Annotated in this window: 55 protein-coding genes, 1 tRNA gene and 1 pseudogene (1 of these 57 running past the window's edge); 25 read left to right on the top strand and 32 right to left on the bottom strand. The window is 61.7% G+C overall.

Annotated elements, in window-relative coordinates:
- Nucleotides 1–1,162, bottom strand: the 5' portion of a protein-coding gene (locus V2I30_RS06590) for an AbgT family transporter (RefSeq protein ID WP_330661295.1). It extends 482 nt beyond the left edge of the window; the window shows 1,162 of its 1,644 coding nt (coding positions 1–1,162); it begins with the start codon at nt 1,160–1,162; its stop codon lies beyond the left edge, outside the window.
- Nucleotides 1,163–1,304: 142 nt separating this feature from the next.
- Here V2I30_RS06590 and V2I30_RS06585 point away from each other — a divergent pair, with 142 nt between their 5' ends.
- Both V2I30_RS06585 and V2I30_RS06580 read left to right on the top strand, forming a co-directional pair.
- A complete protein-coding gene (locus V2I30_RS06585; protein WP_330661294.1) occupies nt 1,305–1,877 on the top strand; it encodes a thymidine kinase in 573 nt (190 codons plus the stop codon).
- Between the two features lie 33 nt (nt 1,878–1,910).
- On the top strand, nt 1,911–2,636 hold the full coding sequence (locus V2I30_RS06580; protein ID WP_330661293.1) for a site-2 protease family protein: 726 nt from the start codon (nt 1,911–1,913) through the stop codon (nt 2,634–2,636).
- Here V2I30_RS06580 and glpD read toward each other — a convergent pair.
- Nucleotides 2,590–4,152, bottom strand: coding sequence for a glycerol-3-phosphate dehydrogenase (gene glpD / locus V2I30_RS06575; RefSeq protein WP_330661292.1), 1,563 nt, complete (start codon nt 4,150–4,152; stop codon nt 2,590–2,592). The two genes, V2I30_RS06580 and glpD, sit on opposite strands and share 47 nt — an antisense overlap.
- Before the next feature lie 92 nt (nt 4,153–4,244).
- Nucleotides 4,245–5,153 (bottom strand): hypothetical protein, encoded by a 909-nt coding sequence (locus V2I30_RS06570; protein WP_330661291.1) that lies wholly within the window; start codon nt 5,151–5,153, stop codon nt 4,245–4,247.
- Between the two features lie 100 nt (nt 5,154–5,253).
- Here V2I30_RS06570 and truB point away from each other — a divergent pair, with 100 nt between their 5' ends.
- From truB to V2I30_RS06540, 6 genes are all read left to right on the top strand, one after another.
- A complete protein-coding gene (gene truB, locus V2I30_RS06565; protein WP_330661290.1) occupies nt 5,254–6,228 on the top strand; it encodes a tRNA pseudouridine(55) synthase TruB in 975 nt (324 codons plus the stop codon).
- A 12-nt stretch (nt 6,229–6,240) separates the two neighbouring features.
- Nucleotides 6,241–6,510, top strand: coding sequence for a 30S ribosomal protein S15 (gene rpsO / locus V2I30_RS06560; RefSeq protein WP_330661289.1), 270 nt, complete (start codon nt 6,241–6,243; stop codon nt 6,508–6,510).
- Between the two features lie 177 nt (nt 6,511–6,687).
- The gene (pnp, locus tag V2I30_RS06555) at nt 6,688–8,991 is read left to right on the top strand and encodes a polyribonucleotide nucleotidyltransferase (protein WP_330661288.1); all 2,304 of its coding nucleotides are present in this window, start codon (nt 6,688–6,690) and stop codon (nt 8,989–8,991) included.
- Between the two features lie 75 nt (nt 8,992–9,066).
- A complete protein-coding gene (locus V2I30_RS06550; RefSeq protein ID WP_330661287.1) occupies nt 9,067–9,750 on the top strand; it encodes an MnmC family methyltransferase in 684 nt (227 codons plus the stop codon).
- A 375-nt stretch (nt 9,751–10,125) separates the two neighbouring features.
- Nucleotides 10,126–10,824 carry a Crp/Fnr family transcriptional regulator gene (locus V2I30_RS06545; protein WP_330661286.1) on the top strand — a complete coding sequence of 233 codons (699 nt, stop codon included), beginning with the start codon at nt 10,126–10,128 and terminating at the stop codon, nt 10,822–10,824.
- An 83-nt stretch (nt 10,825–10,907) separates the two neighbouring features.
- Nucleotides 10,908–11,900: a phosphatase PAP2 family protein gene (locus V2I30_RS06540; protein ID WP_330661285.1), complete on the top strand. Its 993-nt coding sequence runs from the start codon at nt 10,908–10,910 to the stop codon at nt 11,898–11,900.
- A gap of 35 nt (nt 11,901–11,935) precedes the next feature.
- On the opposite strand, the gene V2I30_RS06535 is transcribed toward V2I30_RS06540, so the two are convergent.
- From V2I30_RS06535 to V2I30_RS06525, 3 genes are all read right to left on the bottom strand, one after another.
- Nucleotides 11,936–12,901 carry a DUF481 domain-containing protein gene (locus tag V2I30_RS06535; protein WP_330661284.1) on the bottom strand — a complete coding sequence of 322 codons (966 nt, stop codon included), beginning with the start codon at nt 12,899–12,901 and terminating at the stop codon, nt 11,936–11,938.
- A complete protein-coding gene (locus V2I30_RS06530) occupies nt 12,898–13,422 on the bottom strand; it encodes a DUF1993 domain-containing protein (protein WP_330661283.1) in 525 nt (174 codons plus the stop codon). The genes V2I30_RS06535 and V2I30_RS06530 overlap by 4 nt, the downstream gene beginning before the upstream one ends.
- Before the next feature lie 72 nt (nt 13,423–13,494).
- Nucleotides 13,495–14,214, bottom strand: coding sequence for a GcrA family cell cycle regulator (locus V2I30_RS06525; RefSeq protein WP_330661282.1), 720 nt, complete (start codon nt 14,212–14,214; stop codon nt 13,495–13,497).
- Between the two features lie 92 nt (nt 14,215–14,306).
- Here V2I30_RS06525 and V2I30_RS06520 point away from each other — a divergent pair, with 92 nt between their 5' ends.
- Nucleotides 14,307–15,206 carry an ABC transporter permease gene (locus V2I30_RS06520; protein WP_330661281.1) on the top strand — a complete coding sequence of 300 codons (900 nt, stop codon included), beginning with the start codon at nt 14,307–14,309 and terminating at the stop codon, nt 15,204–15,206.
- A gap of 141 nt (nt 15,207–15,347) precedes the next feature.
- Here V2I30_RS06520 and hspQ read toward each other — a convergent pair whose 3' ends face one another.
- Nucleotides 15,348–15,728 carry a heat shock protein HspQ gene (gene hspQ / locus V2I30_RS06515; RefSeq protein WP_330661280.1) on the bottom strand — a complete coding sequence of 127 codons (381 nt, stop codon included), beginning with the start codon at nt 15,726–15,728 and terminating at the stop codon, nt 15,348–15,350.
- 237 nt (nt 15,729–15,965) lie between these two features.
- Here hspQ and V2I30_RS06510 point away from each other — a divergent pair.
- Nucleotides 15,966–16,055 (top strand) — tRNA-Ser (locus V2I30_RS06510).
- 5 nt (nt 16,056–16,060) lie between these two features.
- Here V2I30_RS06510 and V2I30_RS06505 read toward each other — a convergent pair.
- From V2I30_RS06505 to V2I30_RS06485, 5 genes are all read right to left on the bottom strand, one after another.
- Entirely contained in the window at nt 16,061–16,393 is a 333-nt protein-coding gene (locus tag V2I30_RS06505) for a PRC-barrel domain-containing protein (protein ID WP_330661279.1), read from the bottom strand.
- Between the two features lie 259 nt (nt 16,394–16,652).
- On the bottom strand, nt 16,653–17,024 hold the full coding sequence (locus tag V2I30_RS06500) for a response regulator (RefSeq protein ID WP_330661278.1): 372 nt from the start codon (nt 17,022–17,024) through the stop codon (nt 16,653–16,655).
- 12 nt (nt 17,025–17,036) lie between these two features.
- Nucleotides 17,037–20,963, bottom strand: coding sequence for a CheR family methyltransferase (locus tag V2I30_RS06495; RefSeq protein WP_442896907.1), 3,927 nt, complete (start codon nt 20,961–20,963; stop codon nt 17,037–17,039).
- Nucleotides 20,964–21,486: 523 nt separating this feature from the next.
- Nucleotides 21,487–22,911 carry an HWE histidine kinase domain-containing protein gene (locus tag V2I30_RS06490; protein WP_330661277.1) on the bottom strand — a complete coding sequence of 475 codons (1,425 nt, stop codon included), beginning with the start codon at nt 22,909–22,911 and terminating at the stop codon, nt 21,487–21,489.
- 10 nt (nt 22,912–22,921) lie between these two features.
- Nucleotides 22,922–23,674 (bottom strand): Crp/Fnr family transcriptional regulator, encoded by a 753-nt coding sequence (locus V2I30_RS06485; protein ID WP_330661276.1) that lies wholly within the window; start codon nt 23,672–23,674, stop codon nt 22,922–22,924.
- 483 nt (nt 23,675–24,157) lie between these two features.
- Between V2I30_RS06485 and V2I30_RS06480 the strand changes: the two genes are divergently transcribed.
- A complete protein-coding gene (locus tag V2I30_RS06480; RefSeq protein WP_330661275.1) occupies nt 24,158–24,637 on the top strand; it encodes a CBS domain-containing protein in 480 nt (159 codons plus the stop codon).
- A 49-nt stretch (nt 24,638–24,686) separates the two neighbouring features.
- On the opposite strand, the gene V2I30_RS06475 is transcribed toward V2I30_RS06480, so the two are convergent.
- From V2I30_RS06475 to V2I30_RS06425, 11 genes are read right to left on the bottom strand one after another with little or no spacing between them, the layout of a single operon-like run.
- The gene (locus V2I30_RS06475) at nt 24,687–25,583 is read right to left on the bottom strand and encodes a glycosyltransferase (RefSeq protein WP_330661273.1); all 897 of its coding nucleotides are present in this window, start codon (nt 25,581–25,583) and stop codon (nt 24,687–24,689) included.
- Nucleotides 25,580–26,227 carry a hypothetical protein gene (locus tag V2I30_RS06470; RefSeq protein ID WP_330661272.1) on the bottom strand — a complete coding sequence of 216 codons (648 nt, stop codon included), beginning with the start codon at nt 26,225–26,227 and terminating at the stop codon, nt 25,580–25,582. The genes V2I30_RS06475 and V2I30_RS06470 overlap by 4 nt, the downstream gene beginning before the upstream one ends.
- Nucleotides 26,224–27,150: a hypothetical protein gene (locus V2I30_RS06465; protein ID WP_330661271.1), complete on the bottom strand. Its 927-nt coding sequence runs from the start codon at nt 27,148–27,150 to the stop codon at nt 26,224–26,226. The genes V2I30_RS06470 and V2I30_RS06465 overlap by 4 nt, the downstream gene beginning before the upstream one ends.
- 10 nt (nt 27,151–27,160) lie before the next feature.
- Nucleotides 27,161–27,850: an acetyltransferase gene (locus tag V2I30_RS06460; RefSeq protein ID WP_330661270.1), complete on the bottom strand. Its 690-nt coding sequence runs from the start codon at nt 27,848–27,850 to the stop codon at nt 27,161–27,163.
- Nucleotides 27,843–28,595 (bottom strand): WbqC family protein, encoded by a 753-nt coding sequence (locus V2I30_RS06455; protein ID WP_330661269.1) that lies wholly within the window; start codon nt 28,593–28,595, stop codon nt 27,843–27,845. Before V2I30_RS06455 ends, V2I30_RS06460 begins: the two co-directional genes overlap by 8 nt.
- Nucleotides 28,592–29,683, bottom strand: coding sequence for a DegT/DnrJ/EryC1/StrS family aminotransferase (locus V2I30_RS06450; RefSeq protein WP_330661268.1), 1,092 nt, complete (start codon nt 29,681–29,683; stop codon nt 28,592–28,594). Before V2I30_RS06450 ends, V2I30_RS06455 begins: the two co-directional genes overlap by 4 nt.
- Entirely contained in the window at nt 29,680–30,840 is a 1,161-nt protein-coding gene (locus tag V2I30_RS06445) for a glycosyltransferase family protein (RefSeq protein ID WP_330661267.1), read from the bottom strand. Before V2I30_RS06445 ends, V2I30_RS06450 begins: the two co-directional genes overlap by 4 nt.
- Nucleotides 30,837–31,937 (bottom strand): DegT/DnrJ/EryC1/StrS family aminotransferase, encoded by a 1,101-nt coding sequence (locus tag V2I30_RS06440; protein WP_330661266.1) that lies wholly within the window; start codon nt 31,935–31,937, stop codon nt 30,837–30,839. The genes V2I30_RS06445 and V2I30_RS06440 overlap by 4 nt, the downstream gene beginning before the upstream one ends.
- The gene (locus V2I30_RS06435; RefSeq protein WP_330661265.1) at nt 31,934–32,935 is read right to left on the bottom strand and encodes a GNAT family N-acetyltransferase; all 1,002 of its coding nucleotides are present in this window, start codon (nt 32,933–32,935) and stop codon (nt 31,934–31,936) included. The genes V2I30_RS06440 and V2I30_RS06435 overlap by 4 nt, the downstream gene beginning before the upstream one ends.
- Nucleotides 32,935–33,993, bottom strand: coding sequence for a Gfo/Idh/MocA family protein (locus tag V2I30_RS06430; RefSeq protein WP_330661263.1), 1,059 nt, complete (start codon nt 33,991–33,993; stop codon nt 32,935–32,937). The genes V2I30_RS06435 and V2I30_RS06430 overlap by 1 nt, the downstream gene beginning before the upstream one ends.
- Before the next feature lie 14 nt (nt 33,994–34,007).
- On the bottom strand, nt 34,008–34,745 hold the full coding sequence (locus V2I30_RS06425; RefSeq protein ID WP_330661261.1) for a formyltransferase family protein: 738 nt from the start codon (nt 34,743–34,745) through the stop codon (nt 34,008–34,010).
- 87 nt (nt 34,746–34,832) lie between these two features.
- Between V2I30_RS06425 and V2I30_RS06420 the strand changes: the two genes are divergently transcribed.
- Complete coding sequence (locus V2I30_RS06420; protein WP_330661260.1) at nt 34,833–36,638, top strand: ABC transporter ATP-binding protein; 1,806 nt, start codon at nt 34,833–34,835, stop codon at nt 36,636–36,638.
- Nucleotides 36,639–36,701: 63 nt separating this feature from the next.
- Complete coding sequence (locus V2I30_RS06415; RefSeq protein ID WP_330661259.1) at nt 36,702–37,769, top strand: glycosyltransferase family 2 protein; 1,068 nt, start codon at nt 36,702–36,704, stop codon at nt 37,767–37,769.
- Nucleotides 37,770–37,773: 4 nt separating this feature from the next.
- On the opposite strand, the gene V2I30_RS06410 is transcribed toward V2I30_RS06415, so the two are convergent.
- Nucleotides 37,774–39,240 (bottom strand): NAD(P)/FAD-dependent oxidoreductase, encoded by a 1,467-nt coding sequence (locus tag V2I30_RS06410; RefSeq protein WP_330661258.1) that lies wholly within the window; start codon nt 39,238–39,240, stop codon nt 37,774–37,776.
- Nucleotides 39,241–39,438: 198 nt separating this feature from the next.
- Between V2I30_RS06410 and V2I30_RS06405 the strand changes: the two genes are divergently transcribed.
- The 5 genes from V2I30_RS06405 (at nt 39,439) to V2I30_RS06385 (ending at nt 43,797) form a co-directional block, all read left to right on the top strand.
- The gene (locus V2I30_RS06405; RefSeq protein WP_330661257.1) at nt 39,439–40,308 is read left to right on the top strand and encodes a glycosyltransferase family 2 protein; all 870 of its coding nucleotides are present in this window, start codon (nt 39,439–39,441) and stop codon (nt 40,306–40,308) included.
- The gene (locus V2I30_RS06400) at nt 40,305–41,756 is read left to right on the top strand and encodes a hypothetical protein (RefSeq protein ID WP_330661256.1); all 1,452 of its coding nucleotides are present in this window, start codon (nt 40,305–40,307) and stop codon (nt 41,754–41,756) included. The genes V2I30_RS06405 and V2I30_RS06400 overlap by 4 nt, the downstream gene beginning before the upstream one ends.
- A gap of 142 nt (nt 41,757–41,898) precedes the next feature.
- Nucleotides 41,899–43,113: a class I SAM-dependent methyltransferase gene (locus V2I30_RS06395; RefSeq protein WP_330661255.1), complete on the top strand. Its 1,215-nt coding sequence runs from the start codon at nt 41,899–41,901 to the stop codon at nt 43,111–43,113.
- Nucleotides 43,110–43,469, top strand: coding sequence for a hypothetical protein (locus tag V2I30_RS06390; RefSeq protein WP_330661254.1), 360 nt, complete (start codon nt 43,110–43,112; stop codon nt 43,467–43,469). Before V2I30_RS06395 ends, V2I30_RS06390 begins: the two co-directional genes overlap by 4 nt.
- A gap of 13 nt (nt 43,470–43,482) precedes the next feature.
- Entirely contained in the window at nt 43,483–43,797 is a 315-nt protein-coding gene (locus V2I30_RS06385) for a DUF1330 domain-containing protein (protein ID WP_330661253.1), read from the top strand.
- Here the strand turns inward: V2I30_RS06385 and V2I30_RS06380 are convergent.
- Genes V2I30_RS06380 through V2I30_RS06350 form a run of 7 tightly spaced genes read right to left on the bottom strand, consistent with a single transcriptional unit; the run spans nt 43,778 to nt 50,341 of the window.
- The gene (locus V2I30_RS06380) at nt 43,778–44,383 is read right to left on the bottom strand and encodes a VOC family protein (RefSeq protein WP_330661252.1); all 606 of its coding nucleotides are present in this window, start codon (nt 44,381–44,383) and stop codon (nt 43,778–43,780) included. The genes V2I30_RS06385 and V2I30_RS06380 overlap by 20 nt on opposite strands.
- A complete protein-coding gene (locus V2I30_RS06375; RefSeq protein WP_330661251.1) occupies nt 44,380–45,561 on the bottom strand; it encodes a CaiB/BaiF CoA transferase family protein in 1,182 nt (393 codons plus the stop codon). The genes V2I30_RS06380 and V2I30_RS06375 overlap by 4 nt, the downstream gene beginning before the upstream one ends.
- Nucleotides 45,558–46,478, bottom strand: coding sequence for a hydroxymethylglutaryl-CoA lyase (locus V2I30_RS06370; RefSeq protein WP_330661250.1), 921 nt, complete (start codon nt 46,476–46,478; stop codon nt 45,558–45,560). The genes V2I30_RS06375 and V2I30_RS06370 overlap by 4 nt, the downstream gene beginning before the upstream one ends.
- Nucleotides 46,475–47,083, bottom strand: a complete 609-nt coding sequence (gene leuD / locus V2I30_RS06365) for a 3-isopropylmalate dehydratase small subunit (RefSeq protein ID WP_330661249.1) — start codon at nt 47,081–47,083, stop codon at nt 46,475–46,477. The genes V2I30_RS06370 and leuD overlap by 4 nt, the downstream gene beginning before the upstream one ends.
- Nucleotides 47,080–48,459, bottom strand: coding sequence for a 3-isopropylmalate dehydratase large subunit (locus V2I30_RS06360; RefSeq protein WP_330661248.1), 1,380 nt, complete (start codon nt 48,457–48,459; stop codon nt 47,080–47,082). The genes leuD and V2I30_RS06360 overlap by 4 nt, the downstream gene beginning before the upstream one ends.
- Nucleotides 48,460–48,471: 12 nt before the next feature.
- Complete coding sequence (locus V2I30_RS06355; protein ID WP_330661247.1) at nt 48,472–48,981, bottom strand: DUF3598 domain-containing protein; 510 nt, start codon at nt 48,979–48,981, stop codon at nt 48,472–48,474.
- A gap of 4 nt (nt 48,982–48,985) precedes the next feature.
- On the bottom strand, nt 48,986–50,341 hold the full coding sequence (locus V2I30_RS06350) for an alpha/beta fold hydrolase (protein ID WP_330661246.1): 1,356 nt from the start codon (nt 50,339–50,341) through the stop codon (nt 48,986–48,988).
- Nucleotides 50,342–50,427: 86 nt separating this feature from the next.
- Between V2I30_RS06350 and V2I30_RS06345 the strand changes: the two genes are divergently transcribed.
- Genes V2I30_RS06345 through V2I30_RS06315 form a run of 7 tightly spaced genes read left to right on the top strand, consistent with a single transcriptional unit; the run spans nt 50,428 to nt 56,329 of the window.
- Nucleotides 50,428–51,111 (top strand): isochorismatase family protein, encoded by a 684-nt coding sequence (locus tag V2I30_RS06345; RefSeq protein WP_330661245.1) that lies wholly within the window; start codon nt 50,428–50,430, stop codon nt 51,109–51,111.
- A 3-nt stretch (nt 51,112–51,114) separates the two neighbouring features.
- The gene (locus V2I30_RS06340; RefSeq protein ID WP_330661244.1) at nt 51,115–51,996 is read left to right on the top strand and encodes a polysaccharide deacetylase family protein; all 882 of its coding nucleotides are present in this window, start codon (nt 51,115–51,117) and stop codon (nt 51,994–51,996) included.
- Nucleotides 51,993–52,907, top strand: a complete 915-nt coding sequence (locus V2I30_RS06335; RefSeq protein ID WP_330661243.1) for a polysaccharide deacetylase family protein — start codon at nt 51,993–51,995, stop codon at nt 52,905–52,907. Before V2I30_RS06340 ends, V2I30_RS06335 begins: the two co-directional genes overlap by 4 nt.
- The gene (locus V2I30_RS06330) at nt 52,904–54,325 is read left to right on the top strand and encodes an aldehyde dehydrogenase family protein (RefSeq protein ID WP_330661242.1); all 1,422 of its coding nucleotides are present in this window, start codon (nt 52,904–52,906) and stop codon (nt 54,323–54,325) included. Before V2I30_RS06335 ends, V2I30_RS06330 begins: the two co-directional genes overlap by 4 nt.
- Nucleotides 54,322–54,783, top strand: coding sequence for a hypothetical protein (locus tag V2I30_RS06325; RefSeq protein WP_330661241.1), 462 nt, complete (start codon nt 54,322–54,324; stop codon nt 54,781–54,783). The genes V2I30_RS06330 and V2I30_RS06325 overlap by 4 nt, the downstream gene beginning before the upstream one ends.
- Nucleotides 54,780–55,295: a DUF1330 domain-containing protein gene (locus V2I30_RS06320; RefSeq protein ID WP_330661240.1), complete on the top strand. Its 516-nt coding sequence runs from the start codon at nt 54,780–54,782 to the stop codon at nt 55,293–55,295. The genes V2I30_RS06325 and V2I30_RS06320 overlap by 4 nt, the downstream gene beginning before the upstream one ends.
- Nucleotides 55,292–56,329: a zinc-dependent alcohol dehydrogenase family protein gene (locus tag V2I30_RS06315; protein WP_330661239.1), complete on the top strand. Its 1,038-nt coding sequence runs from the start codon at nt 55,292–55,294 to the stop codon at nt 56,327–56,329. The genes V2I30_RS06320 and V2I30_RS06315 overlap by 4 nt, the downstream gene beginning before the upstream one ends.
- On the opposite strand, the pseudogene V2I30_RS06310 reads toward V2I30_RS06315, so the two are convergent.
- A pseudogene (locus V2I30_RS06310) lies at nt 56,330–56,615 on the bottom strand (hypothetical protein); the annotation flags it as partial. It abuts the gene before it with no gap.

The following is a 56,615-nucleotide window of genomic DNA, read 5'->3' as shown; positions in this document are numbered from 1 at the left end:
CCGCGGCGAAGGCGAGGACCAGGTAGTAGCCCATATCCTTCATGCTCTCGGACATCATGGCGACGAGGTCGCGGTGGTCCTCGATGGTGCCGACCGCGCGGCCATAAGCCCAGCCGCAGGCGAGGAAGAGGATGAAGAAGGCGGCGACCAACGACTGATAGAAGGGGCGCAGCTGGCTGTGGATCGAGCAATCGGCGGCGGCGAGCCCGTCGCAGGCGGACTCGTCGATGAGCGGGGTGCCGGGAGCGAAAACCATGAGTACCCAGAGGCCGACAATGCCCAGCGCGGCCAGGCCGGCGGCTTTCAAACCCTTCTTGGCGAGCGCGGGATCCCCTTTGGTCGGATCGGGGTCTTCCTCGCCATCGGGAGATGGTGCCATAGCGCCGCCCTTCCACGCGCCGAGGCGGGGCTCAATGACCTTGTCGGTCACATACCAGATGATGGGAAGGTAGATCAGCGTCATCGCGCTGATGAAATACCAGTTGCCGGCAAGGTTTGCGGTCCAGGCGGGGTCGAGCGCGCTCGCGCCGACGGCTTCTTCGGTGATGCCGAACAGCAGCGCGTCGAGCTGTCCGGGCGAAACATTCGCCGAAAAGCCCCCTGAAACGCCGGCAAAGGCGGCGGCAATCCCGGCCATCGGATGACGCCCGGCAGCGGCGAAAAGGATGCCGGCCAATGGGATCAGCACGACATAGCCTGCATCGGCAGCATGATTGCCGATCATCGCAACCAGCGCGACGACAGGGGTCAGCAACTTCTTGGGCGCGCTCTTCACCGCGCTTGCCATACCCGCGGCGAAGAAACCGGACCGTTCGGCAACGCCGGCGCCCAGCATCACGACGAGGACATAGCCCAGCGGGTGGAAGTGAGTGAAGGTCTTGGGCATCTCCACCCACAAACGCTGGATATTCTCCGCCGAAAGCAGGCTTACCGCCTCGATGCGCAGCGCCTGGCCGGTCTCCTCATCAAGGCTCGTCGGGTGGAGCGCGGACACGCCCAGCAATGCGCACAGGACCGAGATCGCGACCAGTGCGACGATCAGATAGAAAAACAGGAAAACGGGGTCGGGCAGCTTGTTGCCGCTCTTTTCGATCCAGCCGAGAAAGCCTGTCATCCGCTCAGTGGATTGTTCCGTGCTGGTCGCGCCTGCGGCCGTTGCCATGCTTCTTGTCCCTGTCGTCCGCTGATCCGAATGCGTGCGGGGTTAGCATCGCGCAACCGCCCTGTCACAGGCATTAACCGCCCGTTTTCTCAACAGGCAAGACGTGGCGAAAGCGCGCACAGGGCGATACGAAGCGCACGATATGGCCAAGCTCTATTTCTACTATGCCAGCATGAATGCCGGAAAGAGCGCCTCGCTGCTTCAGGCCGATTTCAACTATCGCGAGCGCGGCATGCGCACGATGATCTGGACCGCGGCGCTCGATACGCGCTCGGCCGGCATGGTGCGCAGCCGCATCGGGCTCGAGGCGAGCGCGCATCTTTATGACGGCGACACCGATTTGCGCGCGCGAGTAATTGCAGTCCACGAAGACGCACTGCTTGATTGCGTCCTGCTAGACGAGGCGCAATTTCTGACGTCGGCGCAGGTCTGGCAGCTGGCGGCGCTGGCGGACGAAGAGGGTATACCGGTGCTGTGCTACGGTCTTCGCACCGATTTTCGCGGGGAGCTCTTCCCAGGATCGGCCGTACTGCTCGGGATCGCCGATGCGCTCGTCGAACTGAAGGCGGTGTGCCACTGCGGGCGCAAGGCGACGATGAACCTGCGGGTCGATGCGGCAGGACAGGCGATCGCCGAAGGCGCGCAAACCGAGATCGGCGGCAACGATCGCTACGTCGCCCTGTGCCGCAAGCATTTTCGCGAAGCGCTCATGTAGCCGACACTGGTTTAGCTGCGGAGCGCCACCCATATGAGCGCCATGCCCGATTCGCTCGCCTTTGCGCTCATGGTCATCCCCTGCATCGTCGTTGCCATCGTCTTTCATGAGGTCGCGCATGGCTACATGGCGAAGGCGCTGGGCGATCCGACCGCGAGCGAGCGGGGGCGCCTGACGCTCAATCCCATCCGCCATGTCTCGCCGGTGGGCACGCTGTTGGTGCCGGGCGCGCTGATCGCGCTGGGCGGACCGCCTTTCGGCTGGGCGAAGCCGGTTCCCGTAAATCAATGGCGGCTGTCGAACCCGCGCTATGGGATGATGGCGGTCGCGGCAGCAGGTCCGGGGATCAATTTCGTGCTCGGGACGATCGGCGCGGCGCTGCTGGGCCTGTTCGGAGAGGCGGTGGGCCTCGTGCCGGGGCCGGGCGGCCTGGTCTTCATGGCCGATGCGGATGGCGCCTCGCTCCCGATCGAGACCGCGCTCGTCTATTTCGTTCTCATCAACCTGTTTCTCGGCTTGTTCAACCTTCTGCCGATCCCGCCTTTCGACGGTTCGCATATCATCGGCGGATTATTGCCTGGCCGGCTGCGACATTATTGGACGCGGTTGCAAGGGGTGGGGATGGTGCTGATCCTGGGCGTCATCGCCTATAGCTGGATTTTCGGCACCGGCTGGCTCGAAGCCACCGTGCTGCCGGTGCTCGACTTCGTCCTCACGGGGCTGTTCGGCCTGTTCGGCTACAATCCGCAACTGTTCTAGAGCCGATATAGGGCGCAGGCACGTTCGCCTCGAACCAACGTGCGACCTGGGCCTGCGCTTCGTCCGACAGATGGAGATACAGCTTGCTGCGCCGGCGAAGCACATCCTCGCTGGTTTGCGCGAATTCCTCGCGCACGAGATATTCGAGTTCGCGCGCCGTGAGACCAGATCCGAAATGCTCGCCGAGATCGCCGGGTCCACTCGCATCCCCCAGCATATCCCCCATTCGCGTGCCATAGGCGCGGGCGAAACGCAGCACGGTTGTCGCCTCGAGCCAGGGAAAGCGCCGCGCCTGTTCGGCAACGAACCGGTCGAAGCGCAGCGGATCGATCGCGCCGCCGGGCAGGGGCTGCTTTGCCGTCCATGACGGCCCGGAAACGCCCAGTTTTCTAAGCGCATGTTCGGCGAGTTTGCGATAGGTCGTGAGCTTGCCGCCAAAGATCGAGAGTATGCGCGGCGCGCCTGCGCCCGGGCCCTCGTCGAGTTCGAATTGGTAGTCGCGCGTTACCGTTGCGTTGGAGGAGGCCTTGTCCTCGTAGAGCGGACGCACTCCGGCATAGCTCGCCACTGCCTGCCCGGGCGAAAGCGGCGCGCCGAAATATTCGCTTGCCGCGTCGCAGATATAGGCCGCTTCCTCCGCGCTGATGTCGATACCCGCCGGATCGCCGGTGAATAGCACATCGGTGGTCCCGACGAGCGTGAAGGCGCCTTCATAGGGGATCGCGAAGAGAATGCGGCCATCGCGGTTCTGGAAGATGTAGCAATGCTCGCCCTCGTAAAGGCGCGGGAAGATCAGATGGCTTCCCTTGACGAGGCGCAGATTCGCATGACGCTGGTCCGGCAAAGCTTGTTCGAGCACGGTGTCGACCCAAGGCCCGGCGGCGTTTATCACGTCGCGGGCGGTAATCGTCTCCTCCCCGCGCGAGGTGCGCACGGTCGCCGTCCAGACGCTTTCGCCGCGATCCAAGGCCACGCAGCGGGTGCGCGTGCGGATGTGGGCTCCGCGCGCCCGTGCATCCATGCAATTCAGCACCACGAGGCGTGCATCCTCGACCCAGCAATCGGAATATTCGAAGCCCTTGCTGAGCCGCTCCTGCAGAACCCCCACATGAGACGGGACGGTGAGATCGACCCCCGACGTAGCGGGCAGCAGGCGGCGTCCGCCGATATGGTCGTAAAGGAACAGGCCGAGCCGCAGCATCCATCGGGGCCGCAATCCGGCATCGTGCGGCAACACGAAACGCAGCGGCCATATGATGTGCGGAGCGATGGCGAGCAGCCGCTCGCGCTCGATCAGGCTTTCGCGCACCAGCCGCAGCTCGCCATGCTCGAGATAGCGCAGGCCGCCATGGACCAGCTTGGTCGAGGCGCTGGATGTGGCCGCGGCGAGATCGTCCTTCTCGACGAGGCAGACCGACAGCCCGCGCATCGCCGCATCGCGCGCGATACCGGCGCCATTGATGCCGCCGCCGATAACGAGCAGGTCGTATGGGGGAGGGACGGAAGGGAGGGACACGCGGCGGGGAGACCTTGGGGAGGGCGGAAAGAAGACCCGCCTGCTGCACCTTCGCCGCGCGCCTATCAAGCCCCGGTGCCGATCTCTGCCGTCTAACCGGGGCGGGCCGAACAAGATGGCTCGCGGCTTCCTTCGTCCTTTTCCTTCCCGAACAGCATCAGCGCGGTCTCGTGCGAGGTACGGTATTTCTCACCGATCAACTCGGCATAGGTGCTCACATTGTCGAGCGCGCTTTCCAGGCAGGTAAGGAACCCATCGACAATCCTTTGCTGGTCTTCGCCTGATGGTACCGTTTCGCTCACCCGCGCGACATAGCCGCGAATGATGTCGTCGCGCTTCGGGCGGGCATTTCGCGCATCGTCGCCCGGCAGTTTGTCGATCACATCGAGCACGCCGAGATGTTCGAGCAGGGAAGCGCCGGGGAAGGGGTCCTGTGCTGCGAAATCGTGCGCGATGACGGGGTCACAGTTCCAGTCGTGCAGGCGGGCGAGGTCGCAGGCGGGATCGAACGTATAATACCAATAGGGCGTGCCGCTCTCCGGCACCGGTGCTGCGAAATGGACGAAGCCGCGGCGCATCGTATCGTAGAACAGCTGGAAGCCATCGTAATAGATGTGGTGCTGGAGTTGGGCGAAGAGGCTTTGAAAGACCTTTGCCGGGTCGCGCAGCACGACATGCCATTCGACCGCGTCGATCCCCGCAATATCGCGCGCCTTATCGACGGCGCGCAAAGGCCGCTCGTCGTAAAGTGCGCCTTCGAGGTCTTCGGACGAGAAGATGATCGTGTCGCATCCCTTCTCCGCAGCGCGCTGCGCCATGGCGCGGATGGGCTCCGCATCACCTTGAAGCACGCGCCAGGCGGCATGGTGATGCGCCGGATAACCTTCTTGCCATTCGTAATAGATCCCGCGTTTCGCCAGCGCTGCGTGATGGTCGTTCAAGACGTGCTGGAGATAGGTCGAGCCCGTCTTGTGGAGGCCGGGATGGATGATAAGCCGCATAATAGCGCGGCCTTGACATCACCGCGCCTAACGCCTGCATCACATGCATATCAGAACCATTGCGTAGCCGGTCGCACGCGCGCTAGGCGCCGGGGCACAGATGACGCATGGATGGATCATCCTCGACAAGCCGCGCGGGCTCGGTTCGACGCAAGGTGTCGCCGCGGTAAAGCGCAATCTGCGCGAGGGCGGCTATCCGAAGGTGAAGGTCGGCCATGGCGGCACGCTCGATCCGCTGGCCGAAGGGGTGCTGCCGATCGCGCTTGGCGAAGCGACCAAGCTGGCCGGGCGCATGCTCGATTCCGACAAGGTCTACGATTTCACGATCCGGTTCGGCGAAGAGACTGACACGCTCGATACCGAAGGCGAGGTGACGGCGCGCAGCGAAGTGCGCCCAATGCGTGCCGCGATCGAGGCGGTTTTGCCGCAATATACCGGGCCGATCGAGCAGGTGCCGCCGGCCTTTTCGGCACTCAAGGTCGATGGTAGGCGCGCCTACGATCTGGCTCGGGCAGGCGAGAAGGTGGCATTGACGACGAGAGCGGTGACCATTCACTCGCTATATATCTGTCATTTCCGCGAAGGCGGGGACCTGGGGTCGCACAGCTCCGACCAGGCCGCCCTGGGTTCCCGCGTTCGCGGGAATGACAGTGAATTGGAAGAGATCACCCTTACTGCGCACGTTTCCAAAGGCACCTATATCCGCTCCCTTGCACGGGATATCGCGCTTGCTCTTGGAACCGTCGGTTACGTTACCTATTTGCGTCGCACGAAGGCTGGCCCGTTCCATGCGCAGCAGGCGATTTCGCTGGACAAACTCAACGAAATCGGCAAGGGCGCGCCTCTATCCGACCTCCTCCTGCCGCTAGAGGCGGGGCTGGACGACATCCCGGCCCTCCACCTCGATCAGACAGACGCGCAGGCGGTCCGCCAGGGCCGGGTCCTGTCTGAACTGCCCCAACCATCCGGGCTCTATTGTGCGATGCTGGACAGCGTTCCGGTGGCGCTGGTGGAAGTCGAGGACGGGACCGCGCGCGTGGTCAGGGGCTTCAACCTACCCGATGTCGCTGAGTAGAAAGAGAAAGTTATGTCGGTTACAGCCGAGAAGAAACAGGAAATTATTCAGGACAATGCCCAGGCCAAAGGCGATACGGGCAGTCCGGAAGTGCAGGTCGCGATCCTTACCGAGCGTATTCGGAACCTGACCGAGCACTTCAAGTCCAACCACAAGGACAATCATTCGCGTCGCGGCCTCCTAATGATGGTCAACAAGCGTCGCAATCTGCTCGCCTATCTCAAGAAGAAAGACGTCGAGCGCTACAACGCCCTGATCCAGAAGCTGGGTCTCAGAAAATAAGAGTTTTGCGAAGGGCGGTTCCAACGGGCCGCCCTTTGTCTATCCGGCTCCCAAGCAATTCGGCTGGGATCGGACAATGGGGGCGCGAATAGCCCCGCACCGGACCGGGCCGGTCTAACCCGGAAACTGTAGGCCCCGTGCGCGCAATAAGGCCGCGCGGGTCATAAAGGAAAATTCATGTTCGACACGAAAACCGTATCGCTGGAGTGGGGCGGAAAAACCCTCACTCTGGAAACCGGCCGTATTGCCCGTCAGGCAGACGGCGCGGTCCTCGCCACCTATGGCGAAACCGTCGTTCTGTGCGCGGTCACCGCAGCACGCAGCGTCAAGGAAGGGCAGGACTTCTTCCCGCTCACCGTCCACTATCAGGAAAAGTTTTCCGCAGCCGGCCGTATCCCCGGCGGCTTCTTCAAGCGCGAAGGCCGCGCGACCGAGAAGGAAACGCTCACCAGCCGTCTGATCGACCGCCCGGTGCGTCCGCTCTTCCCGGAAGGCTTCTACAACGAAATCAACGTCATCGCCCAGGTCCTGTCCTACGATGGCGAGACCGAGCCCGATATCGTCGCGATGATTGCGGCATCGGCTGCGCTTACCATCAGCGGCGTTCCCTTCATGGGCCCGATCGGCGCAGCGCGCGTCGGCTTCACCAATGATGGCGAATACGTCCTCAACCCGACCGTCGCGGACGCGCTGGGCGAGGATGGCCGTCTCGACCTCGTCGTCGCAGCGACGCAGGACGCGGTGATGATGGTCGAGTCCGAAGCGAAGGAGCTGACCGAAGACGAAATGCTCGGCGCGGTAATGTTCGCGCACGAGGAAAGCCGCAAGGTCATCGGTGCGATCATCGATCTCGCCGAACAGGCAGCCAAGGATCCGTGGGACCTGGACCCGGTCGAAGACAAGTCGGCCGTGCTGGAAGAACTGCGCGGTCTGATCGGCGACGACCTTACTGCCGCCTACAAGATCACCGACAAGAGCGACCGCCGCGACGCGATCGATGCCGCCCGTGCCAAGGCGCGCGAGCATTACGAGAAGCTCGATAAGGAAGATCCGGGCGAATATCTCGGTCGCCTCAAGCTGGTGAAGAAGCTCGAGAGCAAGATCGTGCGCCAGTCGATCCTCGAGGACGGCACACGTATCGATGGGCGCAAGGTGGATCAGGTCCGCCCGATCGAAGCCATGGTCGGTCTGTTGCCGCGCACGCACGGTTCGGCGCTGTTCACCCGCGGCGAAACGCAGGCGATCTGCACCACCACGCTCGGCACCAAAGATGCCGAGCAGATGATCGACGGGCTGGAGGGTCTCTCCTACTCGAACTTCATGCTCCACTATAACTTCCCGCCCTATTCGGTCGGCGAAGTGGGTCGCTTCGGCTTCACCAGCCGCCGCGAAACCGGCCACGGCAAGCTAGCCTATCGTGCGCTGCGTCCGGTTCTGCCCGATGCGGAGGAATTTCCGTATACGATCCGCGTCCTATCCGACATCACCGAGTCCAACGGCTCGTCCTCGATGGCGACCGTCTGCGGCGGCGCGCTTTCGATGATGGACGCCGGCGTTCCGCTCGCGCGTCCGGTGTCGGGCATCGCGATGGGCCTGATCCTCGAAGGCGAGAACTTCGCGGTTCTCTCCGATATCCTGGGTGACGAAGATCATCTCGGCGATATGGACTTCAAGGTGGCCGGGTCGGAAGAAGGCATTACGTCCTTGCAGATGGACATCAAGGTCGCCGGTATCACCAAGGAGATCATGGAAAAGGCGCTCGAACAGGCGAAGGCCGGCCGCGCGCATATCCTTGGTGAAATGGCCAAGGCGCTCACCGGTGCTCGCACCGAAGTTTCCAAGCACGCTCCACGTATCGAGACGATGCAGATCGACAAGTCGAAAATCCGCGACGTCATCGGTACGGGCGGCAAAGTGATCCGCGAGATCGTCGCCGAAACCGGCGCCAAGGTCGACATCGACGACGAAGGCACGATCAAGATTAGCTCTTCCAATGCCGATGAAATCGAAGCCGCGAAGAAGTGGATCGAAGGCATCGTCGAGGAAGCCGAAGTCGGCAAGATTTACACCGGCAAGGTCGTTAACATCGTCGATTTCGGCGCGTTCGTGAACTTCATGGGCGGCAAGGACGGCCTCGTCCACGTTTCCGAAATGAAGAACGAGCGTGTCGAAAAGCCGACCGATGTCGTCAGCGAAGGTCAGGAAGTGAAGGTCAAGGTCCTCGAGATCGACAATCGCGGCAAGGTTCGCCTGTCGATGCGCGTGGTCGATCAGGAAACTGGCGAAGAGCTCGAAGACACCCGCCCACCGCGCGAACCGCGCGGTGACAAGGGTGGCCGCGGTGGCGGCGGTGGTGGTCGCGGCGGGGATCGTCGTCGTGGAGGCGGCGGTGGCCGTGGCCGCGGTGGCGAGCGTGGCGGCAATCGTGACGGCGGTGGCAACGATGGCCCCGCAGCGATGCCCGACTTCCTGAAGGACTGACCCTTCCAGACAATCGAACAAGGAGGCCCGCCGGAAGCGATTTCGGCGGGCCTTCCTTTTGGCTAAAGGACCCATATGCTCAAACGCGAACTTATCGACACCGCTGAAATCGACGACGGGGAAACACTCGAACTCTATTCGCACGGTCGCGACTTCATGATCGTGCTCGGTCGCAACGAACTGATGAGCACGCGGATGCGGTTCTCGGAGGAGCAGCTGGCCGACTTGACGGTCGAGCGGCTCGAAGCCGACAACCCCCGTATCCTGATCGGCGGCTATGGCATGGGCTTCACCTACCGCGCCGCCCACGAAAGGCTCGGCGAGGGAGCTCAGATCGTTATCGGCGAGATTTCGCATTCGATCCTCGAATGGGCACAGGGGCCGATGGCCGAACTGACAGGTGACACGCTGTCCGACCCGCGCCTCGATCTGAAAATCTGCGACGTCGCCGCGCTTATCGACGATGCGATCGACGGGACCTGCGAGAAATTCGATGCGATCCTGCTGGACGTCGATAACGGCCCAGACGGCCTCGTGCGCGAGGACAACAACCGTCTCTACAGCCGCACCGGCCTTGGCAAGGCGCGCGATGCCTTGAAGCCAGACGGCATCCTTTCGGTCTGGTCTGCGGCGCCGGATCCGGCTTTTCGGCGACGGCTCAAGGAGGCAGGGCTGGATGTCGAGGAGAAGCGCGTGCGCTCGCGCCCCAACAATAAAGGCGCGCATCACATTATCTGGTTTGCGCGAAAGCGGCGCTGAGAGCCTTGCAGAGCCCCCAGCGCCGTCGGACCAAAATGGCCCACACCTCCCCCCCGGAGACGTGGGCCAAGTCGGCGGAAGGGGGTTTCCCTTCCGCACGGGCTGCACCTCCCGTGACGTGTCGATGGTCATGCCGCATCACCCCACAGGCATTCGATCGATGAAGAGGTTGTAAGCAAACACGGTGCCGCCCGCTGTGACGCGGGTCACATGGTTAAAATAAAATTGACCGCGACTGGCATGAGCGAGGGGCGGTGCGGCATCTCCGGCCTCGTTGGAGGCGCACGCTAGCGGTTGCGCCGATCGTTCCCCACTGCCATTCATGCATCTGCTGCGCGCTATCGCCGAGCGCGCGTCCTGCCGAAAGGGACGTTCTTGGACAGCCCGAAAGACGCCATCGCCAGCCTCGCTCCCGATAGCCTTCTGCGAGCGCTCGAACCGGCACAGCTCGAAGCACTGCTCGATCGCGCGAGCCCTCGCTCGCTAGAGGCCGGCGACACCATAATCGAGCAGGGCGACGAGGACGGCGATTTCGCGGTCTTCGTGCTGTCGGGCGGCCTCAAGGTCAGCTTCGTCTCCGCGGGCGGACGTGAAATCATTCTGAGCTATTGCCGACCGGGCGAACTGGTTGGCGAGATTGCGCTGCTCGACAGCGGACCGCGAACGGCGACCGTTACCGCAGCGGTCACGTCGAGCGTGCTCCTACTGCCCAGCCGTTCGTTTCTCGAAACGCTTATGGCGAATCCCGATTCGATGGTTCGCGTGATGCGCGAACTTGCCCAGCGTGTACGTCAGCAGAACCTCGTTATCGAAAGCGATCGCACCTTTTCCGCCGGACCGCGCCTCGCACTGGCCCTGGTGCGATTGATCGACCGCGAGGAAGGAGAGGGCCGGCTGCTTTACAGTCCCAGCCAGAGCGATCTCGGCGCCTTCGCCGGTCTCTCGCGCGAGAGCGTGAGCCGCCTGCTGTCCGAATGGGAAAACCGCGGAATCGTGTCGCGCGAAGGACGCGAATTGCGCATATGCGACGGTGAATATCTGAAGTTGATGGCCGAGTTCGGCGAGGAAGCATAAACGCAGGATTCTGTTGCAACACGCCCATCGCCGGAGCCTCGTTTACACAGCGTTTAGCAAGCCACACTAGGGCAGGACGCCTTATGGCGACCGTCCTCACTACGAAATTCGGCCGTTCGCTGGCGCGCGGGCTAAGCGAAGGCTTCGCTGCGCCGCTTGTTGTCATTGCGGTGTTCGCGGTAATGGTCGCCCGCGGTATCTGGCTGTTGCCGGAAGGTTATGACGGCACAGGCGGGATGACGACGACCTTCCTGTTTTTCATCGGCGTGTGGGCGATCGCGATGGCAGCGCGCTGCGCCGAACCGACTTCGAAACTCGCGGCCGGTGTCGTAACCTTCTGCCTGTTTTCGCTGCTGTCGATGATCGCCGCGCTTGCCGCGGCGGCCAATGCGATCGGCGGCGGAGAGTATATCGACCCCGAACTTGTGCGGATCGACGCGCTCCTATTCCCATTCTACGATTGGCAAGCGGTCGCGCTGAGCTTGCCTCGGTTCGAGACGCTCTATTGGGCAATGAACAAGGTGTACAACAGCCTGGAATGGCAGCCCGTCGTATTCATTCTGGCAGCAGCGTGGCTCGGGCAAGTCCGCGACATGGGTGCCTTCATCACGGCGTGGGGCCTGGGTCTCCTAGCCTGTATTGCGCCCTTTCACTGGTTCCCCGCGCTCTCGCCGGTGCCCTATTACGGCATCGGCCGTGCCGACCTGCCCGATCATATGACCGATCTTCCGTGGCGGTTCCTGCCGGTCATGGAAGGTATGCGCGATGGCTCCATTCGCGCTATCGAGACACAATGCCTTACCGGGATGGTAACCGTGCCGAGCTTCCACGCCTGCGCCGCGACGATCCTGGCCTGGGCGTTCTGGCGGTATCCGCTGTTGCGCTGGCCGTTTCTCTCTCTCAACATCGGGATGGCGCTCGCCGCGGTCCCTATCGGCAGCCACTACATCATCGACATCGTGGCCGGCATCGCAGTGGGGTTGCTGGCCGCCTATTCTGCGACGCTGCTTGGCCGCCTTCCTCTAGAAAAGCGGCGATCTGTCGCCCGGGCCAGCGCCGCGCTTGAACCCGCCTGAACCAGCTGTGCCTCAACCTTGGGTTTATTGCTCACTCAGAAATCGTAGATGATCGTGATCCGGCTCAGCGTATCGGTGCTCTGTGCGCCCGCGGGCGGGTTGCTGTCATATTCGTAGGCGTAGGAGAGCCGCGCGGAGAGGTTATCGCTGATCTTTGCGTTCAGGCCTGTGACGAGGTTCAGGCTTGTATTCGAACCGTCGACGATCGCAGTCGCCGACCCACCCGCTTCGGCGACGGCATCGGTGTCCTGGGTCAGCGTCAGACGCTCGGTGATCCGCCAGTCGAAGTCGAGCCCGACCAGCGCGGCGAGCGCGTCTTCGCTGCCGCCATCGACGAATTGCGTGATCCGGTAGGCCGGCCCTGCCTTCGCCGAGAGGGTTACGGCGTCATTGTCGAAGATCTGGTAGCCGAGCCCGCCCGAAACGGCATAGCGCGCCGAAAATCCTTGAAACCGGTCGCGCTCATATTGCGCCAGAGCGTAGAGAAACAGACGCTCGCCGAGTTTCAGATTGGGTTCGTAGGCGGCGAAATATTGCTCGCGGGTGGTGACGCCTTCGGTGCTTTGAAAGTCGGCCCGGGCGTTCACCTTATGTCGCCAATCGATCCCCTCGCGCGTCAATTGGATAGAGGCGGTCACGCCGGTGTTCTCGGCGTTCCCGCTGGCGGCGAAAGCGCCCAGTTCGCCGCGGCCGGACCAGTTGTCGAACAGCCCGGCTTCGCGAATGGCCTGCTGCTCGGCCAGAGCCTGCGCTGCGTTTGCGGCGGCGAGATCGTTCTCGTAGCCTGCGAGGATCGCGTCGATTTCATCCCCTTCGTCGGGATTGGTCGCGCGCGCCAGGTCAATCACCGTGCGCACCGTGTCCTCGTCGCCGCGCTCGATCGCTTCCTCGATCATCGCCCGGACGGATGCGGGGAGTTCGGCGTGAGCTGCCTCGAGCGGAAGGAGCGCGCCAACCACGGCAAGTGCAACGCAACCCGAAATGCGATATCGCGGGCTCACACCTGCCTCGCGCGGACCTGTCCGAGAAAATCGCGCTTGCCGATATTGACCCCCAGATGGCGGGCAATCGAGTAGGCGGCGCTGGCATGGAAGTAGAGATTGGGCTGCGCGAAGCTCAACAGGAAGTCCTCGACAGTGAAATCCATGCCGTTGTCCTTGAACTCGAAGCGCATGTCGCGCCCGATCCAGCTTTCCATTTCCTCTTCGCCGATATTACCGAGAAAGTCCCTGGCTGCGCCGAGTTTCGCCTCGAGCGCGGCGAAAGTTGTCGGCGGAGGGTTCAGGTCGGGCGAGTAGACGCCTTTGCGAACCGCTTCGATCGCGCCCTGCGAATGTTCCGCGACGCTTTTGATCTGGTAAGTGAAGGGCAGCATGTCCTCGATCAGCCGCGCTTCGAGGATCGTCGCATGATCGCAATCGCGGTCCGTGCACCACTCCTGGGTCTTGCGCAGAAGATGCGAGGCTGTGCCCAGCATTTGCATGGCGCTGGGGACGAAGGCGGCGTGAAGCGAAAGCGGCATGGGGGATGCTATCCTGACACGGGAAAGGACCCGACTGCCCAGCGGCAACCGGGTCCGGTAAGACATTATCGATCAGCGAACGCGCGGGCCGCCGAAGGGCAGCGGGGGCGGGGGGCGGCGCGCGCCGCGCGGCAACTGCGCCTGGTAGGCGCGGCCGCAATGTTCCACGCAATAGGGAAAGCCGGGATTCACAGCTTCGCCGCAGAAATGAAAGTCGGGCTCGCCCGGATGGCCCATCGGCCAGCGACACACCTTTTCCGAAAGATCGAGCAGAGAAGTCTTGTCGGCGATCTCCGGACTGGGTTTGGCCGGCACCAGGCGGCGCGGCGGTGCGGGCGGGATCGGGGCCTGCTGGTCGCCAGGGCCCTGGCGCAGGAACCCGCCGGGACCGACCGAGACGATCTTGGGAAGGTCGGGCGACGGGTTCGGGACGGGCTGCGAAGGCGCGCCGCTATTGCTCGCGCCGCCCGGGCTTGCGGCTGTTCCGGTCGAAGCCGCCGGTTTGGCAGGTGCGGGCGTATCCTGTTTCGCCTCGATCTGCGCGTTTGCCTTGACCGCCGGCTTGGCGCCCGCCTTCTTCGCCGCGCCGCTCTTGGCAGCGGGTTTGCGCGCGGCTTTTATCTTTTCGTTGGCTTTCACCGGCGACGGGCGCGACTTGAGACCAAGGCGATGGGCCTTCCCGATCACGGCATTGCGGCTCACACCACCCAGCTCATCGGCAATCTGGCTCGCCGTGGCGCCGCCTTCCCACATTTTCTTCAGCGTTGCGATCCGCTCGTCGGTCCAACTCATAAACTGTCTTTTCCTATCCTGCGCGCTCCTGACCCGAATGGGAGGGAGGGCAACTTGTCACATCCTGCCAGAGGCCTTAGGCGAATGCCGAGATGGCACACGAATTCACCCCGCCCGGCCTGGTAAGCGGCCCGCCGCCCGCCGACGATGCCGCGAAGGACATCGCCAAACCGCGCGCCTTTCCCGAACGCGGCGTGCCGGTCATAACCGGGGTAAACCGCGTCGGGCTCTTGGCGCTCTATATGAAGGAGGTGCGGCGCTTTCTCAAGGTCCAGACGCAGACGATCTGGGCACCGGCGGTAACGACATTGCTGTTTCTGGTGATCTTCACGGTCGCCCTGGGGAGGGGCGGACGCGAAGTGCTGGGCGTGGGCTTTGCGAGCTTCGTCGCGCCGGGACTGATCGTCATGGGAATGATGCAGAACGCCTTCGCCAATTCCTCTTTCTCGCTGCTGTCGGGCAAAATCCAGGGGACGATCATCGATCTTTTGATGCCGCCCTTGTCGCCCGGAGAATTGATGGCTGGCATCGTTGCCGCTGCGGTCACGCGGGCGGTGGCGGTAGGATGCACGGTGGCGCTCGCGATGTTGCTGTGGCCCGGCGTGACGCTGGGTATCGAACATGGCTGGGCAATCGCGTGGTTCGGGTTGATGGGCGCGGTGCTGCTCGCGCTGCTGGGTCTTGCGACCAGTATTTGGGCCGAAAAGTTCGATCACAATGCCGCGATCACCAATTTCGTCATAGCCCCGCTCTCGCTGTTGTCTGGCACGTTCTACGTCATCGACAACCTCGCGCCCATTTTTCAGGCGGTCAGCCGCGCGAACCCGTTCTTCTACGTAATCTCCGGCTTTCGCTACGGCTTTCTCGGCGAAAGCGACATCGGCTCTGACGCCGCAGTCCTGGCGGCCGCCGCCGGACTCGGAGTGCTCAATATCGCGGTGGCGATTGCCGTTTATCTGGTCCTGCGCTCGGGCTGGAAACTCAAGAGCTAGAAGAAGCGGATTAATCGGTCCGCCAGTTTACCCGCGAGGAAGCCTCGGTAGCGTGATGTGTCGGCTGTTCGGGACTGGCTGCGAGGATGCCGGCCACCGCGCACGGACGTCTGACGCAGGCGCTGTTTGAGAACCCCCCCCCTAGTGCGTCAGCGAACGGCGCATGCGGTATCGGCCGTCCTCGTAAGTCTCGAACAGTTGCGGGACTGTGGGATGATCGACCGGACCGCCTTTGCCATCGGCGACGAGATTACCTTGACTGACATAGGCGACGTAGCTCGATTCCTCGTTTTCGGCGAGGAGGTGGTAGAAGGGCTGGTCGCGCGGCGGGCGAATGTCCTCGGGGATCGATTCGTACCATTCCTCGCTATTCGCGAAGACCGGATCGACATCGAAAACGACACCGCGAAAGTCGAACAGGCGATGACGCACGACGTCGCCGATGCCGAACCGGCTGCGGGTCTGGCGCGGCGCATTGATGGTGCGTCCCGCTTGACTGGAAAAGAAGTGAGCGCGTTCCATAGCCTGAAGATATGGCGCTTTGTCCGCGCAAAACAAGCGAGTTGCGTCTTTCGAAGTCCAGATATGCCCGCATTTCGGGTTGCCATCACGTGCAGGGCGAAGCCGCACGCGGGCTGAACGGGGCTTGGCAAGGCAGGAACCGTGCGCTAACGGCGCGCTTCTCGTCGTCGGCCGGACCGGGTCGGCGCGCCATGATCCGCATTTCGAACACGGAGCGGCAGCGCAGGCGAGATACGCGGAGAGGTGCCGGAGTGGTCGAACGGGGCGGTCTCGAAAACCGTTGTGCTCTCACGAGTACCGAGGGTTCGAATCCCTCCCTCTCCGCCATTTCTTCAGCCCAAGATCGAAAACACCGATTGCCGGTATGGCACGTCCCATTCGATCTCGTCGCCTTCTTCGATCGTCGGCACAGCGCGCAGCACGTCGTCGCTGGCGTTGAGCACATAGCCCTCGAGAGTGGTATTGTAGTTCAGCGCATCCCAGGGGATCGGTCGATGCTCCTTCCCCATCCCGAGGAAGCCGCCGAAACTGATCACTACGACGCGCACCTGACCGGAGCGTTTCTCGATCCCGAGATATTCGACCTGGCCTATCTTCTGTCCCGTGGGCCGATAAACCTGCGTACCCTCGACCCTATTGGATGCGATCAGGTCGGACCGCGACACCCCCTCGTCTACCCTGCGATCGCGTGTTGGTTCGCTAAAGGAGGGTGTGACGTATTGATCTTGTTGCTGGCTTGCTCCGTTCGACATGGTCTTGTTTCTCTCGTCGTATTGATCGAAGGCGCGAGCATGTTCGATCGGCCGGTCTTCGGTCGCGTCTCCGGTAAAGGTTCGATTGTAAAGAAACGCCTAGGGTAGGACCGCCCGGCAGGCCTTAACTTTTGTAAGGTCCTCGCGGTTTCCCGTGCCTACGACTCGGGGATCATGCGGGACGCTTGCCCAATGTTGAGTCGATCGTCTCGATCAGCTTCGTGATCGACACGGGTTTCGACAGCACCGGAAGCTTGCGGAACTTCGGGTCGCTCGGTGGCAACTTGCTGTAGCCCGTCAAAAAGACGACCGGCACGTCCTGATCGAGCAACCAGTTTGCGAATGCGTGGCTGGTCCTGCCTTTGCCGAGATTGACATCCAGAAATGCGATGTCGGGCAAGTCGCCCTCCGATGCGGTTTGCGCAGTTGCCGTCGTTCCGAACGGTCCCTTCACGCAAAACCCGTGGCTGTTCAGCTCGTCGGCGAGCGCCATGCCGATGAGCATTTCATCATCGACGATCAGGACTGTTGGAGCTTCACCCAATTGCCGCGCCCCTCATTCCCGATCCAGCGGAAAATTCGCCGACCATCTAAGGCCGCTTTTCGCATACTCGATCTCGGCGGTGCCTTCCAGATCGGGACCCACGACCTTCTGAAGCAGAAAGCTGCCGAAACCTGAACTGGTGTCGTCCGGCTTTGCCACATCTGGCCCTCCCGTTTCGGTCCAGTCCAATTGCAACAGACCGCCCTCGTCGATCGTCGACGTCAGGTGGATGCGACCTCGCTCGTTTGAGAGGGCGCCATATTTTGCAGCATTCGTCACGAGCTCGTGAAAAGCCAGGGTCAGAGCAAGCATCTGTTTCGGCGTAAGTTTCGGATTATCGCCTTCGAACTTCAAGCGATCCGAAACGCTTTCGACGAAAGGCTTGACCTCCTGCCGAACGATCGTTTTGAGGCGCGCGCCCCTCCAATCTTGCTCTGTCAGCAAATCGTGTGTTTTCGCTATCGCATAAATGCGGTCGGTCAGCGTCTTCGTGAACTGTTGGACATCGGTTGCCTTGTTCGACGAGAACCGAATAATCGCCATAACGGTTGCGAGGGTGTTTTTTACCCGGTGTTGCAACTCGTGTAACAACAGCGATTGCTGATCGTCGGCATTTCGACGGTCGGTGATGTCCATCACCGTCCCGGCAAAGCCTTCCAATTCGCCATCGTTCGTAAGCCGCGGTCGACTGTGCGCTTCAATCCACCTTATCTCGCCGTCCGCACGCCTGATGCGGCATTGGAAATCGTAGCTGCTCCTGTTCGCTACCGCTTCGTCGAATGTCTTTCGAACGGCTTCCCGCTCCTCTTCCACGACATACTCGATAAAGATCTCGAAGTTCCATTCCGGCACGAGTTCTTCATGTCCGAAGATTTGATCGTGCAGGAGGGTTCGCTCTAGTTCATTAGTTGTGAGATCGTAATCCCATGCGCCGATTTCGCCCGTGCTCAATGCAAAGTTCAGACGTTCCTGACTTTCGCTAAGTTCGACCAGCGTTTGCTCGAGCTCCATCTGGAGGCGTTTCTGCTCGGTGACTTCGGTAACGCAACTACCGACCGCGAAGACTTCTCCTTCGAGCGTCCGAACGGGGTAGTAATCAACGATCCAGTACCGTTCGACGTCGGGTTGAGCCGGCGTTGTGCCCACCACCTCGTTGTGGAGCGATGGCTTTCCGGTTTCGATCACTTCGCATTGAATGCCGCTTATCTGCTCGTGGATGTCCGGCAGCATTTCGCCCTGCAGCCGCCCAATGTGGTCTTCTGCCGGAAAGCCGTTGATCTCGGCGAGCCGTTCATTGATCCGAAGGTAGCGCAATTCCTTGTCGAGCAGGCTTAGACCGACGGGGGTCGTATCGTACAGGGATTCCAGTTCGGCCAGTTGCCGTGCGAGCGTGTCGGCGTTTTCCTGAAGCTGTTGTTCGGCCTTCTTTCGAGCGGTTATGTCGAACAGCGTAAGGACGCTGCCATCGATACGGTTATCGACCCGCCGATATGGCCGGATGCGCAAGAGAAACGTCTCCCCGGTCGCGTCCATTGTAACCTCGCGTTCGATCGGTTGCAGCGTTTCGGCGACCTTGGCGGTATCGGCTTCCAGCTCTTCGTAAGTGACCTTCCATTTCAGATCGTTGATCGAGCGTCCGATATCGCGATCCTGTATGCCGAACAGCCTTTGAGACGCAGGGGTATAGCGTCTGACGCTAAGGCCCTCGTCCAGAAAGACCGTCGCGATATCCGTGCTGTCGAAAAGGTTCTTGAGATCGGAGTTGGCGGACAATAGCTGCCGATTGTTCTCGGTAAGCTCCGAATTGACAGTCTCGAGCTCTTCGTTGATCGATTGCAGTTCCTCGCGCGAGGTTTCCAGTTCCTCGTTCGAGCTCTGCAGCTCTTCGTTCATCGAAAGCAGTTCTTCATTGGAGCTTTTCAGCTCCTGTTCGGTGGATTCGTAACTCGCCAACGTGGCGTTGAGCTTCTGCCGTGTCGCGGCGAGCTCTCGTTCCACCAGGTCGCGTTCGGCATCGTCGCGAATTTCGGCGGCGTCGGTGATTTCCGCCAATTCCTGCGTTCGTACCGGCTGGAGGGTTATCAGGATCGCGTCCTGCTGGAAGGGCAGGGGTGCAGCTTCGAGGTCTACGACATGCGGTTCGCCGACCTCGGTGACGAAAATGTTTTTCGCCGTCGCTATCGCGCCGCTCTTGCGCGCCTCGCGTATGGCGCTGCGCACGGGCAATCTCAGGTCCCGCGTCAGGAACTGGTCCAGCGCCGCCGATGGCATTCCCTGAGCGGGCTTGATGTAGCTGGCCATCCTCTCGGAGATGTAGCTTATTTCATCATTCGCATTGATGCTGGCGAAAGGTGGCGCGCTTTGCCGGGCGAAATAGGAGAACAATTGCTGTTCGAATGTTGGTTCGAGCTTGGCCGCTTCCATCCCCTCCGATTGTTGGGGTCGCACCAAACGCCGCTCGCGGCGCAGGGCATCGGTATGGGTCGTCGGAAGTGTCGAGAATGTCGGTTGCGTTTCGTCGTTGCGTTGGAAAAGCCGGGTGTCTCGATTGATCGTTTGGAAGTATTTCGACTGGTCGCCCAGCGATTCGGAGGGGCCGAGAAACAGAAATCCGCCCTTGTTCAATGCATAATGAAAGCGCGGAATGACCTTCTTCTGGATCTCCGTGGTAAGATAGATGAGCAAATTTCGGCAGGCGATCAGATCCAGCCGGGAAAAGGGAAGATCCTGCAAAAGATTGTGAGGCGCGAAAATGCATTTCTCGCGCAATTCGGGGGCGACCTGGTAGTTACCGTTCGTCTTTTGGAAGTAGCGATCGCGCCGTTCCTCCGACACTCCTTCGAGCTGGCTCTCGGAATAAAAGCCGGCCCGCGCATGGGTCAGCGCCGCTCCGTCGATATCCGTACCGAAGATCTGCCACTGCCGTTTGTCGCGGCTTTCGGCCATGGCCTCGGAAAGGAGCATCGCGATCGAATAGGCTTCTTCGCCGGTAGAGCATCCCGGCACCCAGATCCTGAAATTGTTCTGATCGCGATTGAGCATCGGAACGATCGCCTTCGCCTTAAGCTGGACGAAGGCATCGTCATCGCGGAAGAAGCGGGTGACGCCGATCAGGAAATCCTGCAGGAGCCTGCTTCGCTCTTCGGCGTTGTTGCGCAGAACGTCGACGAAACCGCCGACATCGCGTTCGCGCCGGAGGGTCATTCGTCGCTCGACCCGCCGGATCAGCGTTCCCGGCTTGTATTCGGAAAAATCGTGGCCTTCACCATCGTCGAGCGTTGCGGTGATCTCATCAAGAGCCTCTTCTATATCTTTTTGCCGCTGCTGCGCCCCCGCTTCGCTAAGCACTTCGATGCGATGGTTCAGAATTTCGGTAAGGCGGGCGGGAATGTGTCGCGGCGTCAGCGCAAAATCGACAAGCCCGGTTGCAGCTGCGCTGTCGGGCATCCCGGGAAAACGCGCGCTCTCGCTCTTCTGAACGATCGCAAAACCGCCTGCCTGTTTGATCGCTCGAACACCTATCGTCCCGTCGCTGCCTGTGCCCGATAATATGACTGCGAAGGCGGATCGACCTCTGGCTTCTGCCAGCGATTCCAGAAACTGATCGATCGGAGTGCGCAGCGTTTGGTCTGTATCACGCTCGTGAAGGTGGAGCATGGAGCCTTCGACTGTAGCCGAGGGACCTGCGGGCAGAACGTAAATCGTATCGGGCTCGACCTTTTGGCGCTCCTCGATCTTTACGACGGGAATGGCCGCATGGGTGCCGAGCAGCTGATCCATGATCGAGGGATGGTTCGGCGAAAGGTGCTGGATGATGACATAGGCCATACCGGTATTCTCCGGAATGGCTTTTACGAGCTCGCTGAGCGCCTCCAGTCCCCCTGCCGAAGCGCCGATACCAACGATAGGGCAGCCTTCGTTTTCCTTAGGTTCGGTCATAAGCCCCTAACATGTTGAAACTGCGCCATCATGATACCGGTGCGGATTTTACAGAAGACGTAGCCATCCGTCTGTTTCCAGAAAGCTGGCCTGGACCAGCACGAGGAGCAAACTCCTACAATCGGCGGAAATTCTAACATACCCGGAATGCTGAAGTCCCCCGTGAACAGGAAAGATAGTGCAACGAAGCACCCGTCTGCGCATCATCCTGAGAAAGACCCCAACATTTTTTGTGCCGGTATCGAACGTTTTGGACGCATAGTGCCTCAACGGGAGTTACGATATGTCAAACTATCAAGTGCGAGTCGTTTCGCCATCGGGCGGGTCAGATGATGGAATTTTCTTCGAACTCGAAGCGAAGACGCGGTACGAGGCGCTTATGCTCGCGCAGCAAAAATGCGGGTCCAGGCCGTCCGAACTATGGCAAGGCGATCGCCGTCTAGCCCGCATTCGCAACGTCGGTTCGCGCGATACTCCGGTGTGGCAGGTGGAATGAAACCACAGTCTCGAAGAAAAGCGGCGTCTAGTTAACCCGGCTGGCTACGGCTGCCGCCGCACCGTCGAGCAGTACGGCCTGTGACGCGGGTTTGGCGACAACGATCTCATTCGCCATGCGCTCCGGCAACTCGGCCTTCACATCGAACCCAGTCACGAAAACCGTCGGAATTCGCAGCGCCGCCAAGCGGTCTGCAAGCTCAAGGATGGACTCGTTCGTCATCGCGAAGTCCAGAACGGCAAAATCGATCGTCGAAAGATCGAATTTCAGGGCATCCTGAACTTTCGTAAACGTGCCGACCACGTCGACACCTGCCCTCTCCAGCGCATCGGCGTTCTGTTCCGCAAGCAGCCATTCGTCGTCGACGACGATCGCCTTTGTATCTTTCAGGCGACCGTGATCGAGGCGCTTTTGGGGCAGGAATTCATCATCGTCCGGGCCAAGCTCGTCGAGTGCTTCGTTTTCGACAGGTATCGCAATCTTCAATGATACCCCGCCTGCGCCCCAATCGCTTGTGACATCAGCGTCCAGCTGCTCCGGCAGTAATTGGTGCAGAACGCTCATCCCGAAACCATGGGTTGCTGGCTCGGGAGCGTCCGGGCCGCCTTCTTCGATCCAGGAAATGATGACGCTCTTTTCGAAATCCCCCTGGCGGGAGATGTCGATGCGCACGCGCCCTTCTGGGTCGGAGAGAGAGCCGTAGCTGGCCGCGTTGATAGCGAGTTCATGGAACAGGATGGCAAGCGGTTGCGCATAATAAGCGGGGAGCAGGATTTGCGGCCCTGATATCGCGACCCGGCCGTCCGCTTCGAATTGCCCCAGCTCCGCCCGCAGCAGGGTGTTAAGATCGATCATGCTCCATCGCGACTGCAACAGCAGCCCCTGCAATCTTGCGATCGCTTCGAGCCTCGCCGCGAAAGCCGTCTTGAAATCGTCTATGTCCGAAGCGCTCTTCGATGTGGTTTGCAGGATGGAGAGAATGACCGAAACAAGATTTCGCACGCGATGATCGACATCCCGCAACAGGCTTTCGAATTCGACTGCCTGTTTGTGTCGATGCGTCGCATCGCACATCACACCCACGATCCGTAGGGACTCGTTCGGACCGCTTACCCTCCTGCCCGATGCCATCAGCAGCATCGTGGTTCCGGAAGGACCGCAGAAGCGGAACTTTTCCGAAACCGCCTCGCCCGTTTCGATGGCGCGCCGCAATGCCGCGAGCACCCGATCGTGATCCGCGCCGTGGATCCTTCTCAGGAAAGGGATAGCATTCGATTCGGATTGTTCACGATCGAGGCCGACAAGGTCCCGCAAAGCGTCATCGAGCGCGATTTCTCCGCTTTCGAGATCAAACGACCAGGTACCCATATCTCCTTGCTCGAGAGCGAGTTCCAGCAACGTCGAGTGGACCGCCTTATCTGAAGCAGGTAGATTTCCGTCGAGGTTCGTCATGCCGAATTTCCTAGCATGATCCCTCGTAGTGCAGTTGCCGCCTAAGGCGAGCCGGGTCCGTCAACCGGAAGCGTCCTCGCTTTCGTTCGATCTCGCCGGCTTTCTCCATACGCGACAGGACCCGGTTCACGTGAACTTCGGTCAATCCCAGCAGGTCTGCCATCTCTTCCTGTGTCAGGTAGTAAGGAATCCAGGTCGAGGAGGCGTCCGGAATGAAAAACTCCTCGATCAGGTCGAGCAGATAGATCGTGACGCGGTGCGAAGCCGGCAATGCTATGAGCGTGCGGATCCTCTGCCAAAGACGTTTTCGGCGAGCATCTTCGGCCGCTTTCAGAGCGGTGTTCAGCGCCGCGTGCTCGTCAAGGAACGATGTGAATTTCGACGGGTCGAGGACAGCGACCTTCGCCCCGCGTTTGATCTGCAGGTTCGGCTTGAAGTCCGGGTCGTCGATCCGGCCCCAGTTGCAGATGGAACCCGGCCCGAAAAAATCTTCGATATGGCGGCGCCCGCCAACAAGATGATTGAAGGTGAAAGCAACGCCGTCGAGCAGCAGATATACCGACTGGTCGCTATCGGGGTTGGCCCAGATGATGGTTTCGTCGTCGGTCGACCTGATATTCGTGAGCACGCTGCGCATGTCGGGCAAGCGAAGCTCGGGGTCGTAACGCTTGAGCGATGTGACGAATGCATCCCACGTCGATTGGGTGGCCCGCTTCCCACCCGAAGGCATTAAAGCGACGCGCGGGCCCGGCCGCTCATACATGGCGGGTGGCCTTCGTCGAAGTTCGCCCAGCGGGAATTTTGCCACCAACGCCAAATCGCATGAACCTTCGATAACAAACAATGGCCACTTCGCGAAGGTCCGACGTGCAAATGGCCGAAATATGCTTATTTCCGCCCCCTTCGACCTTCGAACGGCATGTGTTCGCACGCGACACAGGATTCCCCCTCCACCGGCTCAGGGTCGGGAGAAGTGGCCGGGGAGGGGGAAAATGCGAGCAAGGGGGGATGCTCGCCAGGGGAAAAAGAGAAATGACACACGCTGAGGCCATTGACCCCTAAAATTGTTGTGAACCCGAAATTCCGAGCGTTTTTTCTTAAGCGCGCCCTACCTTGCTGAATCTATTAGTCATTTCGAGCAATAGAGGCAGCTCCTAGCGAATGTATCTCCTCAACCAAACCAATGTTGGGGTGCCCCTTTTGTCTTCGCCCTATTTTCGCGAAGCCGACCACGAAAGGATGTTCTATGGTAGAAATCTCGAAGCTGATGACCAAAGATGTAGTGACGATTCCGTCGTCGGCTTCGATCGAGGAAGCGGCCACTATCATGCGTGATGAGAATATCGGCGCGCTTCCGGTGACTTATCGAGACCGGGTTGTCGGAATAGTGACCGATCGCGACATCGTGCTGAGGTCGGTCGCGGAATTCCGAACGTTGAGTACCGACCCGGTCTCCAAGATCATGACGCGCGATGTTCGCTCTTGCTTGCCTACCGACGATATCGAGACAGCCGTTGCGCTGATGGCGCGATGCCAGATCCGAAGGCTGCCCGTTGAGAACCGCGATGGAACCCTTTGCGGCATTCTCAGCCTGTCGGATTTGTCCCAGCAGTATGAGGACGGGGCATCATTTGCCTTGAGCGAAATCTGCAATCCGTTGGAGATGGTAGCTGCTTCCGACTTTATCGCCGTCGAAAGCCGTGCTGGGATCAGCCAAGCAGCATGAGTTCGCCCTGCGGCGAGCCGCCTACCGTTTCGCCGCTTGATTTATCTATTCAGCGCCGCCGGCCCAGCGCGTGTTCTAGCCAGCGGGTAATGGCGGCGGGGTCCTTCCCCACCAGTTGCCCGGCGAGCAAAGCTGCCTCGGCGAAGCGGCCCTCGGCCAGCGCAACGATGCGCCGTGCGCGCAACAGGTTCATCTTCTGGCGTAAAGTCACGGCCTGCGGGAATTGCTTTGCGAGGAGCGGCCAGTCGTGGACGAAGGTTTGCGCCCACTCTGTGTTGCCCTGACGATCGGTTACCGACGCGCGATGTTGTTGATAGACCGAACGGATGCGGGGGTCGAAATGGATCGGCCCGTGGCTCGCAGCCATCAGAAACAGCGCGTAATCGGCGGCATGAACGTCGTTGAACCAATCTGGAAATTGGATGAGATGGCGACGGCAGACGAAGGTTGATGTCTGAATGAGCTGCTTGTCGAAGATGTCCGCAGTTTGGCAATCGAGCGGCTTTCCATCATCCTGTCTCACTTGGTCATAGGACAAGGTTTCGGGCGAGCGGCTGATGACGAAACCATGCGCCGCCCCGCCATGACCGGGCGAGCGTTCGAGGAAGTCCACCTGGCGCTGTAACTTTAGCGGGTCGAGCCAGTAGTCGTCTCCATCAAGCAAAGCGAGGTAATCGCCTGTGCAACTTTCAAGGTTGGCGATGTTGTTGACCCGGCCTGGGATACCGCTCGGCCTTTCCGGTTGAAGGTTGAGCACGATGCGATCGGGATATCGGTCACGGTAGGTCTGCAGGATGCCGCGCGTACCGTCGTCCGAAAAATCGTCGCCGATATGGATCGTAACGGGAAAGTCGGTCTGTTGAGCAAGCGCGCTGTCGATGGCCCGCCCAATGAAATCACGATGATTGTAGGTGATGATCGAAACATCGAGCGAAGGACGCTTCATCGATCGAGACTGGTGAATAGATGCGCATCGAGCCGCTCTGGCGGACCGCGATCAATCAGCTGCCGCTTCGCGCTTCGGCTCTGCGCGATGGCCCGAAAGTCGAACGAAACGCGCGAGCGACCTGTGTCATTCGCGGCTGCGCCATGGCTCAGCGAGGCGCCGTCGAATGCTAGGAATTCACCTGGTCCCATTTCCACCGGCGCGTGATCACCGTGCCCAGGCGCGCTTTCGATCCAGATGCTGTTTGTGCCGGCAGCGGACGTCAACGGCACCCAAAAGTTCACTTCCTCCAGGGCATGACCATAATCGGCATCGCGATGAAACCGCGCTTCGCCCGAGGTCTCGCGGAACAGCAGCCGCACCGTTGGACACGCCTGATAATGGATCGGCTCCTCGAACAAGGGGCGGATCACTTCGGCAACGAAGCGGTGATAGAGGCCGCGAAAACGCTCCGAGCGTTCGTCCAGAAGAGCCGTTCGCAGATTCCGGTAAAGCGGATCGTGCTCCATGACCTTATAAATCGAACCGTCGGGCTTCGACCCTGCTTCAGCCTGCAAGGCAGTGAGGTCGTCAACTCCGAGCATTTCAGCCAGCGCATCGGGAAAGGGGAAGGTGGCTAGGTCGTAACGATGAATGCCGATCATGCCTTCCTCCAGGCATGGCCGATGCCACGCTCACCAAACCCGTTGCCGTTGTAGAACAGGTGAAGAATGCCGCGATGTCGCAAGATGCAGGGATAGGTCTGCATTTTCGCATCGAAAACTCCGGGCGTCGTGTCGGGACCGCCCGAGCGATCGAGACGCTCCCAGGAAAGCCCGTCCTGCGAGATGGCCTCGCCGATCCGGTAGCTGCCCGGCCCGTTGCGAAAGTTGCGGCTGGCCCGGTGGCAGAACCACATGCGATAGACGCCGTCATGCGTATCGACCGTCGGGCGGGCGATCGCCTCTTCATCGTGGCGCGCGGGTAGGACGGGCTTCGCGTCGCGCTGCCATTCGATGCCATCGTGCGAGGTCGCCTGCATGATCACGTAAATGGGCTCCTGCCGGCCCTCAACTTCGACGAAACGCACGGTCGAGGTATAAAGCATCTGCCATGTGTCGCCCCGCCTGAAGACCCATGGCGATGCCGTGAAATAGGGTTCGTCCCGGTTGCGATCGACGACGGCGCCAGGAAACGCACGCTCGAAGCTCTTCCCGCCATCGCGGCTGACCGCCATTCCGATGGCGTTGCGATAGGGCACCGACACGCTCGCATTCCAGCCGACATAATAGAGCCGCAGCTCGTCTTCGAACGGTACGACGCAGCACGGCATGATCCCGCCATCGTCGAACGTGCCCGTCTTCCCGAGCGTCATGATGGGCCGCTCTCCCAGCGCGAGCACTTGCTGCGGGTCCTCTGCGCTGACATCGAGATAGCTTGGAATGGATTGGCCCTTCTCATTGCGCGGGGCGAACAGGAGCCGGATCGTATCCTCATTCTGCAAGAACGCGGTCGGCGTGCAGGCATGGCTATGCATCCAGGGACGCTTGCCTTTCGGCTCGAAGATCAGCCCCGAACGGTTCCACACGGCGGCGCCCTCAGCCTACCGATTTGTGCGACAGGCTGTCGATCCGGTCGCTGCTTACGCGCGCGCGAACCGAGCGCGGGGCCAGCCAGACCTCATCCTCGGCGGTATCTTTGGTGATGACGGCGCCCATGCCCACCAGCGTACCAGGCGCGAGCGTCGTCTCGTCCCTAATCGTCGCATTGACGCCGAGAAAGCAATTGTTGCCTATCTCGCATGCTCCGGAGACGACAACCTGGCTGGTGATGAAGACATGGCTGCCAATCCGGGTGTGATGGCCGATATGATTTCCGCTCCACAAGATGCAATTGTCGCCGATCGTCACGAAGGGCTGGACTGTGTTGTCCTCGAAGATGAAGCAGTTCTCACCGATATCGAGATCGGGCCATGTGGTCGCCTTGGAGCTGACATAGCTGGCGCAGGTGTAACTCATCGCTTTGGCCTGTTTGAACCGTGCTTCGCGAACGGCGTTCATCTTCTTGAAGCTGATCGGCAGGAACAGATCGAACTCGTCCGCAGGATAGTGCGATGCGATCTCCTCGAACGCGACGACGGGGAGGCCATCATGTGTATCGCTTTCGAAATAGTCGCGGTCGACCGTGAAAGCGGCCACTTCGCGGTCGCTATCGTGCTGGAAATAGAAGCGCGCGAGATCGGCGAGTTGGCTGATGCCGAAGATCACGATGGGTTTGCCGTCATTCATTTTGCGTCACCCTTACAAGATCGTAGCTCGCCGCATATCGGCGAATGTCCCGTGGCTCTAGGGTTAGAATGAGCGCCAATATGCTTTGCGCGATGAAAGCCTGCGCATCTCCGCTTGACCTCGCAAAGACGAGATCGAAGCCCTCGCGCTCGAAACTCGGCCTCTCATAGAGCGCGCGTCCTCCCCAGGCGTTAACATAGGTATGGGCGCCAAGTTGGCGGCAGATCGAGAGCATCTTGCCGGATGCATCCGAGCCGCGATCATAGTCGATTTCCGAACTGCGCAGATAGTCCGGCGTCAGTCCGATGCGCTGCGCCGCCCATTTCACCGATCGTTCCGCCAACCGTGCGAGGCCGATATCGTCGGACTGCATCAGCTCGGCCAGTTCCTCGATCGCCTCCGATGGACCGTAATGCATTCGCAGGGAAGCGAGAAACTTGCGCCGCCAGTGCGGATATTGTTCGGGGTGGAGCGCAATCTCGTCGATCCGCCGGTTCTGGCTGCGGTTTCGCAGAGGGACGGTGAAACGGTATTCGCCGTCATCCAGCGGAATGCTGTTTCGGTGGGTGAAGCGCTTGGTGACGAATTGCGCATCGTCGAAGAATACGAAAATATCCGCTGCGTGTAGCAAATGGAAATAGGCGATGGACGGCAGGAAGTAGGGCTGCATCACGACCACGCGCGGCCCCTTCGGCCCCGCCGCGTCCCCCGCCGTCAGCCGAGCGCTGTCGAATCCCCGGGTCAAATGTACGCAACGACGCTTGCGATCAGTTCGACGTCATCCATCGCGAGCATAGGGCTGAGCGGAAGGCACAGGACGCGCTCGGCGATGTCTTCGGCGACGGGGCAGGGGGCATGGCCCGCCTCGCGTTTGGTAAAGGCGGGGCGGAAATATCGCCGGCTCTCGATCCCCCGATCGGCCAGCGCGCTCTGCGTGCGCGTCGTGGTTTCCTCGTCGCGGCAGATGATCGGAGCATACGCGTAATTCCACTCCAGACCGTCCCAACGCGATGGATCGAGCATGTCGAAATCGCTGCTGGCGAGGCCCGCGGCGTAGGCCTCGAAACGCTTCCGGCGAGCATCGATAAGGTTCTGCAATTGCGGCAATATGGCGAGGCCCATCGCCGCGTGGAGTTCGGACATCTTGGCGTTGAAGCCGGGCAGGACGAGGCGATCTCCATCGACGCCATTGCTCTTGAGCAACCGAACCTTCCGATCGATCGCAGCATCGCTGCAAATGACGCCGCCACCCTCGGCGGTGTGAAATACCTTGGTCGCATGAAAGCTGAGCGCGCCAATATCGCCATGCGTCACGATCGCGCGGCCGCGGTAGAAAGAACCGGTCGCATGGGCGTGATCGTAGACCGTCTTCAGTCCGTGCGCATCGGCGATATCCTGCAGAGCGTCGAAGTCGCAGGGCAGGCCGTATGAGGTGGTCACCAGGATCGCCTGCGTTCCGGGCGTGATCGCCCGCTCCACCGCCGCCGGATCAAGCGCGAAATTGACCGGATCGATATCGGCGTAGATCGGCCGGCAGCCTTGGCGAATGATCGCATTGCGGGTCGCGGCGAAGGAATAGGCTGTGACAATGATGTCGCCCGTCAGCTCGAGCGCCGCCAGCGCAAGCTGCAGCGCCGAAGTTCCCGAGGAAGCGAGCTGCAGATGTTCGGCACCGAAATAGGATCGCAGCGCGCGCGCGAGATCTACCTCGCAAGGCCCCTCGTTGGTAAGCCAGCTGCGATCCCAGATGCCTTCCAGCAGCTCTTCGTATTCGCTGCGATCGGGCATGTAAGGCTGGGTGACGCGCACCCGGTAGTCGTCATGCCCCCTCATGAGCAGCCCCCATGTGCGACGAGGCCGGCCTTGACCTTCTCTCCGAAATCGAGCGCGATATCGCGATAGCTGAAATGTTCGAGCACGTGGGCCTGTCCCCGCTGCGCGATCTCGCGTCGTTCGGCTTCGTTGCGCGCGAAATAGCGGATCTTATCCAGACAATCCTCGATGTCCGTGAAGGTTTCGAACAGGCCGGGCGGAAAGTCGTTTTCGAGATTGCTGGCCTTGCGGGTCAGCAGGAAGCCGCCGGCTCCCATCGTCTCGAACATGCGCTGGTTGTATCCGATCCCGCTGCGGATATCGAGATCGACGTAATCGTTTAGGACGATCTTCGCATCGGCGAAAATCCGGTACATCTCGAGACCCGATGTGGCCCCGTGAAATCGATCGGCAAGCGCCGGGAAAACGGCCAGCGAGGATGCGGGGCCGGTCTCATCCCACCAATAGCCCCAAAGGTCGAGAGCAAGGTCCGTTGGAGCGAGACGCTGCGCAAGCTCCTCCAGAAAGTGCGTGCGACGGGCGAAATTGGCAATTCCCAAACCGCCTACGAAGACCGCCCCGAACCGCTCGGCCGCCGGCGCGAGCTCCTCGGCGATCCGCGGGTCGAAGCCCTGGCGATTGAGATGGGTGGGAACGCCGTGCTGTTCGAAGAAATCGCGAAACACCGTGTCGTCGCAGAAGAGGAGGTCGAAATGCTGCGGATGCCAGCGCCAGGGCATTCGCGCGGCGAGCCGCGAGACCGCGAAAGCGCCGGTGCGCGGCCAGAGTTCGCTGCGGATCGGGTTGGAACGCGCAAATACGACGTCGGGGCGATGTTCCTCGCAATAGGCGGCGACCACCGCTTCCTGCCAGTCCGCGCGGCCCAATCGCTGTGTGAGGCCCGCCGCAATTCGGCGAGGTGTCGACCCGATGCCAAATAGCTCTTTGGCCGCTTTGTCGATGAAAAGGGGATCGTTGAGGAAAAATTCCTCTGCGGCCCAGCCGCCCTCTTCGTCCAGCCAATAGGTATAGAAATCGGAATAATTGCTGCGCAGGCCGATCAGCCATTCGCGGTATTCGGCGAGCGTCATCGCCCAAACCTGCGGATGTTCGGCATGTTTGCGCGCGAGATAGCCAGCCGGATGGACGACATCGAACTTGATGAGCTTCGTCGTCACGGGGTGAAGGAACCCACTGCGTCGATAACGGCCTGCTGATCGTCCGGCGAAAGCGAAGGGTGGAGCGGGATACTCAGCACCTCGCGCGCCAGACGTAAGGCTTGCGGATGCGCGCCGGGATCGACGCCCATGGGTTCGAAGGCAAGTTGTTCGGGCAGCGAGTGCGGGTAATGTACCGCGCTCTCGATGCCTGCTTGCGCGAGATGATCGCGAAGCGCGCCGCGCGCTTCATGTGTCACGGCGAACAGGTGCCAGCCATGCTCTCCTGCCCGGGCGGGGGCGGGGAGGCCGCATCCGGCGTCCTGCAGCGCCTCGCAATATCGCTCCGCCAAGCCGTGTTTGCGGGCGGTGTTGTCGTCGAGATACGGCAGTTTGATCGACAGCACCGCAGCGTTGAGCGCGTCGAGCCGGCTGTTGCGGCCGACCATTGTATGATGATGCCGCTTGGTCTGGCCATGGTTGGCGATCAGCCTGGCGGTGCGCGCATGCTTGGGGTTGGCGAACACCATGGCCCCGCCATCACCGAATCCGCCCAGATTTTTGGTGGGAAAGAAGCTGAAGATCGCCGCATCGCCGATCGCGCCGAGTTTTCTGCCGGCGAACGAGGCGCCATGTGCCTGCGCGCAATCCTCTATCAGCCATAGCCCATGCTCTTCGCAGAGGGCGCGCAGCTCGTTCAAGCGCGCTGGTCGCCCATAAAGATGAACCGGCAGAACCGCGCGCGTGCGCGGCGTAATCGCCTCGCGCACAGCGCCCGGATCGATCGTCCATTCGTCCGCCAGAATGTCCGCGAAGACCGGCCGCGCACCGATCCGCACCACCGCCTCGGCGGTGGAGATCCAAGTCATGGCCGGGACGATCACTTCATCGCCTTCGCCCAGCCCCAGCGCCTCCATCGCGATTTCGAGTGCGTCGGTTCCGTTCCCGCACGACACCATCTCGTCCGTGCCGAGATATTGCGCGAAAGCCGCTTCGAACTGGCGCACCGTCTCGCCGCCGATAAAACGAGATTCGGCGATGAGTTCGCTCAGGGCCCGGTCGAGTTCGTCGGCGATCGCTGCATGCTGCTGCGACAGGCCAAACAGCGAGATCGTCATACGAAATACCTGTAGAGCGCCTCGCCGTAGCGGCTGGCCTCGTCCGGATCTGGATCGTTTGCGACGAGGCTGGCCGTCACCTCGCTCAGCAGAGCGCGCTTTTCCCCCGCAATGTCCTCGCGTCCATCAAGCGGCGGCCAGCGATAAGTGCCTAGTGGCCATTCGCGCGCGCCCATCGCCCGCTTGAAGGAGGATAGACCGCCCTCGCTTGGGGTAAGACCCAAATCCAGGCGCGTCATCCCGGTCTCAACCGCATGATCGATCAGGGCCGCCATGGCGAGATTGTTTGGCCGCAGATGCAAACTCTCGGGATCGCTGGCGCCGAACTTGTAATAGAGAACCCCCTCATGCCGAAGCGCGAGCGCGAAGGCGAGACTGCGATCCTCATGGTAGATTTCGACGAGAAAGCCGTCACCGGCTGCAAAAAAGATGTCCGCAATCGCTTCGACGAAACGGCGCGGCTGCGGCAGCGATGCAAATTTGCTCAAGCGCTGACGGGCATAAAGGTCGTAGAACCTGCGCAGGGCCTCGCCTTCGGTTGTCAGACGAGCGGCAAGACCTGCGCGCTTCGCCTTTGCGACATTTCGCCGAAAAGCAGGCTTTGCTCCGGCAAGCCCCTTCGAGGGATCTAGTTCGTGCAGGAACGAGGCGCGCACCTGCTGCGCGTCGGGCAGGCCCGCATCGCCTGCGCATTTGATGGTGAAGCTCGCATGCGGGAAGGCCGCGCGGGCAGCTGCGATACGTTCTTCCAGGGCATTGGTCTGGCCCTGCGACGGTCCATCGCCCGGCTCGTCCCGAACGAAGCGCCGAGCATAATCGCCGAAAGCGGGCGCCACCATGCGCGCGCCGAGCGCGTCCTCTATCAGCGCAAAATGCAGTCCTGCGACCTCATGGAAGTCAAAGCCGTAGGTGCGCGTCATGACCTCGCGCCAGGATGGCGAGGTGAAGAGGTTCGGCGCATCGTCCGAACGGAAATGGGCCGGCGCGTATTTGCCCATTACCGCGCCCCGTCGTAGATCCGCTCGATTGCAGAAACCGTCAGCATACCCTCGTCGCCTTCGACGATGCCGCCGCGCGCCTCGATCACATGGCGCGCCACTTCGTGGAACAAGCGCCCGTGATTCGCCGCCGAGCCCATATACCCGCCATAATCGTTTGGCTTGTCGGGCGGACCGTCGATCGCGGGCTGGGGGTAGGATTCGACGTCCCAAAACTCGATCTGATTGAGATAGCGGCCACCGATCTTGATGGTCCCCTTTTCCCCGATGATCGTGATGCTGCCCTCGTAATTGACGTTGTAGACCGCCGTGCTCCAGTTCAGCGATCCGATCGTTCCGCTTTCGAAACGCAGTGCCGATACGCCGCAATCCTCGATCTCGATATCGTGGTGAAGCGTTCCGGTGATCGTGCGCGCATCGCGCAACGGGCCAAGCCACCATACCAAGAGGTCGATGAAATGGCTGACCTGGGTATGGAGGGCGCCCTGTTCTTCGCTAAGCGTGCCGCGCCAGGGCGAGCCGGCGTAATAGCCGGGATAGCGGTTCCAGAAGACGTTGCACTGCACCATGTAGATGCGGCCGAGGCGTTTCTCTTCGAGCGCCCGTGCGACGATCTCGACCGGGGCATTGAATCGGTTCTGCTTGACCACGATGAGACGCGTCCCGTTCTCCTGGGCGGCATCGATCATGCGGCGGGCATCCGCCTCGTTCAGCGCCATCGGCTTCTCGACCAGCGCATCTTTGCCCGACTGCGCAGCGGCGATCGCAATTTCGCTGTGCGAGCGATGCGGGGTGCAGATCGAGACGATATCGATCTCATCCATCGCGAGCAGATCGCGCAGATCGTGGAAACATTCGAGGTGCGGGAGCGCGGCACCGGCGCGTTCGAGCGCGTCGGCGTCGATATCGCACACCGCAAGCGCCTGCGAACGCGGTTCCTGCGCAATGGCGGCAAGATGGCGGCGTCCGATCTGACCGCAGCCGATCACCCCGAAGACGAGCTGACTGTCACCGCCGTCGTCGGCGGTCTCGCACTTCGTCGCGCCTGCTTGTTCCATGGATGTCAGCCGGTTCACGCTACGCGCCGTGCCAATCCGATAAGCCGTTCGCGAAGGCTGGAGCGCGCCGGCAAACCCTTCGGATCGTAGCAGAACGCGCGGCGCACGCGGTCGTGCTCGGCAGGTCCGGCATCGGCGGGCACTTGCCGCCGGGCCAGCACGTCGACTTTGCGATAGGTAAGGCCAGCGCGCTTTTCCTGAGGCATGGGTTCAAGTTCGCCCTCTATATAGGCGTGCAGATACTCCTTGATCATTTCGATCCCCAGCGCATTTGCCTCGCGCAGGAGCGAGCCGGCAGTGGCATCGGGTGCGATCACGAAGCGTTCGACGTGGAGAAGCGGACCGGTATCGATCCCGTCATCCATCAAATGAAGCGAAGCTCCGAATTGCTCCCTGCCTTCCAGGATAGCGGCGCATTCGCAGAGCGAACCGCGCATTTCGGGGAGCGGGGCGCCATGCAGATTGACCACGCCACGGCTGAACCTCGCGCGGTGTGCAGGCGTCAGGATCCGATCGAAGCGCACCGCGATACCGACATCGGCGCTCGGCATGTTATCCAGAGCGCACACAGCGACCCCCGCACGGCGAGCCCGGTCGATAACGTATTGCTCGCCAACCTGCCGTGGATCATCGTCGCGGCAAACCACGGCGACCAGATCGAAATTCTCGTCGCTCATAAGGAAATCGAAACATTCGCTCGCGGCAGAGAGCGACCCCATCAAGACAGCACTGGCAGGCTTTTTCGCAGTCATTACTGTGGGTTCGCCTTCCAAAAACAGCGCCCTACCTGAACCTCCTCGTCTTTGCTAGGGCGAACGCATGACCGGCCAGACAATCGCATGAACGAGCCGCTGGCCCGCTCCAAGATCGACAATCGCCACCTCGCCCTTCCCGCAAGGAGGGTCGCTGCGGAATTGATCGCGCTGGTCAAGACGCTGCCCAAAGCCAAGCATGGGCGGCTGTGGCTCTGTTTCGGGCTCAGCGTCCTTGTCGCGCTCAGCGAAAGCGCGGCGACGGCGATGCTGGTGCCTTTCTTCGGCGTCATGGCCGGAAGCACCCTTGCGGATCTTCCCGCCTTCGCTCGGGCGGTATTGGCGCCAGGAAGCGGGGGCGACAGCCTCGTCATCCTCGCTGCCTGTATCGCCGCTCTGTTCCTTATTGCGGCAGCGGCGCGTTTTGCCTTGCTCAAAGCGAAACTCCAGTTCGAGGAGAACGCAGCGCACATAATCGGGTTGCGCATTTTCGAGCGCGCCTTGGGGCAGCCCTACGCCGATTTCGTCGCGCGCAATTCGAGCGACATCATCTCCGGCATGGAAAAGGTCCGGGGCCTGGTTGCAGGCGTCATCGGCCCGGCGATCGACGCCCTGCTGGGTCTTGTGATGGGGATCATCATCTCCGCTGCGCTGTTCCTGATCGCGCCGGTCATGGCGCTCGGCGTGCTGGCGGTGCTGGTGCCGCTCTATTTCGTTATCACCCGTCTCTCGCACAGCAGGCTGGGCCAGGCATCGCAGGAGCTGTCCGCCACCTTCACTCAGCGGGTGAAGCTGGTTCAGGAAGGGCTTGGCGGTATTCGCGACATTAAGATCGGACGGGCGGAGAAGGACATCCTAGCACGGTTCGAAGCGGTCGACACGCGCTACCGCGACGCCAAGATCGACTCCGGTCTGATCGCGAAATCACCCGCGCTCATCATCGAGGGCGTCGCACTTGCATTCATCGTCCTCGCGGTGGCCTTATTGGCCCTGAACGACAGCGGGCTCCTGTCGGCCCTGCCGGTCGTCGGCGCGCTTGCATACGGCCTGCGCCGGCTGGTGCCGCTGTGGCAGCAGATCTATCTTCTGCGCTCGTCGCTCGCGACCTATTCCGGGCTGCTGGCAGATATCCAGGAACTGCTCACCGTCCCGCGCGAAACCTCGTTCGCCCAGCGCTTCGAGGGAAGCGGAAGAGGCCACCGGATCGCGCTGGACGCGGTCGATTTCGCCTATGCGGAGGATCAGCCAGCCGTCCTTAAGCATCTCGACCTTGCGATAGAGAAGGGCGAGCGGATCGGGCTGATGGGCCGGTCGGGTGCGGGCAAGAGCACTTTGGTCGACCTTCTTTCCGGACTACTCCTCCCCACTGCGGGGCGGATCCTGATCGACGGCGAAGTCTTGGACGAGACCAATTGCGCGCGCTGGCAGGCCGAGATCGCGCATATGCCGCAAAGCGTCTTCCTTCTCGATGATACGATAGCCGCCAATATCGCCTTTGGCACGCATACGGAGATCGATCATGGGCGCTTGTGGGAGGCCGCAGGCCATGCCGAGATTGCCGATTATATCGCCGGCCTGCCGCAGGGCTCCGACACGCGGGTAGGCGAGCGCGGCGTGCGGCTGTCGGGCGGTCAGCGCCAGCGGATCGGATTGGCGCGGGCGCTTTATCGCAAGCCGGGCTTCCTCATCCTCGACGAAAGCACGAGCGCCCTCGACGATGAAACCGAGGCGCGCATTCTGGGTTCGATCGCGCGCCTGAAGAGCGATCTGACCATATTGATGATCGCACACCGCCGCTCGACCCTGCGTTACTGCGACCGAGTTTTTGAGCTTGGCGAAGGGCGACTTCGCCCATGGCGCGAAGGGGAGAACTTTGGGGCGGGGTCGGTGTAATGTCCTTTCCCACAATAATCACAATCGTTTACCTCAGGTCCTGCCTCGGTTAGGGCCGCTCGCATGGACGATCCGAACGATCCCAAACTGCGCGATACGCCCGGAAGCGAACGCTTTGTCGATCTCGACGAGGCTCTGACCGCGCCTTACTCAGAACAGCCCGTGCGCCTTTCGTGCAGCGTAATCGTGCCGGCATACGACGCGAAGGATTACCTAGGCCGATGCATTCACGGTCTGCTCGCGGCGGGTTTTGCGCACGAAGAAATTATCTGCGTCGATGACGGGTCGAGCGACGGAACCGCCAATTTCCTGAGGCAGATGGGGATCGAGCCCCTGGTGCTGGAAGACAATCAGGGGGCCGCATATGCTCGCAATACCGGGGCTCGCCGCGCGCAAAGCGACATCTTGTTCTTTGTCGATGCCGACGTCGTTGTCCATCCTGACGCGCGCGAGCGGATCGATCGCTTTTTCGCGGCCGAAACCGGATATGCGGCGATATTCGGCTGTTATGACGATCAACCCGCCGGCGATCATCTGGTGAACCGCTTTCGCAATCTGTTTCATCGCCATGTCCATGTTCAGTCGGCCGGCGATGCGGTCACCTTCTGGACGGGTTGCGGTGCGGTTCGGCGCGACGCCTTCGAAATCGTCGGAGGGTTCGATTCCGAGCAGCGCATGATGGAAGATGTGCGTTTCGGCCTTAAACTCCATTCCAACGGACATCGCATTCGGCTCGATCCCGATCTTCAGGCCACGCATCTCAAGCGTTGGAAACTGACCTCAATGTTCTGGACCGACCTTGTAAACCGGGCGGTGCCCTGGACCAGGCTGCTAAGGACTCCGCTCGGCAAAGCGTCGAATTATCGTCTCAATCTGTCGCTGACCGGGCGCCTTTCCGGATTGAGCGTCGCCGGTTCGCTGATCGGCGCTGGGCTCGCGTTGATTTCGCCTACGTTCGGGGTGGCGGTAATTGTCGCCATGGTGGCGCTGCTTGCATGGCTCAACCGCGAGTTCCTGAGACTGATGCGGCGCACTTTCGGGGCCGGCGATGCGCTTCTCGCCGTGCCGCTACTGTGGCTGCATTATCTGTCGGCAGGTCTCGGCTTTGCCTATGCCACCCTCGTCAGATAGCTACCTAAGCGGCGAAGGCAGCTTTCTTGCCAGAACCGTCGATCTCGAACTCCTCGTGATAGGAGCGTTCGACATTGACGTCCCACACATCGTGTTTGGCACCCAGAATATTGCGCGCCGCGAACATGGCCGACAGCATGGAATGATCCTGGTTATTGTAACGGTGCAGCCCGTTGCGTCCGACCGTCGCGAAGTTTTCGAGGCTGGACAGCCAGTCGCGGATTACCGCCAGGGCTTCCATATAAGTGCCATCATAGACGGGATAGGCCTTGGGCTGACGGATGATCGCGGCATCGATGACATCGTCCGCGCGGGCCAGGCCGAGCTGCTCTAGTTCGCGCGAGGCGAGGGCGCGCAGATCCTCGTCCTTCATCGACCACAATCCGTCGCCTTCCTGACAGAAATATTCCATCCCGATCGAAGAGGTGGCCGCATCGGGCAGCATGTCGGGCGACCAGGCGCGGAAGTTCTGGATCCGGCCGACCTTCACGTCGGGCTCATGGACGTAGATCCAGTTGTCCGGGAAGGGGTCGGCCGATTTCAGGATCAGCGTGACGATGAGGAAGTCACGGTAGCGCAGCTTTTGCGCGGCTTCGCGCACAGGTTCGGGCGGCGGGGGGTCGAACGCTTCTATCAGATCTGCGAGGGCCATCGAATTGACGAATTCGTCCGCTTCGTGGATCGCGCGCTTGCCATCCTCCGATCGCACCTCGATCGCTGTCACCTTCGAACCTTCGCGCAATACGCGTTCGACACGGCTCTCGAGGTGAACCTTGCCACCCTTGCGCTCGATGGCGTCGCTCGTCTCCTCCCACATCTGACCCGGGCCGAGTCGTGGATACTCGAATTCCTCGATCAGGCTGGCGGTATCGTTGGCGCCGGAGATCGCATTCCATATTGCCTTGACGAGCGAGAGGTTGCGGATGCGCTGCTCGGCCCAATCGGCCCTGATGCGGGTCGGGGGAATGCCCCACACCTTCTCGGTGTAGCTGCGGAAGAAATGCATGTAGAGGCGCCCGCCGAAGCGGTTCTGTACCCATTGTTCGAAGCTTTCCTCGACCTTGTGGGGCAGCATCCGCCATTTGATATAGCTGACGATGATCCGGGTCGCTTCGTAGGCGCCGATATTGGACAACGCGTTGAAGATGCGCAGCGGATAGTCGTAATATTTGCCGCGATAGAAGATGCGGCTCTGGCGGGGCACCGTGATGAATTCATCGCCGAGCACTTCGCGCCACATCGCCTCGACCTCGGCGACCTTGGTGAAGAATCTGTGGCCCCCGATATCGAAACGATAGCCGCGATGGCTTTCGGTGCGGGCGATGCCGCCCACCATTTCGCCCGCCTCGAAGACGATCGGCACGTGCGTATCCGAAAGCCGCTGTAATTCGTAGGCGGCAGTCAATCCTGCGGGACCGCCGCCGATGATTGCGACTTTCCGGGCGTGATTGATATTCTGGAGATTATCCATGGGGAGCGTTAATCGCCTATGCTTTCAATCGGAGTGAATGCGGGGCATGGCGGCCACGCGGCGGACTTGCGCGCTTTCGTGCATTCGCTGCTATGGGGTAGGACGCGATCGGTCTTGGCAGCTATTGGCGCGTTCCTCAAGATAAAGGCCCGATATAAAGGGCTTGAGATAAAGGGCGCAGATTAAAACGGCTCGATCATGCAGGCTACGATCATCATTCCCTCCTACAATCGACCGCGGCAACTCGCGACGTGCCTTGCCGCGCTCGCGAAGCTGGACGGCGGTCCCTGGCCGATTGTCGTCGTCGACGATGGCAGCAAGGTCGCGCTCGGCGAGGTTTGCACCCCCTATTCCAACGTACGCTTGGTGCGTCAGGACAATGCTGGTCCCGGCGCTGCGCGCAACCGCGGTGTCGAGGAGGCGGAAGACGCGCACCTGTTGTTGTTCATCGACGACGATTGCATGCCGGAGCCGCAGTGGGCCAATTGCCTTGTCGAGGCCCAGAGCGACGTGCCCGGCCGCCTGGTCGGCGGACGGATCGTCAACGCGCTTCCCCGCAACGTCTATTCTTCGGCCAGCCAGTCGCTTTCGACCTATCTCTACGAGTTCTACCAAGCGAGCGGCAGCGACATGATCTTCTTCACGACCAACAATATGTGCTGTCGGCGCGAGGACTTTCTTAAGTCGGGTGGCTTCGGTTCGCGCTTCCCGATCGCCTCGGAAGATCGAGATTTCGGCATTCGCTGGAGCGCTTCGGGCGGCGAGCTGGTGTATGCCCCCGACGCCGTGGTGGCGCACGCGCACGATCTCGGTCTTGCCAGTTTCTGGCGGCAGCACCGCAATTACGGGCGCGGGGCGCGCCACCTCCACCTTGCCATGGACCAGCGCGAGGATCCGCGACCCAAGCTTGAAAGCGCGCGCTTCTATTTCGGAATGCTGTCCCACCCGCTGCGCAATCCTGGGCACAATCGATTGGCGCAGTCGGCACTGATCGCGCTCAGCCAGGTCGCGATGGTGGCCGGATACATTGCCGAGATCGGCAAGGGCGGGGCGACACCGTCTTCGTGAGCCGGGCCGCGGCCTCGAAGGACGAACCCCAGGATGCGCCGTTTTTGAACCTGCGTGGGGCGGGAATTGCAGCGTTTGCGGTTCTCATTCTCTCCTGGCCGATTCTCGTGCTCGGCGGCCCCGTCATCTATTTCGACACTATCAGCTATCTCGAGCGGGGCGACGCCATTGCCGGCATGCTGAGTCAGCTCGTCGGCCTTCCACTCGAGGCGCCGGGGCAGGCCGCGAGCGATACGCCGCGCGAGGCCGGGGCCCTGCGATCCGCTTTTTACTCTCTGTATGTCGCGGTTACCTCGTCCACTCCGCTCGGCCTGATCGTGACATGCTGGCTTCAAACCGCCGCGGTTCTCTGGGCACTATTCGCGCTCGTGCCCCCGCTCTCGCAAAAGGGACGGCTGGTCCTGGTCGGCGGCGGCCTGATTGTCGCAGCCATCTCGAGCCTTCCCTGGTTCGCATCCTATGCGATGCCCGACATTCTGGGAGCGATCCTTCCGATCTATCTCGCCATCGTGCTGTGCGACTTCTCCGGGCTTCGCGCGTGGCAGGCCGTGGTCCTTGCTTGCCTCGCGACCGCCGCGCTGCTGTCGCATTACGGCAATCTGGCGTTGTTCGCCGGGCTGGGTCTGGTGGTTTTGGCATGTGCGCTTTGGCGAGGACAGCTGAAGGCTCGCATGGTCATAGCCGTGGCCCTGCCGCTTCTGGCGGCGGTCGGCGCCAATTTCGTTATCGGCAGTGCCGCGCGCGACGAGGGGAGCGTCGCACCCAAGCGCATGCCCATATTGCTGGCACGCTCGCTCGAGGACGGGCCGGCGCGGTGGTATCTGGCCGAAGCGTGCCCAGAAGCTGATTACGCGATCTGCGCGATGTTCGAAACCATGCCCGAGAACATTACCGAATTCCTTTGGGAGGAGGACGGATATCGCCGTGCGACGGCCGAGCAGAAGCAGGCGATCCGAGAGGAGGAAACGCAGATTCTTCTCGAGGCTTTCAAACGCTACCCGGTGCAGCAGACCTATGCGCTGACCCGCAATTCACTGTTTCAGGTCGTGTCGGTGGGGACCGACCAGATGTTTATTCCAAACGCAGGCGAAACCGCGCTCGAGCCCTCTTCGCTTTCGTTGCCCTCCAGCAAGGAAGGGCGGACACCGACGATCGCGCTGTTCGATATCGTCGTTTCGGCAACGGCCTTTGCCGCCTTGGCGCTGCTGACATTCGGCTGCTTGAGACGATGGGTCCCGCGCGCGACTGTGGATGCGTTCGTTATCGTGGTGGTGGCCTTGCTGATAAATGCCGTCGTGTTCGGAGGTTTGTCGGCCCCAGTCGATCGGTATCAGAGCAGACTGGCCTGGCTGATCCCAGCGCTCCTGGTGATCGCTGTGGCTATCAGGGCATCGAGGCAGGAGCTTCGCGGGCCCGGAAATGCGGACCGGTTTCGGACTTCATCTTGAGGCAATATCGGCTTGCCGACACCTTGCCCCGCCTCGCGCGTTGCATTCTAACCCGGCACCTTATCCGCGACATCACGACGTTGACAGCCCGGCGGCTATAACTCAAACTTGTCCGGACAAATTTGCGCGAAGGACCCCTATCATGGCGACCGATTTGCCTCCTCCCTACACCGCGATGACGCGGCATGCGATGATGCCGCGGGCCAGCCATGACGAGACGGCGCGCTTCAATTTCCTTACTCATTTCAATCGCTACCTTTCGGGCGCGATCGGCGCGGGGAACAAGATCGCCTATGAAAAGCGCGTCCTGCCCGCCTTTCGTGAAAAGCATGGCCGCGATCCCGAACATCGTTACGAAATCCGCGATGCGATGAACGGCGACAGCTGGCATCGCACCTGGTCGGCGCTGAAGCGCAATTCGATGGAGATGCGACAGCATTTCGGGCGTCAGGTCGTGCTGCGCCAGCTGGACGAGCTCGATGCCATGGCGCGGCAATATAACGAGCATTCCGGCCTGCTCGAACTTGATCCTGCGGTCGAACAGCCGCATTACCAGACGGCGGTCGATATCCATTGCCAGCCGGGCGGCTATCATACCGAGGAACGCGAGGGCGACGTGACCGTCGGCGCCAATTACGACGTCGGCCTGTTCGCCACCACCGGCGGCGCGCTCGGCGGCCTTAACGATGGCGGCGGTCAGGCGGTGGTTGGCTGGGTCAAGGCGCAGCGGCCCGATTGGCAGCCTAAACGCATTCTCGATATCGGCTGCACCGTCGGCCATAATGCGGTGCCCATCGCGCAAGCCTTTCCCGAGGCGGAGGTGATCGCGATCGACACGGCTGCCGCCTCGCTGCGCTACGGCGCGGCGCGAGCCGCGGCGATGGGAGTGGAAAATATCCGCTTCGTGCAGGCTTCGGGCGAAGACTTGTCGCGCTGGGCGGATGAGAGCTTCGATTGGGTGCAGACGACGATGTTCCTGCACGAGCTTTCCTCGAAAGCCATGCCCCGGCTACTTGCCGAAGCCTACCGCGTGCTCGCACCGGGAGGGCTCATCCTGCATATCGAACAGCCGCAATATTCGAATGACATGCCACTATTCGAGCAGTTCATGCGCGATTGGGATGCCTTTAACAACAACGAGCCGTTCTGGAGCGCGATGCACGGGCAGGATTTGAAGCAGGTTATGGCCGAGGCGGGCTTTGGAAAAGAGGACCAGTTCGTCGCGGGCGTGCGCGCCGTAGTCGATCCGGAAATTTTCCCGCCGTCCCCCGATGAGGGCGAAGAGGATTACGGCCGCGCCGCGATCTGGAACGCCTATGGCGCGTGGAAAGCGCAGACTCAGGCCGAAGCCGCATGAGTGAGGACTTCGATTGGGTTGCCGCATCGGGACGGCGGGCCAAGGGCAAGCGTCCCGACTATTTTGAGGACCCGGCGCTCGACCGGCTTTATTCGACCGTCTTCGCCCTGGCGGCAGAGGTGTCCGCCCTGCGCGAAAGGCAGGACACGCTCGAACGGTTGCTGGAGGCCCGCGGGACGTTCAGGCGCGAGGAGATAGAGACTTTCGCGCCGACCCTCGAGGAAGGCGAGGAACGCGGACTGGCGACCAAGGCGTATATCGCGCGGATCATGCGCGGTTTCCAGCAGGAGGTCGAGGCGATGGCGGCGGACGACCCGCCGATCATCGATGTGGTCGAGCGTTTGAGGCGCGAATAGGAGCTCCCGAACGATGCCTGCCTATATGATCGTCACCGCCGCCATCCGCGATCGCGATCGCTTCATCTCCGGCTACGGCGCGGCGGCAGCGAAGCTGATCGGCGAGTTCGGCGGCGAATATCTGCTGCGCGGACCGGGCGCCGAGTGCCTCGAAGGCGATTTCGGAGACGGCGCCAGCATGGTCATCTCTAAATGGCGCGATCGCGACGCGATCCGGCGGTTCTGGAACAGCCCGGCATATGCCGAAGTCAAGAAATTGCGGGACGGTCTCGCAGACGTGCAGGTGCTCGTCATCGACGGCCCCGACCTTATTCCAGGATCTGGTTGAGCTCGATCAGGATTCCATCGGGGTCGAAGAAATTACACCCCATCACGCGAATGTCTGGCCCGCCATTGCGGCCGGGATAGACCTGCAGCCTCGGTTCGGCGGTGAACGTCACGCCCGGCACCGACTTGGCCGCCTCGCAGCGACCTTCGACGTCGTCGGTGTTGAGCACCATGACGACGCCTCCCGGCCCCATCTGCGTTGGATAGTCGCCGGCCGGGATCGGCGGATCGAGCCATTCCATAAGCCCGACCCAGCCGACCCACGGATCGTTCGAATTGAGCAGCACCAGCCGCGCGGTTGCCCCCGGTTCGCCCGCCGGCAGGGCGACGCCCGAGGTGGTTACCGTAGTGTCGTAATTGACTTCGAGCCCGATAACGTCGCGATACAATGCGAGGCTTTTCTCGATATCCCGGACGATGATTGTCGAGCGCCGCACATCGGTCGCAATGCGCTGTTCGGGCGTTTCGACCCCGGCGGCGCGTGGCCCGGCATTCGCGGCAGTGCCAGGCGATCCGACATCCTCGCCAAGATTGGCCGCGCAGCCCGCAAGCGCGAGAGCGCCGAGAATTGCCGATGCCTGTTTCAATCGCTTGCTCCCACCGCGCCGCTGGCGATCAACACCTCGGCCTTTTCCTCGTCATAACCCAACCAGTCGAGCACCGCGCGCGCATCGCGACCCGGCGCGGCCAGTTCGTGCGCTGACCCGATGCGCTGGCTGTTCATTTCCAGTGGAATCGTGGGCAGTCGCGCGCTCGTTCCGTCCTCGAAAGTCACGTCCTCGAGGCCGCCTTGCGCCAGGTGCGGATCGTCGAACATGTCTTCGGGCCGACCGATAGGCGCGAATGGGAGGCCCGTCCCGTCGAGTTTGGCAATCACTTCCGAAGCGGTCATCCGCGCGATGATGGGGCGGATTTCGGGCAGGATGCGATCGCGCGCATCGACGCGGGCATTGTTTTCGCGCAAGCTCTTGTCCGCCCACAATCCGTCTAGGCCGAAAAGCCGGCAGAATTTCTCCCACAGAGCATCGGTGACCACGCCGATAAAGACCGGCTCGTCCCGGGTTTCGAACACGTCGTAGATCGCCCATGCGGACACGCGCGCCGGCATGGGAGCGGCGGGCGTGCCGGTGACGGCATATTGCGCCATGTGCTGGCCGACGAGGTAGATCGTGGTTTCGAACAGACTGGCGGTGACTTTCTGTCCGCGTCCGGTGCGATGCCGCTCCTCTAGCGCTGCGAGGATCCCGATGACGCCGAACATCCCGCCGGTAACGTCGATCACGCTCGCGCCCGCGCGCAAGGGCTGGCCCGGCGGACCGGTCATGTAGGCGAGCCCGCCCATCATCTGCGCGACCTCGTCGAGCGCGGTGCGCTTTTCGTAAGGGCCGGGGAGAAACCCCTTCTCGCTGCAATAGATAAGGCGGGGGTTGGCCTTCGCGCAGCTTTCGTAATCGAGTCCCAGTCGGTCGAGCGCGCCGGGGCGAAAATTCTCGACCAGCACGTCGGAGGAAGCGATCAGGTCGCGGGCGACCGCTAGCCCGTCCTCGCTTTTCAGGTCGAGGCAAATTGAGCTCTTGCCGCGATTGTACATCGGAAAATAGCCTGCACCCGATCCCTTGAGGCGCCGCGTGCGGTCTCCCCCGATCGGCTCGACCCGGACGATCTCGGCGCCGAGGCCAGCGAGGATATGTCCGACCGTCGGTCCCATCACCATATGCGTGAATTCGGTGACCTTGATGCCGGCCAGCGGCGTCGGACCGCTCATGCCGCGACCCTCTTGTCATAATCGAGCATCGGCCCCGCATCGGGTGTGAACCCATAGAGCGGCTCGCCAGGCAGAGCCTCTGCAAGAATGGCGCGCACATCGAGCAGTTTCTCAAGGTCGATCCCGGTGTCGTAGCCCATCGAATTGAGCATCAGCACAAGGTCTTCGGTCACCAGATTGCCCGACGCGCCCGGCGCGAAGGGGCATCCACCGAGCCCGCCGAGTGAGGCATCGAAGGTGGTGATTCCCTCCTCGAGGCCCGCAACGACATTGGCGAGTCCTAAGCCGCGCGTGTTGTGGAGGTGGAGGGTCGTCAGCATGTCCTCGCCCACCGCTGCCTTGACCTTGCGGGTCAGGCGGCGGACCTGCGCCGGGTCGGCATATCCGGTCGTATCGGAGAGGCTGAACTCCTGCGCACCGGCTTTCGCAGCTTGTTCGGCAAGGCGCACCACTTGATCTTCGGCGACCGCGCCCTCCATCGTGCAGCCGAAAGCGGTCGAGAGGCTCACGGCAAAGTGAATGCCGGCCTCGCGGGCGATCCCGGCGGCCTCGGCTATTTCAGCCAACATGGCCGGATGGTCCTTGCGCACATTTTTGATCGAATGCGTCTCGCTCATCGAGAATGGGATGCTCATCGCATCGACGCCCGCTTCAGCCGCGCGCTGCGCGCCCTTGGCATTGGGCACCAGTGTCACGACGTTCAGCCCTTCGATCCCTTTGGCGAACTCCACCAGCGCCGCAGTATCGGCCATTTGCGGCAGCAGCTTGGGCGGGACGAAGCTGCCGACCTCGATCTCCTTCACCCCGGCGGCGGCCTCTGCCGCGATCCAGCGTTTTTTGGCTTCGAGCGGCATGATCCGCTCGATCGATTGTAGCCCGTCGCGAGGCCCAACTTCGGATACGAGGATTTGCGTCATCTCGGGCTCTCCCGGTAGATCCAAGGGCGTGTGGCCCGATCGGCTCGCGTCCATTCGTCGATAGCTGCTGCCTGCGTCAAAGTCAGATCGATCGCATCGAGCCCTTCGGCGAGCATACGCTTGGCTTCCGCCTCGATTTCGAAGCGATAATTCATGCCGGCGCTTTCGACGCGCTGCGCCGCGAGGTCGATCATGGCGCTCTGGCCCGCGATCCGCTCCACCGCTTCGGGCGGCAAGGTAATGGGCAGCACGCCGTTGCGCAGACAGTTGGCGTGGAAGATCGGCGCGAAGCCTGCGGCGATCACGGCGCGGATGCCGTATTCGGCGAGTGCCCAGACGGCGTGCTCGCGGCTCGACCCGCAGCCGAAATTGGCGCCGCCCGCGATAATCGGGGCATTCGCATATTCGGGATGGTTCAAGGCGAAGTCCGGGTTAGGCGTGCGCGCGTCTGCGTCGGTATAACGCCACGGTGCGAAAAGCCCCTCGGCCAACCCGGTGCGCCCCGTCGAGCGCATTTCGCGGCTTGGAATGATCGTATCGGTGTCGATATTGTCGCGCAGGATCGGCGCGACCATTCCTGTGAGGGGCTGGGGGAAGGGGGTCACGCCGCGGCCTCCTCGCGCGCATATTCGCGCGGATCGGCAATGCTGCCGGCGATCGCGCTCGCAGCGACTGTTTCGGGCGAGGCGATATGCGTGCGGATGCCTGGACCCTGGCGACCTTCGAAATTGCGATTGGTGCTGGATATGACGCGGCTACCCTCGGGGAAGCCCTCGCCGCCGGCGTAGAAGCATAGCGAACACCCGCTCATACGCCATTCGAAGCCGGCCGCTTCGAATATCCTGTCCAGCCCCTCGGCCTCGGCAGCGCGCTTGACTGCCATAGAGCCGGGCACAGCGAGCGCCTTGCGAATGGAGGGTGCAATCCGGCGGCCCTCTAGGATTTGCGCGGCGCGCCTCAAATCGGAAAGGCGACTGTTGGTGCAACTGCCGATAAATGCGGCGTCGATCGCAGTCCCGGCCAGTCGGTCGCCCGGGGCGAGCCCGATATAATGATGCGCGCGCTTAGGACCTGCGGGAACTTGCGCAGTGATGGGCATGCTGTGTTCCGGGCTCGTGCCCCAGCTCACCATCGGCGCGATAGTCGAGGCGTCGAGTACGATTTGCTTGTCGAACACCGCTCCTTCATCGCTGTGCAGGTTCTTCCAGTAGGGGTCATCGAAATCGCCGGGCGCGTAGGGCCGACCTGCAAGATAGGCGAAGGTCTTGGCATCGGGCGCGATCATGCCGGTCATGGCGCTGAACTCGGTCGCCATGTTGCACAGCGTCATGCGCCCTTCCATATCCATCGCGCTCACCGCAACGCCTGCGAATTCGAGCGCAAAGCCCGCACCGCCGCCCGCACCATGCTGCGCGATCAGGGCGAGCACCATGTCCTTTGGCGTGACGCCGGGCGAAAGCGTACCGTCGAACCGCACCCGCATCGTTTTCGGTTTGTCGAGCCGCAACGTGCCGGTGACCATCGCATGTTCGGCTTCCGAAGAACCGATCCCCCATGCGAGGGCCCCGAAGGCTCCCTGCGTGCAGGTGTGACTGTCGGGTGCGACCAGCGTGCAGGCGGGCAGGACGATGCCCTGTTCGGGGCTGATGACATGGACGATGCCCTGGTCGCGGTCGTTGACGTCGAAGAGGGTGATTCCGGCGGCTTTGCAAGCGGCGCGGGTCTCGGTAATGAAACCCTCTCCGCCCGCCATCAACGTCCCGTCGCCTCGACCGATGCGGGTGTCGACGATATGATCCATGACGGCAAAGACCCGCGCGGGATCGCGCACCTTTCGGCCCATGTCGGCCATGCGTTTCAGCGCTGCCGCGCCGGTTCGCTCATGCAGGAAGATGCGGTCGATCGCAATTAGCGTCGCGCCGCCTTCCGTCTGCGCAACCGCATGGCTTTGCCAGATCTTGTCGAACAGCGTTTGGGCCATCTTGCCTCGCGGTCAGGCCTCCGCCTGCATTTCGGCATCCACCGCGCGCCAGTCCTTGGTGACGAAGGTCTCCTGGATCGCGGTGCGCGTTTCCAGCACGCCGTCCCGGATCCAGTGCCAGGTGCGGCAGCGATTTTGCCCGTCGTCGGAGATCTGAATCTGCTCGTACAAATAAAGCGATGGATCGCCGGTACGCTGCCAGTAAAGCATCATGGTGCGATCATATTCGTCCAGCGGAACTTCGGCAGCCCAGCCCTGGATCAGTTCGTTGTCCCACCAAATCCTTCCGTCGCGATAGGTAGCGGGAAAGTCGCGCACATCCTTTTTACCATCGGGCCAGGTGTAATGGTTGGTCTGGTGGTACGGAATGTCGTCCTTCCCGGTCATGCGGCAGATCAAGCGGCTGGCATGTTCGTCGATCTTCTCGTTCGAAGCGTCGAAATAGGAATAAATGCCGTCCCAGACCCCCTCATGGCGCGCCAGAAGAGGCATGTTTTCGGTGAATTCGGCATATGTCGTCATCGGATCAGCTTTCGTTGCGGGAAAGAAGGGTTTGGTGCCATTGCCGCGACGCATCCCCGGCGCGAATGCGGGCAAGCGCGCGGGCGTGAAGCGCATGCGGATCGAGCCGGGCGGGATCGAGCGGAATCGCGTTCGCCGCGCTTGCATCGTACCACGGCTCGAAGAAGGCTTCAGCGCGCGAGGCCTGCCAGGCGCGCTGGAGATATTGGCCAAAACGATCCGGGGTCGTGTCGGGATAGAGGCGGTCCGGGTCGCCCTTCGGAGCGTGCGGCCAGACGATATCCGACGCGCTCAGGGCGGCTGCCGCGGACTCGACCGTCGCCGCGATATCGTCGGCGTCAGCCGACTGGCCATGGCCGGGAACATCGATCGCGATGTCGCCACCGGTAGGCTCGGCCATTTCCCGAGCCGGGCAATGCAGCACGAGCCGACCGCCGCGCTTGCCCTTCCAGTGTACCTGTCCGTTATCGAGTGCGAGCCAACCTTCGCCCTCGTCTTGTGCGAGTTCGGGGCAGGGGCCGCCATCGGTATAGTCTTTGAGGAAAGCGAGGCTCACCTCCTGGTGCTCGTCAGGGCTGGCGACCTTTTGCGCCTGCCAACCTTTGGGCATGTCGCCGAGCCGGTCGATATGCTCCTGCAGGGGGTCGCCGTCATAGGCGGTGATAAGGCAGGGCGGCCAGTTCCCGGATGCGGGTGGGGCGTCAACCGGCGGAATATCGCGCGGGGCACGCAGCACCGCACCATAGCCCGCTTGATAGGCATTGCCCGCATCCAGCATTTCCGAAACCGCCTGAGCCACCCGGTCCACATCGGCATGAGCCACCGAAAGCCTCGCTTCCTCCCGCGTATCGAACCAGGGGAAGACCCAGCTTTGTTCGAGCATCCGGTTCCAAAGCCAGGTCAGATGCTCCCCATAGGCGCTCGGGTGAAACTCGGGGAGGTACCGCTCCCCGAACAGCTCCATCTCGGCCTTGGTCCAGATTGCATAGCCGCCCACCGCAAGGCACCGAAAGCGTTCGGGCTGACGCTTTATCGCGGTGACGAGGATGATCCCGCCGGAATGGAAGCCGTAGGCAGCGCATCGCCCGATCCTGAGCGCGTCCAGAAGCTCGCACACGGCATCGGCGAAGTCGGCGATTTCGGCCGAGTCGGGGAGCGGGTCGGACTGGCCAAAGCCCGGCGTATCGGGCGCGATACAGGTAAAGTGCTCGCCCCATGCCCGCATCAACCCTTCGTATTCCGCGCTCGAGCGCGGGCTTTGATGCACCATCAACAAGGCAGGTCCGCTGCCACAACGGCGATAATGCACCTTCCTATGGGTGCCGGGTATCGTCAGGATGTGGCGCGTGATCTGAGGCACAAAGTTGTCCGGACAAATTCCACTCGACAACTCTCTACGCGTCATTATTGTCGCCTGTCAAAGCGCAAAAACAGGCGGGAGCGAGCATGGCGGAACTGGTCGGGACGAGAATGGTCGAGGATGGCAGGACCGCGCGCCAGATCTTCGAGGACGTGATGGCGAACCCGGCGCGCAAGAAGTTCGGCTTCGGCGAAAAGCTGGCCATCGTGAATGTCGATGTGCAGCAAGCCTATACGCGCACCGATCTGTTCAAGACCGCCTATGAGACTGATCCGAACCAGATCGACCATATCAACCGGATCAGCGCCCTGGCCCGGGAAAGGGGCATGCCCGTCATATGGAGCCGCGTTGCCTACAAGGACGATGCAGGCGATGCGGGCATTTGGGGCACGCGCACGGACACCGAAGACAGCCTGCAGAACATCAAGTACGGCTCCGAACGCCACGCATTCGATCCGCGCTGCGATATCAAGCCGGCCGATTTGCAATTCACCAAGCGCATGCCGAGCGTTTTCTTCGAAACGCCGCTCGCAAGCTATCTGACCTTCCACCGCGTGGATACGGTGGTGGTGACCGGCGGATCGACCAGCGGCTGCGTGCGCGCAACGGCCGTCGATGCGCTGAGCCATGGGTACCGCACTATCGTTCCGATCGAAACCTGCGCCGACAAGCACGAAAGCTATCACTTCGCCAATCTCACCGACCTCCAGCTGAAATATGCCGATGTCGAGCCGGTCGAAGCCGTGGTGAACTGGCTGGAGAGGCGCTAAGCCATGCAGGAAGGCGCCCCCGACCCCGATCTCTACGATTACCACCCTTACAGGGGTCGCCCGAAAATCGAATGGCCGGATGGCAAGACCGTCGCCGTCTGGGTTGCGCCCAATCTTGAATATTATGAGATCGATCCGCCGATCCATCCCAAGCGCAATCCCTGGCCGCACCCTGCGCCAAGCGTCGTCGGCTATTCGCACCGCGACCATTCCAACCGAGTGAGTCATTGGCGCATGGCCGAGGTGATGACGCGGCATGGCTTCCCCGGCTCCGTCAGTCTCTCGGTCGCGCTCTGTCAGCACCACCCCGAAGTTGTTGCCGATGCGAATGAGCGCGGCTGGGAGTTCTTCAGCCACGGCATCTACAACACGCGCTATTCCTACGACATGACCGAAGCTCAGGAACGCGCAATCATCGAGGACTCGATCCGGACGGTAGAGGACGCGACTGGCCAGCGCATTCGCGGTTGGCTCGCCCCCGCGCTAACCCATACGCCGCGCACGCTCGACCTAATTGCCGAGTACGGCCTCGACTACACCTGCGACCTCTATCACGACGATCAGGTTCAGGAGGTTAAGGTCGCGAAAGGCAAGCTCGCCTCGATCCCCTACAGTCTCGAGGTCAACGATCATTACGGCTTCTTCGTCTACAACATGAGTGGGCGCGAATACGCCGATACGCTGGTGCGACAATATGAGCGGCTGGCGACGGAGGGCGAGCAATCGGGCACGGTGATGTGCATTCCCTTGCACGCCTATCTTATCGGACAACCTCACCGGATCGGTCCTTTCGAGGAGGCGCTGGAGCATATCGCCAAGGATGGCCGCGCTTGGATCGCGCGGGCGGGCGAGATCGTGGATGCTTGGCGGGAGCAAGTTGGATGAGCACGCTTCCAGACAGCTACACCCAGTACCCAAAGCGCGGCGAAGGTTACGACCATGACCTGTATAAATGGTCGAACATGCATGAGCGCGTGCCGGTCCGCTGGCCGCAGGGCTCGGTTGCGGTATGGCTGTGCGTCAGCCTCGAATGGTTCCCGATCACGCCTGGCGGAACTTTCAAGGCGCCCGGCCACATGGTCACGCCCTATCCCGATTACCGCCACTACACCTCGCGCGATTACGGCAATCGGGTGGGCGCATGGCGAATGCTCGACGCTTTTTCCGAAGTCGGGGTGAAGGCAAGCTTTGCCACAAACGCCGCGATTGCCGAGCGCTATCCCGAGCTTATCGAAGCGATGCAGTCAGCAGGCCACGAGATCATCGCCCACTCGACCGACATGAACGGGACGATCGATGCGACACTCGGCGAGGTGGCCGAAAAAGAATTGATCGGCGATGCGATGACGCGATTGGAAAAGGCCACCGGCACCCGACCTAAGGGTTGGCTCTCCATCGCGCGACAGCAAAGCTTCCATACGCTCGACATCCTGAAGGACGAGGGGCTCACCTATTGCTGCGACTGGGTGAATGACGAATTGCCCTATCGCTTCGCCAACGGCCTTATCGACCTGCCGCTCAACCATGAGCTATCCGATCGGACGATTATCACCGTCCAGCAGCAGAGCGCGGATAGCTGGGCGCAAAGTATGCGCGATGCGTTCGATTGGCTGGCGAAGGAAGCGGCTGGGATTGGGTCTGGACGGATGCTGCCAATCCACCTTACACCTTACATCATGGGCCTGCCCTACCGCATCGGCGCGCTCGAATGCCTGCTCGCCGATCTTGTGGAGCGGGAAGAGGCGTGGTTCGCCCGCGGCGAGGATATCGTCGCATACTGGGAAGCGCAGCAATGAAGGCGCGCAATCCCCGTACCGGCGAAGAAGACTACGAATTCATGCGAAGTACGCGCGAAGAGATCGCTTCCGCAGCCAAGCGGCTGCGAACCGCGCAGCCTGAATGGGAGGCACTAGGACCTGCTGGACGTGCCAAGGTCTTGCTGCGCCTTGCCGATGCAGTCGAGAAAGCCGCCGAGCCCATCGTCACAGCCCTCAGCATCGATACCGGCCGCCGCACGGTGTCCGAAATCGAAGTGCAGGGTTTCATCGGCAATATGCGCCGCTGGGCGGGGCGCGGGCCGGAACTTTTCGCGGGGCTTGATCGTGGTCCCAAACCGTCCGCGACGCCGGGGATCGCGATCGTCACCCATTACAGCGCCTACCCGCTGTTCGGCGCGATTGCGCCGTGGAACTTCCCTGTCATCTTGAGCCATGTCGACGCCGTGCCGGCGCTGATGGCGGGATGCGCGGCGCTGGTGAAACCGTCCGAAGTGACCCCACGCTTCGTCGAACCCGTGCGTGCCGTGCTCGCCGAGATTCCCGAATTGCCGCTGGCCTATGTCATGGGCGGCGCAGACGTGGGCGAGGCGCTGGTCGAAGAGGTCGACTATGTCTGCTTCACCGGATCGACCGCAACGGGGCGCAAGGTCGCCGAAGCCGCGGGGCGCACGCTCATTCCTGTCAATCTCGAACTGGGCGGCAAGGACCCGATGATCATCACCGCCAGCGCCGATCCTGAGTGGGCAGCGCACGTGGCGCTACGGGCTAGTGTCGTCGCGACCGGACAGGCCTGCCAGTCGATCGAGCGGGTCTTCGTCGCGCAGGAGATCGCCGAGCCATTTCTCAAGGCTCTCGCAGCCGAAGCCGAGAGGGTTGAGCTCACACATCCCGATCCGGCCAAGGGGCACATCGGTCCCTTCATCTTCCCAGCGCAGGCGGAAAAGGTCCAGGCACAGATCGACGATGCGACGTCGAAGGGCGCGCGCGTGTTGACGGGAGGTCGCGTCGAGCAATTGGGTGGCGGCAAGTATCTGCGCCCGACGGTACTCGCCGATGTCACACCCGGCATGGAGGTCATGCGGGAAGAAACCTTCGGCCCCGTCATTCCCGTGATAATCTACGAAGACCTCGAAGATGCTGTGCGCCAGGCGAACGATACGCAATATGGGCTTTCCGCCGCCGTACTCGCTGGATCGCTCGACGAAGCCGCCAAGGTTGGAGCGCGGCTGGAGGCGGGTGCGATCAGCCTTCAGGATGGCGCGCTCACCAGCATGGTCGGCGATGCGACCAACCAGTCGCGCAAGGCCTCCGGGCTAGGCCCCAGCCGGATGGGCGATAGCGGGATGCTCCGTTTCCTGCGCGAACAGGCACTGATCCGGCAGACCGGCGATCCGCTTCCCATCGATGCCTATGCCGAAAGGGGTGCTCGGGCATGAGCAACCGCGCCGCTCTCGAAGCCGTGATGCCCGCCATGCTGCACCACAATGGCTGGTGGGACGGCTGGTATCGCCACTTCGATGCCGATGGCGCGCTGCTGGACGCTCACGAGGTCAAGACCCATTGCGAATTCCCCGATACCGGCGAGTGGCATTACATCCAGCACAACTGGCTGAGCTGGGAGGACGGGCGCGAGGCGACCTACGAGTTCGGCGGCAAGCTCGATGGCGAGCGGTTGGTGTGGGACACCGACCGGTTCAGCGGATATTGCTGGCAGACCTGCGAGGACACGTTGATGCTCAAGCTCGACCGCATGGACGAACCGGGCGCGTACTACATCGAAATGATCAACATCGCCCCGAATGGCCAGACCCGCGCGCGCACATGGCAGTGGTTCCGGGCCGGCAAGCCGTGGAAGCGCACTCTGTGCGACGAATGGAGGATCGAGGGACAATGATTGCACCTCTTCTCGCGATGATGTTGCAGGGCGCGGGCGTTGCACAAGGCGAGGCTCCGCCGCCGCCAGCCTCTATTTGCGACAGTCCCGTTTACATGGTGGTCGCAGGCCCGACGCTGGATCGCGAGCGGATGATGGCCTATGCCAGCGCGATCGCGGAAAGCGGGCTCTACCGCGAGTTGGGCGGCTATTATGTAACGATCCCGCGCCCGCTCGAAGTTTTCGAGGGTGAGCTGCCAGCGAATTACGCGAACCTGACCGTGCGTTTCCCCTGCATCGAAAACGCGCGCACATTCTGGAACAGCCGCGTCTACCAGGAAGAGATCATCAAGCTGCGCCAAGATCCTAGCGCGGGCGACTATACGGTGGCCATCTACGCCGAAGCGCCTCTGCGAGAGGATATGGTCGGCCGCGTTGGCGATGCGCGATATTCGACCGATTTTTCGAATGTCGAAGTACCGCAGGTTGACCCACCGGTCGTCGGACCTGGCGCTAATGGAGGCGAGCGATGAAGGCATGGGAGATCGGCGCGCGTGGAGATACCGAGAGCCTGCGGATGGTCGAACGCGCCGAACCAGTCGCCGAGCCGGGCGAGATGTTGGTCCGTACCATCGCCGCCGGACTCAATTACCGCGACCTTATGATCCTGCGCGGACATTATGGTGCGGATCTGCCTGAAAACCGCATCCCGCTTACCGATGGCGTCGGCGCGATCGAGGCTTTGGGCGAAGGTGTGGAAGGCTTCGCGGTGGGAGAACGGGTCGTCGCTGCAAACTTCGTCGATTGGGACCCTGACAGCGGGTTCGGCTATCATATCTTCAATCGCGATATCGGCGTGACGATCGATGGGTGGCTCGCCGAAAAAATTATGCTCCCCGCCAAGGCAGCGATCAAGGTGGCGGATAGCGTTACGGATCAGACCGCCGCGACGCTGGCCGTCGTTGCTGGGACGGTCTGGCATGCGATGGTAGATTTCGGTGCGGATGGCGCGAATGACCTTTCAGGGAAGTTGGTCTTGGCGCAGGGGACCGGCGGCGTGGCGATCTTCGCGCTCCAACTGGCCAAGGCCATGGGTGCCGACTTCGCTATTACCTCTTCGAGCGATGACAAGCTGGCGAAAGCGCGCGAGTTGGGAGCGGATTTCACCCTCAATTACCGTGACAGCCCCGACTGGGCGGCAGCCTTGCTGGAAGCCACCGGAGGGCGCGGCGCGGATATCGTGGTCGACACGATCGGCTTCGGCGAATTCGCGCAGACGCTCGAGGCGACGGGTCTCGAAGGCCGGATCGGGACGCTGGGCGCGCTCTCGGGCTCACCGCAGGACACAGCCGACTTTTCGCAAGGGCCGCTGCTCGGCAAGAACATCACCATCAAAGGCATCACTAGCGGGCATCGGGGGATGTTCGAAAAGGCGCTTCGGGTCGTCGCTGACAAAAGCGTCGAAACGGTAGTCGACGCCGCGTTCGACTTCACCGATGCGCGCTTAGCCTATGAATATCTCGAAAGCGGTGCGCATATGGGCAAGGTCATGGTGCGGGTCGGCTGACTAGCGATCGAGCTCCACGAGCTCATAGCGGTTCATCATGTACCCATCGATCGAACCGTAAACGAGCACGCTGTCCTCATCGGCGGTCACCCACATGTCGAAATCGGGATGGCGCGTGCCGCCCATGCCCTCATCGCTGTCATCGACGTAGCGGAAGCGGCGACATTGGAAGGTGCCCGCCTCGACCGTCTTCTCCTCCTCGCCGACATATTCCATCACCATTTCGAGATAGGCGATCTGGGGAGCGGTGGCGCCGCGATGGTCGGGGGAGGGGAGGTAGAACTTG

Origin of the sequence: Erythrobacter sp. (genome assembly GCF_036351135.1) — a bacterium.
Taxonomy (GTDB): domain Bacteria; phylum Pseudomonadota; class Alphaproteobacteria; order Sphingomonadales; family Sphingomonadaceae; genus Erythrobacter.
This window is presented reverse-complemented; position numbering and strand designations above follow the sequence as displayed.

Bases quoted from the DNA above. Each gene is read 5' to 3' on its own strand.
- rpsO (WP_330661289.1), top strand. From the start codon at position 6,241: ATGTCGGTTACAGCCGAGAAGAAACAGGAAATTATTCAGGACAATGCC.
- V2I30_RS06475 (WP_330661273.1), bottom strand. From the start codon at position 25,583: ATGAAGCGTCCTTCGCTCGATGTTTCGATCATCACCTACAATCATCGT.
- hspQ (WP_330661280.1), bottom strand. From the start codon at position 15,728: ATGGAACGCGCTCACTTCTTTTCCAGTCAAGCGGGACGCACCATCAAT.
- V2I30_RS06430 (WP_330661263.1), bottom strand. From the start codon at position 33,993: ATGGAACAAGCAGGCGCGACGAAGTGCGAGACCGCCGACGACGGCGGT.
- V2I30_RS06395 (WP_330661255.1), top strand. From the start codon at position 41,899: ATGGCGACCGATTTGCCTCCTCCCTACACCGCGATGACGCGGCATGCG.
- V2I30_RS06425 (WP_330661261.1), bottom strand. From the start codon at position 34,745: ATGACTGCGAAAAAGCCTGCCAGTGCTGTCTTGATGGGGTCGCTCTCT.
- truB (WP_330661290.1), top strand. From the start codon at position 5,254: ATGACGCATGGATGGATCATCCTCGACAAGCCGCGCGGGCTCGGTTCG.
- V2I30_RS06585 (WP_330661294.1), top strand. From the start codon at position 1,305: ATGGCCAAGCTCTATTTCTACTATGCCAGCATGAATGCCGGAAAGAGC.
- V2I30_RS06390 (WP_330661254.1), top strand. From the start codon at position 43,110: ATGAGTGAGGACTTCGATTGGGTTGCCGCATCGGGACGGCGGGCCAAG.
- V2I30_RS06345 (WP_330661245.1), top strand. From the start codon at position 50,428: ATGGCGGAACTGGTCGGGACGAGAATGGTCGAGGATGGCAGGACCGCG.
- V2I30_RS06405 (WP_330661257.1), top strand. From the start codon at position 39,439: ATGCAGGCTACGATCATCATTCCCTCCTACAATCGACCGCGGCAACTC.
- V2I30_RS06490 (WP_330661277.1), bottom strand. From the start codon at position 22,911: ATGACGAACCTCGACGGAAATCTACCTGCTTCAGATAAGGCGGTCCAC.
- V2I30_RS06320 (WP_330661240.1), top strand. From the start codon at position 54,780: ATGATTGCACCTCTTCTCGCGATGATGTTGCAGGGCGCGGGCGTTGCA.
- V2I30_RS06485 (WP_330661276.1), bottom strand. From the start codon at position 23,674: ATGTATGAGCGGCCGGGCCCGCGCGTCGCTTTAATGCCTTCGGGTGGG.
- V2I30_RS06420 (WP_330661260.1), top strand. From the start codon at position 34,833: ATGAACGAGCCGCTGGCCCGCTCCAAGATCGACAATCGCCACCTCGCC.
- V2I30_RS06375 (WP_330661251.1), bottom strand. From the start codon at position 45,561: ATGAGCGGTCCGACGCCGCTGGCCGGCATCAAGGTCACCGAATTCACG.
- V2I30_RS06530 (WP_330661283.1), bottom strand. From the start codon at position 13,422: ATGCCGCTTTCGCTTCACGCCGCCTTCGTCCCCAGCGCCATGCAAATG.
- V2I30_RS06540 (WP_330661285.1), top strand. From the start codon at position 10,908: ATGGCGACCGTCCTCACTACGAAATTCGGCCGTTCGCTGGCGCGCGGG.
- V2I30_RS06580 (WP_330661293.1), top strand. From the start codon at position 1,911: ATGAGCGCCATGCCCGATTCGCTCGCCTTTGCGCTCATGGTCATCCCC.
- V2I30_RS06410 (WP_330661258.1), bottom strand. From the start codon at position 39,240: ATGGATAATCTCCAGAATATCAATCACGCCCGGAAAGTCGCAATCATC.
- V2I30_RS06325 (WP_330661241.1), top strand. From the start codon at position 54,322: ATGAGCAACCGCGCCGCTCTCGAAGCCGTGATGCCCGCCATGCTGCAC.
- V2I30_RS06460 (WP_330661270.1), bottom strand. From the start codon at position 27,850: ATGAATGACGGCAAACCCATCGTGATCTTCGGCATCAGCCAACTCGCC.
- V2I30_RS06360 (WP_330661248.1), bottom strand. From the start codon at position 48,459: ATGGCCCAAACGCTGTTCGACAAGATCTGGCAAAGCCATGCGGTTGCG.
- V2I30_RS06570 (WP_330661291.1), bottom strand. From the start codon at position 5,153: ATGCGGCTTATCATCCATCCCGGCCTCCACAAGACGGGCTCGACCTAT.
- V2I30_RS06450 (WP_330661268.1), bottom strand. From the start codon at position 29,683: ATGAGGGGGCATGACGACTACCGGGTGCGCGTCACCCAGCCTTACATG.
- V2I30_RS06440 (WP_330661266.1), bottom strand. From the start codon at position 31,937: ATGACGATCTCGCTGTTTGGCCTGTCGCAGCAGCATGCAGCGATCGCC.
- V2I30_RS06525 (WP_330661282.1), bottom strand. From the start codon at position 14,214: ATGAGTTGGACCGACGAGCGGATCGCAACGCTGAAGAAAATGTGGGAA.
- V2I30_RS06415 (WP_330661259.1), top strand. From the start codon at position 36,702: ATGGACGATCCGAACGATCCCAAACTGCGCGATACGCCCGGAAGCGAA.
- V2I30_RS06340 (WP_330661244.1), top strand. From the start codon at position 51,115: ATGCAGGAAGGCGCCCCCGACCCCGATCTCTACGATTACCACCCTTAC.
- V2I30_RS06495 (WP_442896907.1), bottom strand. From the start codon at position 20,963: ATGACCGAACCTAAGGAAAACGAAGGCTGCCCTATCGTTGGTATCGGC.
- V2I30_RS06330 (WP_330661242.1), top strand. From the start codon at position 52,904: ATGAAGGCGCGCAATCCCCGTACCGGCGAAGAAGACTACGAATTCATG.
- V2I30_RS06480 (WP_330661275.1), top strand. From the start codon at position 24,158: ATGGTAGAAATCTCGAAGCTGATGACCAAAGATGTAGTGACGATTCCG.
- V2I30_RS06385 (WP_330661253.1), top strand. From the start codon at position 43,483: ATGCCTGCCTATATGATCGTCACCGCCGCCATCCGCGATCGCGATCGC.
- pnp (WP_330661288.1), top strand. From the start codon at position 6,688: ATGTTCGACACGAAAACCGTATCGCTGGAGTGGGGCGGAAAAACCCTC.
- V2I30_RS06315 (WP_330661239.1), top strand. From the start codon at position 55,292: ATGAAGGCATGGGAGATCGGCGCGCGTGGAGATACCGAGAGCCTGCGG.
- V2I30_RS06355 (WP_330661247.1), bottom strand. From the start codon at position 48,981: ATGACGACATATGCCGAATTCACCGAAAACATGCCTCTTCTGGCGCGC.
- V2I30_RS06470 (WP_330661272.1), bottom strand. From the start codon at position 26,227: ATGATCGGCATTCATCGTTACGACCTAGCCACCTTCCCCTTTCCCGAT.
- V2I30_RS06520 (WP_330661281.1), top strand. From the start codon at position 14,307: ATGGCACACGAATTCACCCCGCCCGGCCTGGTAAGCGGCCCGCCGCCC.
- V2I30_RS06435 (WP_330661265.1), bottom strand. From the start codon at position 32,935: ATGGGCAAATACGCGCCGGCCCATTTCCGTTCGGACGATGCGCCGAAC.
- V2I30_RS06370 (WP_330661250.1), bottom strand. From the start codon at position 46,478: ATGACGCAAATCCTCGTATCCGAAGTTGGGCCTCGCGACGGGCTACAA.
- V2I30_RS06550 (WP_330661287.1), top strand. From the start codon at position 9,067: ATGCTCAAACGCGAACTTATCGACACCGCTGAAATCGACGACGGGGAA.
- V2I30_RS06335 (WP_330661243.1), top strand. From the start codon at position 51,993: ATGAGCACGCTTCCAGACAGCTACACCCAGTACCCAAAGCGCGGCGAA.